This is a genomic window from Kitasatospora sp. NPDC058478, assembly GCF_042720345.1.
In the GTDB taxonomy this organism is placed as follows: domain Bacteria; phylum Actinomycetota; class Actinomycetes; order Streptomycetales; family Streptomycetaceae; genus Kitasatospora.
This window is the reverse complement of record NZ_JBHXML010000085.1, coordinates 1-41648: the sequence shown is the minus strand read 5'-3', so window position 1 is coordinate 41648 and position 41648 is coordinate 1. Positions and strand designations below refer to the sequence as shown.

Here is a 41648-nt window from a genome sequence, read left to right as displayed (position 1 = left end):
GCCGACCAGGCGACGGCCAAACCAGCGGCCCTCGACCTACCCACACCCGCTCTGACCAGCTAATCAGCACCTCCCACACAGCGGGGGAAGCTCAGGCCTCGGCCGACCGAGCGGCCTGGCGCAGCCGGCTGTCACTCAGGCCGGGCATCGTGAGGAGCGCGGTCACCTGGTCTTCGGTGAAACGAGAGGGCACGGGGATCCACCGGTTCGCGAGAAGCGCACGACGTTCCTTGGTCTCGTCGGTGGTGCCCGGCGGCGTGGTCATCGGCTGCTGATACTCGTGCCAGCACGTACCCAGCACGAGCGCTGGTGCCCGGTCGGGGTCGCGGACGAGTGCGGACAGCCCGGCGGCGACTTTCTCGTCCCGGTCGCTGTCAGTGGTGAGTAGGTACCGGTGGATTTCGTTCAGCCACAGGACTGTCTGCGGCCCGACCGAGCGGAGGGAGCCGAGCAAGGCGTCGGGCGATGGTGGCTGCCACAGGCGCCAGCCGTCAGGTAGCTGTCGGACCGACTCCCAGAGTGCCCGGGTCTTGCCGGTGGAGGAGTCGCCGAGCAGGATGGCCGTGCCGCTCGTTCCATGCGCTGCGCGGTCCAGGACAGCGTGGAGTTCGTCGTCGAAGGGCCTACGTAGGTAAGGGGGGAGAGAGTCGTTGCCCGGGGCGTTGTCCTCGGCCTGGATCGCTTGGTGCACTTCGAGGCCGAACGGGTCGGCGTCCGTGACGGCGATGCCCACGGTGTTGTCGGGCGTGCTTGTTCGCTCGTAGGGAGCAGCGTAGTGGGCGGCCACCGCGTCCGCGTCGCAGAAGCGGTGGGCGACATGGTCGCCGAAGTACCGAGCGACGATCCATGGCAGAGGGCGCAACAGGCGGCCCAGGTGCTCCGCGTCCCACACCTCGCCGAGCTGAAGATCGGGAAATTCGGCCTGATATCCGAGCGCGATTTCTCGCACTTGGGTGGAAATGCCTCGACACGAGGTGGCGATGACGAATCTGGTCGCGCGGTGGGGGTGGCTACCGTGAACGAAGTGGTCGAAGGCTTTACGAGCCGAGGCGGCGGAGAACCCGGCGACGTGCTTGACCTGGAAGGCCGACCAGCGACCGTCAGATGTACGGCCCACCACGTCGATGCCGCCCTGCGACTGGCCGGCGGTTCCGTATCGGGCGACCTGGGTGAGTCCCTCTGCGGCCTCGACGAGCTCACAGATCAGCCGCTCGAACTCTGTCCAGTTCTGGGTGTCGAAGGGGAGGACCGGGATCTTCGGGTCGGCCACCGGGGGCTGGGAGGTGGGGGTGCGATAGGGCATCGGCGGCACCTTCAGGCTCGTTTCACTCATGCTCTTGAGCAGCCTATCTGGGGGTACCGACAGACCGGCCGAAACGGGTTCAAGGCCTGACAGCGAGGATGGGGCCGGAGTTTTGCGGCGGGCACGGGTTGTCCTACGGGTCTTTATGGACAGCGCAGCTCTGGCCACGGTGCGCAACCAGGGACGTGCCGGACCACCTTCGTCGCTGGTCAGGTAAACGTGCCAGGGTGTTCCGCCGACCTGTGTGGTCACTGCGCGCACGAGAAGTGCGCGATCCTGCCCAGCGGCGACGTCGCACCGTGCGTGCTCGGCCGGTTCATGCCGGTGGGCAACGTCCTGCAACAGCCGCTCGCCGACATCTGGTCGGGCGAACGCCTCGCCGCCGCCCTATCCGAGATCAAGCGAGAATGCGACGTGGCGCAGAGCTGCACCCCGCCACAGTTCCTTCCCATGTGCGGCCCGTGCTCGCCCTGTGTGCCCTCGGTGCGGCACTGTGACCCGCCCGGGTCCCCCATCGCCGATTAGCATCAGTACCCCCGTACTGCAACCAGGGAGCGGACGTTGGACAACCACGGCGACCACTACGGCGACGACTGGACGCCGTGGCCCGGCGACGCCCCAAACGGCTGGCCAGCCCGCACCGAGACCGAATGGCTCGACATCGCCCGGTACGTCCGACACGCCGCGAACAAGGTCGGCGATCCCCTTCCGCTCTGCCTGCCCGGTGAACCGAAGGAGTGTGGGCGCAGCGCTCGGCACCATGTGGTGCTGTGGGGTGCCGTGCTCAAGGCTCGGGCGCATCACGTGGTTGAGCAGGCGTCGCCCACCCAGGAGTACGGAACGTGGGCGGCCCGGTCTCTCTACCGCCGGGAGGTCGACCAACTTCGGGAACAGCCCATCGGGGGCGCCGAGATGGAGTGAAAGCCGGGCGCGGGATACTCATCGACTACGACCGCTGGCCTATCCCGTGCCAACCGAGGCCCCACTCAGCCGGACGTGCCTGCGCGTCAACTTGACGCGCGAGCCCCACTACCCGCTGTGGGTAGTGGGGTTCGGGCGGCGTGGGTGTGTCAGACCTCGCCGAACTCGCCGGCCTGGACGGCGGCGACGAACGAGGACCAGGCGTCGGCGGGGAAGACGAGGGCAGGACCCTCGGGGTCCTTGGAGTCACGGACGGGCGTCAGGCCAGGGAAGTTCGGAGCTACCTCAACGCAAGTGCCCCCGTTGTTGCTGTAGGTGGACTTGCGCCACTTGGCGCTGGCCAGGTCAAGGGTGGGGCCGGTCATTCATGCTCCTTCCGAGCAGTGCGGATCACGGCAAGCGAAGCCACCTTGGAGAGCGACGACTCCACCTGAAGCCGATCGTGGTCACGGCTCCATGCCTCGACCTTCCTGCATTCCCGTTCCAGGAAGTCCGAACCAGTCACCGGAAGTTGCGGGCTGGACGCGATTCCTCCCGGCCGTGAACGGCCGGGGCTCCGCACGAATTCATTGAAAGGATCCCGAGGCATGACACGCATCCCATGGGAAGGACAGGCCGCCGATCTGGCTTCCCGGGCGACCGATCCGGACTCCCGATGGCGGAACCCGGTGGCCGGCGTTCCCCGGCACGAACTGGTCCCCAGGTGGTGGGAGCCTGCCGAGGGCGGCACTTGGCAGCTTCAGGTAGGGGAAGCGAACCCGGACTTCTGGCTCCAACGGGCCTACGGGAACGAGTCCCTGGTCACCAGCGTGGGCGGGTTGCACGCGGACCACGCGAAGCCGGATGACCGCCCGACCGGGCTGCCAACGTCGTCGGCCACGCTCACGCCGCTCGTGGTCAAGATGCTGCGGCACGGCCGGATCGCCGCCGGGCACGACCTGCTGGACATCGGCACCGGCGCAGGCGGGTTGACCGCCATTGCCGCCACGCGGCTCGGTTCGGATCGCGTGACGAGCGTGGACATCGACGGGTACCTGGTCGACGCCGCGCGGGGCCGCCTCGCAGGCATGGGGCTGAGCCCTCACTTCGTCACTCAGGACGCCACCGACGCCCTCCCGGGCGACTACGACCGGATCGTGGCCACCGTGTCCGCCCGCCCAGTCCCGGTCCCGTGGCTCCAGGCGCTTCGGCGCGGCGGACGGCTCGTCACCACCATCGCGGACACGGCGCTGATCCTGACGGCCTGGAAGACCCCGGACGGCGGAGCGACCGGCGTGATCGAGCGCGACTGGGCGGGCTTCATGACCACGCGCCACGGCTCCGCCTACCCGCCCGGCTTGGACGAGCTGTTCAAGACCGCCCGCGAAGCCGACGGGGAGAACGTCAAGCTCTTCCGTTACCCGGTCACCGACATCCGCAACAACTGGGAAGTCTGGTCGATGCTCACGATCAGCATCCCGGGCATCGAAGTCGACTTCGAGGAGACGCCCGAGGGTCGTACGGCCTGTCTCGCCCATCCGGACGGGTCATGGGCGCGCGCAGAGGCAACGAAGTTCGAGCCGCCGACCGTCCACCAGAGCGGCCCCCGCCGCCTGTGGTCGGCACTCGAATCCATCCGGAACTGGCGGGAAGTGGAAGGCGGCCTGCCGCTCTACGGCTGCCGCGCCGTCGTCACCCCGGACGGCGTGATCCACCTGTCCCGGGGCCGGTGGTCGGCCACCATCGGCTGACCGTGACCGGACGGCGCCGTCCGGCTTCTCCAGGGCGGGGCCCTGTTTGGAACGGTGCCATCGGCAGCGATGTGCGAGCCCCACTACCCATCTGCGGGTAGTGGGGCTCGCGCGACGTGCGTGCGTCAGACCTCGCCGAACTCGCCGGCCTGGACGGCGGCGACGAACGATGACCAGGCGTCGGCGGGGAAGACGAGGGCAGGGCCCTCGGGGTCCTTGGAGTCACGGACGGGCAGTACACCCGGGAAGCCGGGGGCCACCTCGATGCAACTGCCCCCGTTGTTGCTGTAGCCGGACTTGCGCCACTCGGCGCTGGCCAGGTCAAGGGTGGGGCCGGTCATTCATGCTCCTTCCGAGCAGCGCGGATCACGGCAAGTGAAGCCACCTTGGGAAGCGACTCCACCTGAAACCGATCGTAATCACGGCTCCATGCCTCGACCTTCCTGCATGCCCGTTCCAGGAAGTCCGAACCCGCCACCGGAAGTTGCGGGCCGAGCCGGACCGTCGCGGTCAACAGCTGCCGAGAGGGCTGCACGGTGTCCGGCCCGCGGACCCTGCAGGGGGAGGCAGCCGCAACCCTGGCGTGACAACCGGTTCCGGGCTGGCCCTACCTCGTGAGGGGCTCCACCCCGAGGAGGGCTGCGGTTTTGGTGTAGACGGTCCAGGTGAGAGCGTCGTTCAGGGCCAGGCGTGAAGGGGTGTCCGGCTGGGACTTGCTGAAGAAGCCGCCGCTGGGGCACGGTGCGGGCGAGGCGCTGGCAAGCCAGACCGGGGTCTGCACACCTTCGTCCGGGGTGACGGCGAACGGACGGAACAGCGGGTCGGTCAGCCGCATCAGACCACCGGTGTTGCTGTTCATCGCGGTGCCCTTGGCCATCCCAGGATTGGCGTTGTAGAGGCTCATGCCGTCAGGTAGACGGTGTGCGAGTTCTCGCGCGGCCAGGAGGCTGACGAGTTTGCTCGTCGCGTAGACGTTGATCTGGTGGTAGAAGCGCTTGCTCCACGACGTTCCCGCGACATCTGGATCGGTGGCATCGAGCCTGCCGCGCTTTTCCACGAACGAGGACATGTTGATGATCCGCGCTTCGCGCGTGAGCACTCCTTCGGCCAGGAGGGCGTGGGTGAGCAGGAACGGGGCGTGATGGACCCCGTGTAGGTGTCGCCCTCGGGCTGGGGCGGTGCTGCCGAGTGTGTCTGCCTTCGGCTTCCGGCGATTTCGGCACTCCCGCTGCCGTCAACCCGTTTGCGCGGCGTACACCCAGTCGGGTTCACGACGCCTCATTGGCAGTCAGTGAGGGGATCAACTGTGTGAGTATCCAGCGCGGCCGTAAAGGTACGCGCCTCTGACCGGAAACGACGTACGGAAGGACGCAGTGTGGACTCGACAGACCGCCGCACGATCAGGCACCCCCGACCGCCTGGCGTGGACACCCTCCACTACACCACGCGGAGCGGCCTCGACGCCGTCCCCGATCCTCGGCACCGCACCATGATCGCCAGTGTCCTGGCCTCCGGCCTGGTTGACGAGATGATCGCCTTCACCCAAACCTTCGATCCGCCCGTCAACCTCGCGCAGGCCCGCGCCGACGCCGATGTGCTCACCACCGAGTTCGCGGCGTTCGGCGTCACCATCCCCACCGCCACCACCACCAACATCACGTTGATGCGCGCCCTCATGATGCCCATCGCCGACGATGCGCTCGCCCTCGCCCTCGATCGCATCTGGGTGTTCGTCACCAACACCGATGACGTGTGCTGCCACGACCCCGCAGAGGCCGAAGCCATCCTGCGGGCCGGCATGCTGCCCGAGCAACGCGCATCCTCGCCGAACGCCCGGTACATCCGGCACATGTTCAAAGAGCTCACACAGTTCTGCGATCCGACGTTCCTCGCCGTCTTCAAGACCTTCTTCTACAACGCGATCACCGGCGTCCTCATGGAGGCGGAGTTCACGCCGGAGGCGTCCGACGGGGTCGACAGTGACTTCGTCCGTGTCTTCAACGGCTTCTCCCAGTTCTGGTTCACCTCACTTCAGTTCACCGACCCCTGCTTGAGCGCCCACCACAATCGGGCATTCTGGTCGGCGGCGCTGAGCTCCTGCGTCGCTTTTCTCAACGACATCAACGACGTCCTGTCCTTCTACAAGGAGGCGGTGCACGGCGAGGACTTCCTCGCCAGCCGGATCTACCGCCGCTCGGTGAGCGAGAACATCCCCTACCTCGCCGAATACCACCGGAGCCTCGACAGCGGCCTGGCTGCCTACCGCCGCGTCCTGGACCTCGCCACTGACGATCAACGCCCGCACCTCGACCGTTACATGACCGCCTTCGCCTACTGGCACTTCCGCTGCCGTCGCTACCTCTGGCACGACATCTACCCCGGCCTGACCCCGATCGACATCTGATCCGGTCTACTGGTGAGCTCGCGTATTCAACTGTCGCCAATGTCCCGCCACAAAGGAAAATGAGCCCAACTGTCAGCTTATCGAGCGGCGTCTGATGACCGACCCCACGACTCTCATCAGCATCTGCGAGGAACTCGCAGGAGTCGAAGCCGCAGAGCTGTATGTCGATGAATATGGAGACAGTCTTCCCCGAGTTCTTCTACGGAGCGGCGCCGTCAGCAATGTTGCCGAGATGTGGGGGCAACTGCGCGAGTTTACCGAAGATGAAGGGATCGACCTGAACGATATCCTCGTCAACCTTGACTTCTCTCTGCTGGACTGACGAGGTGCTTCGGGCCTTTGACGTCACAACGATAACCTGGCCCATGGGAGAGTGTCGCAATTCGCCAGCGGGCTCTCGTAATCAATTGCCGATAGTTCTCCGAGGTTCCCAGCCTTCTGATGCCCGTGTGTGATCCTCTGCGGCGTATCGGCTCCTGTTCCGCCGGTCTCCCTGAGGTGGCGGCTGGTGGTCTTGTCGTGGTAGCCCAGAGCGGCCGCGACGACGGGGGCAGGCGGCTCAAGGAGTTGCTGTCGAATGGCGGCGCCGCGGGCGGCGGCGACGGGGATACCGATCTCGCGCAAGAGACATGACAGGCCGCTTCCAGGCTTGTCCATCGCTACCAGCCAGTTGAACAGGGGGGTCAGCGCGGGGCGGACGCGGCCCGTGCCGTCGGCACCCCGGACGGCGTGATCCACCTGTCCCGGGGCCGGTGGTCGGTCACCATCGGCTGACCGAGACCGGACGGCCCTGTCCGGTTTCTCCGGGGCGGGGCTCTGCCTGGAGCGGTGTCAGCGGTAGCGATGCGTGAGCCCCACTGCCCGTCGTGGGCAGCGGGGCTCGGACAAGGTGTGCGTCAGGCCTCGCCGAACTCGCCGGTTCGGATCACGGCGATGAACGACGACCAGGCGTCGGCGGGGAAGACGAGGGCAGGACCCTCGGGGTCCTTGGAGTCGCGGACGGGGGCGAGGTTGGGGACGTCGGTGGCGACCTCCACGCAGTCACCACCGTTGTCGGAGTACGAGGACTTGATCCAGGAAGCGCCGGACAGGTCTGCGCGGTCACTCATGACTGGAATTCCTTTCGGGCCCGATGGTGAACTGTCAGGTGTAGTAGGGCTACCCCGGCGGTAAGACGAACAGGCGTTGGCGATCAGCGGTCAGCCCGCGTCGACTTCCGCCCTCCACATGGCGCGGAGTTGCGCGTCGACGTCGTCGGCCTGGCGGAGGCCTGCCTGGTAGGCCGGTTCCCAGGCCGTCAGGTCGCCCGCGTCCGGGCCGAATGCGCGCACCGAGGCCGGGTCGGGGCCGATGGTCACCACGGCGTCCGCCCCCACCGCTGCCAGCTGCTGGTTGAGCGGTTCCCGGGGGAACAGGTGGGCCATCGGCTCGACCACGACCAACGTGCGGGCTCCGGTGGCGAGATCGGCGTTGGGGCCCGCGCGCAGCGCACCGTCCATGTACCGCCGGCCGTCGATGGCGACGGGCGGTGCGGCTCCGGGGAAGGCGCTGCTCGCCGCCACCGCGTGGACCAGCGGTACGCCGCTGTCGCGGTCCCACACCACGGGCTCACCGGTGGTGGCGCAGACAGCGGTGATCAGCAGTCGTCGCTCCGGCCACGTGTCCGCACCGATCAGGGCGGCGCGCCCCGCGATCAGCGCCTCCTCGGCTTGGGGGTTGGTGCCGTCGAGTGCGAGGCGGCCGACGCGGCGCCTCGCCTCGCCGGGTTCCAGGCTGCGGTCGCCGAGTACGGCGAACACCGCGCCCATCCGCTCAGGGTCGGGCTTGACCCGGTGGGCGGCCTGGCGGGCCGAGGAAGCGAGCCGCCCCGGGTCCTGGCCGGTGGCGAGCAGCGCTCCGACGATCGAGCCGGCTGACGTGCCGACGATCAGGTCGGCCTCGCCCAGGTCCACGCCGTTGCGGCGCAACCCGTAGGCGAGTCCGGCTGTCCAGGCCGTGCCGACGTGACTTCCGGGGCCCAGGACGAGTGCTCGGTCGAAGGTGTGCATGTGGTCTCCCCTCGTTATTGAAACAGTCGTACCATATACTCGCTAATGTCGTCTCAACTCCGATGCGCCGAAGGGAGATCCACCGTGGGGCGACCCCCTGACCCCGCCCGTCGCGAACGCACGCTGGCCCGGGCGACCGACTACGTGCTGGCGCACGGCCTGGCCGGGCTGAGCCTGCGGCCACTGGCCGCAGCCCTCGACACCAGTCCACGGATGCTGCTCTACGACTTCGGCAGCAAGCAGGAGTTGGTCGCGGCGGTCCTCGCCGAGGCCCGTCGCCGAGGCGCGGTGCGTCTGGCCGGGCACCCCGCGCCGATGAAGGGCTCCGTGCAGGAGCGGCTGCGTGGCATCTGGGGGTGGATGAGCGCGGACGAACGTGCGCCGTTCGTCCGGCTGTTCTTCGAGGTGCACGCCGACGGCCTGGTCCACCCCGAGAACTACCCCGACCAGGCCGAGGCGATCACGGACTGGTTCGACACTCTCGGCGCCACCTTCCGGGACGTCTCCACCGGCCCTGGCGACACCGTCACGCCCACGCTGGTCATGGCCGTCATCCGGGGTCTGCTGTTCGACCTCACGACCACCGGCGACCGCCGGCGCACCGACCGTGCGCTGGACCGCTTCGCCGAACTCCTGGGGCGGTGAACGCGCGACAGCGGTGAACGCGCGAGAGGCGTGACGGGCGAGTGGCGTGACGGGCGGGGCTGCGTGCGGTGATGGTGACGTCAGCGAGGCCGCGGAAGGCGCACGTGGCGGTCCTGCCCCGCGCCGTATCCGGCCGCCGCCATGGCGATACCGAGGACGGCCAGGACCGTGAGCGGAAGCGTCCAGCTGCCGGTGGCGTCGTGCAGGATGCCGAGGAGGAGCGGGCCGGCCGCCGCCACGAGGTAGCCGATGGACTGCGCCATGCCGGCCAGCGCGGCGGCTTCGCCGGAGCTGCCTGCGCGTTCGCTCTGGAAGGTCAGCGCGAGGACGAGGCACGCGCCGCCGCCCAGTCCGAGCAGGGTGCACGCCACGACGGACAGTGCGGGGGCGGACACCAGCACGGTGAAGCCGCCGGCCACGATGACCGAGGCGACGGCCGCGGTCCACCGCTGGTCGTGGCGGCCCCGGGTGAGCAGGGGCAGCAGGCCGCTGGTCGCCAGGGAGATCAGCTGGTAGTAGAAGAGCATCCATCCGGCGGTGGTGCTGCTCGTGCCCTGGTGGATCAGGATGCTGGGCAGCCACGCGACGGCGGTGTAGAAGGCCAGGGACTGCAGGCCCATGAACATGCTGACCTGCCAGGCCAGTCCTGACCGCCAGGGTGGCGGACTGCGGGTCGTGCCGGTGGAGGCCCGGGCCCCGTCGCCCCGCATCCGGGGCAGCCAGACGAGGAGCGCCGCGATGGTGAAGGCGATGCCCCAGGCGAGCGCGGTGTGCCAGGAACCCGGCAGGGAGTGGGAGAGCGGGGCGGAGATCCCGGAGGAGACGGCGGCCGTGACACCCATGACGGTGACGTAGAGAGCGCTGATGCCCTGGATGCGGTGTGCGGGCACGCTGCGCCTGATCATGGCGGGCAGCAGCACATTGCCGAACGCGATGGCGGCGGAGAGGATCACCGTCCCGGCGAAGAGGCAGATCACGGAGGGCAGTGACCGGACCACCGTTCCGACGGCCAGCGCGCCGAGGGCCGCCACCAGCAGACGCGCGCTGCCGAACCGGTGGGAGGCCCGGGCCACCAGCGGCGACGTCGCGGCGAACGTCAGCAGGGGGAGGGTGCTCAGCAGCCCGCCCCAGCTCGCTGTCAGGCCGCTGCCCTGCTCGATCGCCGGCAGCAGCGTGCCGACGCCGGTGAGGCTGGTCCGCAGGTTGGCCGCCACGAGGCAGATCGCGAGGACGAGCCCGATCGACACGGCGGGCCGCGTGCTGTCGGTGGCCGCCGACCCGGAGACGGAGTTCGGCCCGGAGACGGAGTGCTGACGGGGCGTCGAGGACAGTTGTGGACTCATTGCTCCTCCGTCGCCGGTGATGCCTGGACCTCGTGGTCGTGGGTGATGCGTTTCATGGAGGCAGCCTATACAAACATCAGACATTTGAACATCGGATGTTTCTGGGCCTGAGTGGCCCCCGGTTCCGGCCGCCCGGCACGCGATACGCCACCGGCGGGAACGGCCGTGGCCGTTCCCGCCGGCGGGTGCGGAGGTGGGTGCGGAGGAGGAGGGCGGACCGGCTACAGCAGGTGCTGCGCCCGGAGGTCCGCCACGTACTTGGTGATCAGGTCCTGCGACAGGTGCGGGATGTCGTTCTCCTCGTTGAGGGCGGCGGCCCGGACCGCCGCGCGGAACCGGTCCGCCGGCAGGGCGGATCCGGGCAGCGGCTCCGACGGCGTCGCGAAGGCGTGCAGCAGGGGGAGCAGCGAGTGCTGCCGCTGGCGGTCGGGCAGGGCGCGTATGGCGCTCTCGAAGCGGTCGAGCCACTCGTCGTAGTCGTGGATGCGCGTCAGGGGGTGTCCGGCCGCCACCAGCCAGTCGACGAAGGTGTCGAGGGAGATTCCGTCCTCGTGCGGGTTCACGATGTTGAAGGTCCGGTACCCCTCTCGGGTGTCGTCGCCCAGCGCGGCGACGGCCTGCGCGGTGAAGTCCACGGGCAGCGCGTCGTAGTGCCCGCCGACGTCGCCGGGGCCCCGGGTGTAGAAGCTGCCGGGGGCGATGCCGGTCGCCAGCAGGCTCAGCAGGAGGCGGGTGAACACGTCCGGGACGTTGAGCTGCCCCCGGTAGCGCGGGTGGGCGAGGATCAGGTTCGAGCGGAACACGGCGACCGGGAGGCCGAACGTGTCGTGCGCCTCGCGCAGCAGCACCTCGCCCGCCCACTTGCTGGCCGCGTAGCCGTTCGCGTAGCCGCTGCCGAGGTCGCGCGTCCCGCAGGCCGTGCGGATGTCCGCGTCCTCGTCGGCCGCGGCCGCGGAGTCGAAGACGACGGCGACCGTCGACAGGTAGGTGAACTGTTTGGCCCTGGAGGTGACCGCGAGCCTGATCAGTTCGGCCGTGCCCAGCACGTTGGGGCCGAACAGCTGGTCGTACGGCAGGACGTGGTTGACGAGTGCCGCCGGGTGGACGATCAGGTCAACGGTGTCGGCCAGCCGCTGCCAGGTCTCCCGGTCGAGCCCGAGGTCGCGCTCCCCGACGTCGCCGGCGACCACCTCCAAGTGGGCTGCGGCCAGGCCGTGGTAGCGCCGGAGGAGCTCCGGGTCGCCGCTGTCGAAGGCCGCGTCGAGCCGTGCCCGGGCCGACTCGTCGGTGGCGCCGCGGACCACGCAGACCAGGGTGCCGCCGCGCTGCGCGACGCGCTCCAGCCATTCGAGGCACAGGAAGCGGCCCAGGTAGCCGTTGGCGCCGGTCAGCAGGACGGTCCGCGCCTCGGGCAGCGGGCCCGTCGGCCGGCCGGTCCGCGTCGGGGTCCCCGGGTCGAGGAACGCGTCCAGCGTCAGGTCGCCCGCCGCGAGCCGCGTCGCGCCCGGTCCGTGGACCTGGTCGGCGGTCGGGCGCCGGTCGCCCGACGCGAGGGCGTTCTCGATGTGGTCGGCCACCCGCTGGAGCGTGTTGACCGGGTTGATGACGACGTCGACGGGGACGTCGACGCGGTAGACCTCCTTGAGCAGTTGGGAGAACGACAGTGCGGAGAGGCTGTCACCGCCGAGTTCGAGGAAGCGCGTCCCGGGGTGGACGTCGTCCTGCCGGTGTCCGAGCAGCGCGCGGGCGGCCTGGCACACGGTCTCCGGTACGGGCCGGGACGGGCCGGCCTGGCGCAGTGCCCGGAGTTCGTCGCTCTCGCGCTCGGTCAGCTCCGCGTACAGCGCTTCGAGGCGCTCGCCGTAGCGCTTCGCCAGCGTGGGGCGCAGCAGCTTGCGCACGCCGGAGAGCAACCCGTTCTGCTGGCTGAACGGCTCGGTCTCGATGAGGAAGTCCCGTGGGATCTCGTACGAGTTGAGGCCCGCTCCGGTGGCGAGGCGGTGCAGGGACTCGCGCAGGAGCGACCTGAGGCGCGGGCCGTCCCCGGCGGCGAGGTCGAGCGCCTCCGGGGTGGGCACGATGACCGCGAGCAGGTAGGCGCGGGCGCTGTTGCCGTACACGAAGACCTGCCGGACGAGCGGACTGTCGGCGAAGAGGGCCTCCAGCCGGGAGGTGGCCACGAACTCGCCCTGCGACAGTTTGAGGACGTTGGAACGGCGGTCGACGTACACGAACTCGTCGGGGCCGGTGAGGGCCACGATGTCGCCCGTGCGGTAGAAGCCGTCCTCGTCGAAGACCTGGGCGGTGGCGTCCGGCCGCTGGAAGTAGCCGGGAACGAGGCGTTCCGACTTGACCAGCAGTTCGCCCCTGGGGTGCGGGGAATCGGTGCGGAAGTACCCCAGCTCGGGCACGTCCGCCAGCCGGTGGTCGGTCACCGGCGGGCGCAGCACCCGGCCGTCGAGCGAGACCAGTCCGGCTTCCGTCGACCCGTAGCCGTTGAACACCCTGATCCGCAGGCAGCTCTCCAGGAACGCCGCCAGCTCCGCGCTCATCGGGGCCGAGCCGTAGGTGGCCCACAGGAGGCGGCCGCCCAGGGTCTTCTCCCGCAGCTCCTCCTTCGCTCGCTCCGCCTGCCCGGCGGTGTCGCTCCCCGCCTCGCTCCGGTAACGCTGGAAGAGCATGTCGCAGATGCGGGGCACCAGGATGAACTCGGTGGGCCGGACCAGGGAGAGGTCTTCGAAGAGGGTCGACAGGTCGCTCGACGCCACGAAGTGGGCGGTGCCCCCCTTGGCGAGCGTGCCGAACAGCACGCCCCGTCCCATCATGTGGCTCAGGGGCAGGTAGTTGAGAACGATGGACGGCTGCGGCCCCTGGCCGGGCACGAAGTCGATCCAGAAGTGCTTGACGAGACGCTCGGTGTACACGGCGCCCTTGGGGGTGCCGGTGCTCCCCGAGGTGTAGATCAGCGCGCTGAGCGCGTCGGCCGTCGAGCCCTCGGGGACCCGGGGGAGCGGTGGCAGGCTCCTGCCCCGCTCGACGATCGACGCCAGCGCGTCCAGGGTGACACCGCGGCCCTGCGCCGCGAGCCGTCCGCGGGCGGAGTCCAGCGCCTCCTGGTGGTCGGTGACCTCCGGGCGGTGGCCGAGCACGACGATCCTGCCCAGTGACGGGACGTCCGCCGCGATCTGGAGCGCGACGTCCAGGTGCGCCACGTCCACCGCCAGCAGGCGTGGTCCGGTCTGCGCGACGACGGGGGCCAGGTGTTCCGCCGAGGCGCCGGCCTGGAGGGGGACGCTCACCGCGCCGGAGCGGACGCAGGCCAGGTCCAGCACGGCGTACTCGGGGCTGGTGGAGCCGAGGAGGGCGACGAAGTCGCCCGGGCCCACGGCGTGGTCGGGGTGGTGGCGCCACTCGGAGGCCACCGCGCCGACGCGTTCCCACAGTTCGCCGTAGGTGACGGTGTCGAACCGGTCCAGGAGGCGCAGGGTGGTGCGGCCGGTGTCCGGGTCGGTCACCGGCTCGGTGGCGCGCTCGCCCAGGGCGGGGCGGTCCGCGTACCCCTCCATCACCGTGGCCACGAGGTCGGCGAGCGGTAGGCCCGGCCGCCGGATCGCCTCGCTGACGGCCTCCAGGGGTGCGGCGGCACGGAACTGCGGATCCGTCGCGTACAGGTGGGCGGTGCGTCGGGCGGTGCGTGCGTCGAGGTCGTCGGCCGGGGGCGGTAAGACGGGCATGGGTGTTCTCCTCTACGGCCTCGAAGGCCTGTGCAAGGGATGGGCGGTCTTCATTCTTCGGTGGAGGCCGGTTCGGTGGAAGTGAGTGGTGCCTGGACCTCGTGGTCGTGGGTGAGCCGGACGATCGCCGCCGCCGCGGTGCGGGCGCCGCTCTCGTCCTGGGCCTCGATCGCGTCGACGAGTCGCCGGTGCAGGTCGGCGTGCTCCTCGGCGGCGGTGGCGTCCCAGGGCAGGCCTCCCAGGGCGGAGGTGAGGGCCGTGCCGAGGTAGTCGTAGACCTCGATCAGGAGGTCGTTCCCGCTCGCCCGGACGACGGCCCGGTGGAACAGCGCGTCGACACTCATGGCCGCGGACCTGTCCTCGCCGGCGCAGGCCGCGTCGGCGTCGGCCAGCAGCTCCCTCAGCTGGTGCAGCTGGTCCTCGCTGCGCCGCAGGGCGGCGGCCCCCGAGGCGTACTCCTCGAGGACGGTGCGCAGTTCGAGGACGTTGTCCCGCCGCGCGGAACTCGCCCGCCGCACCATGACCGACTGGAGCTCACTCGACGCGCGGACGTAGGTGCCGTCCCCGGCCCGGGGTTCCAGCAGGCCGAGGTGCACGAGCGCGCCGATCGCCTCGCGCAGCGTGCTGCGTCCGACCCCGAGCTCCTCGACGAGGACCTGCTCCGGCGGGATCCGCGTCCCCACCGGCCAGCCGCCCGCCTCGATGTGCGAGCGGAGGCTGTCCACGAGCTGCGCGGACAGGCTCGCCGTTCTGCGCGGTGTGCTGATGCGTGTCATGGAGGCAGCCTATACAAACATCAGACATTTGAACATCGCATGCTCCTGGGCCTGGGTCGCCCCGGTTCCGGCCGCCCGGCCCGCGATACGCCACCGGCGGGAACGGCCGTGGCCGTTCCCGCCGGTGGCAGGGGTGTCGGGCGTGCTTACGCGTCGACCTTCTCCGGCTGCTCCGGCTGCTCCGGAGCGGGTACCTCGACCGCAGTGGCCGGGGTGGTCGCGCTGGTCGTGCTGTCCAGGCCCCGCAGCAGCCGCCAGGCCATCGCGGCCGCGCCGATCAGCAGGACGGCGGCCAGCAGGCCGGCGCTGTTCATGCCGTGCGTGAAGGACTCCCGGGCGCTCGCCAGCAGCGGCTCCGCGACGCCCTGCGGCAGTGCGTGCGCCGTCTCGACCGCCGCGCCCAGCGACTCGCCGGCCCGCGCCGCGGCCGCCGGGTCCGTCCCGGCCGGGACGACGAGCCCGCCGGCGTAGATCGAACCGACCACCGAGCCGACCAGCGCGATGCCGAGCGCGGTGCCCAGCTCGTACGCGGTCTCCGAGACCGCCGAGGCGGCGCCGGCCTTGTCGGCGGGCGAGGCGCTCAGCACCAGGTCGGCGCCGAGCGTGTAGACCACGCCCTCGGCCGTTCCGACCAGCAGGAAGGAGGCGGCCAGCAGCAGGTAGGTGGTGTCCTGCTGGAGCCAGCCGAGCACGCCCACGCCGAGGCCCATGGCCAGCAGGCAGCCGGTCAGCGCCGCCCGGGCGCCGGTGCGGCGCACCAGCCGGGCCGTCAGCAGGCCGCCGACGACGGCGCCGACGAAGGCCGGCAGCTCGGCCAGGCCGGCCCGCAGCGGTTCGTAGCCGCGGACCAGCTGGAGGTACTGCGAGGTCACGAAGACCACCCCGGACAGGCCGATCAGGGCGATCAGCGAGGCCAGCACGGCGGCGGTGAACCGCCGGTCGCGGAACAGCCGCACGTCCAGCAGCGGGGTCTCCAGCCGCAGCTGGCGGCGGACGAAGACGGTCAGCGCGGTGACGCCCAGCACGAAGGCGACCGGGACGTCCCAGCGCGCCACGCCGTGCGCGGCGGCCTCCTTGATCGCGTAGACCGTGCCGATCACCCCGGCCATCGACAGGGCGACGCTCAGCACGTCCCAGCGGCCCGGCTTCGGGTCCTTGGACTCCGGCAGCAGCCAGGCGCCGAGCACCAGCAGCAGGAGCAGGATCGGGATGTTCATCAGGAACACCGAACCCCACCAGAAGTGCTCCAGCAGCACCCCGCCGACCACCGGCCCGAGCGCGGCGCCGGCGGTGGCGGCCGCGCCCCAGATGCCGATCGCGGTGGCCCGCTCCCGGTCGTCCGGGAAGAGGCCGCGGATCAGCGACAGGGTCGAGGGCATGATCGTCGCGCCGGCGACGCCGAGCAGCGCGCGGGCCAGGATCAGCCAGCCGGCGCTGGGTGCGTAGGCGGCGAGCAGCGAGGCCGCGCCGAAGGCGGCCGAGCCGATCAGCAGCAGCTTCTTGCGGCCGATCCGGTCGCTGAGCGAGCCCATGCTGACCAGCAGGCCGGCCAGGACGAAGGAGTAGGAGTCGCCGATCCAGAGCAGCTGGGTGCCGCTGGGCTCCAGCGTCTCGCTGATGGAGGGGATGGCGAGGGAGAGGACGGTCGCGTCGAGGGCGACCACGGTGACGGCCAGGACGAGGACGGCGAGGCCGGTCCAGCGCTGGCGGGGGCTGGCAAGGACGGTACTGCTCATGGGGTATCGGTTTCCGGTGTGCGGGCCGAAGGTGCTGTGGGCGGGGGAGTGGCGGCGTCGGGCCGGCGCAGCGCGCCGCCGAGGAACAGCTCGGCGAGTGAGAAGGCGGCGTCGCGCGGGGCGAGGCGGCCGTCCTGGATGGCCCAGCCGACGCCGGCCACCAGGTCGAAGAAGGCCTCGCTGAGCCAGGCGGCGCTCAGCTCGATGCGGAACGTGCCCTGCTGTTGGCCGCGCAGGAAGAGCGCGTGCAGTCGAACGATCTGGAGCTCCCAGAGGTCGTTGATGCTGTCGTCGTCGTAGAGCTGGTTCTCGCCGGCCAGGAAGGCGCAGAGCGTGGCGTCCGGGACGGCGGCGTCGACCAGGCGGCGCAGCGCGGCCTCGGCGTCGCCGTCCTCGACGGCGGCGGTGTCCAGGGCGGCGGCGAACCGGCGCAGGCCGAGCAGGCCGACCTCGCGGATCAGGGCCTCGCGCCCGGGGAAGAGCCGGTGCAGGGTGGCGCGGCTGATCCCGGCGGCGCGCGCGATCTCGTCCAGGTGGGCGGTCGGGCGGCGGGAGAGCACGCCGACAGCGGCTTCCAGGACGGTGTCGCGATCGGTGGCCATGAATCGAGTGTAGGCCACATGAGACATGGATGTCTCAAAATTATGGCTGTCGTCTCGGATGAGGCGTTGACCGCCACGGTCGGGGCGGCAAAAAACCGGGGACGGCGGGTGCCGTCCCCGGTCGGGGTGCCGCTGTCGTGCGGCTGGTTCAGCTCGGTCGGTTCAGTTCGGTCGGTTCGGCCCGGTCGGGCCGTGCGCCGCCCGGATCAGCTCTGGTTGTAGAACCCGGTCTCGTCGAGCGGGCGGTCGATCACCATGACCTCGACGTCGGCCGGGGTGAGCAGGAACACCCGGCGGGCGATCCGCTCGATGCCGCCCTGGGTGCCGAAGATCAGCCCGGAGGCGAAGTCCACCATCCGCTTGGCCTCGGCTTCGTTCATCTCGGTGAGGTCCATGACCACCGGGATGCTCGCCCGGATGTGCTCGCCCACCGTGCGGGCCGCCTCGAAACCGGTCGGCCGCAGGGAGACGATCTTCGCGGGCGCGGGGACGGCCGGCATCGTCTCCTGATCGACCCACTCGTCCTCGTACACCGCGGCCGGGTAGTTCCCGGAGGGCATCAGCCACCCGTTGTGGTGCTCGTCGCGAAGTGCTCCCATGCCGCGCCTCCCTGCCTCGTCCCGTCCTGGTCCCCCGGGGTCGCGTGTCCTTTTTGACACGTCATCCACTCGTCGGAACTGTCCGAGTATCGCACTGTTCACCGGTCCCGTGCCCGCTCGCGGCCCCCGTACGAGTCGCGCCGCGACGGAAACCCGGGCGAACCCGGGCAACATCAGCGACGCGGCGGTGAGCCGTACGGTTGCGCGCGTAGACCATATCGGTCGCGGTCACCGCGCAATTGACCATCTGTCAACAATGAGGAAACGATTTCACTCGCCGGTGGTGCCGTCCACCAGTTCGCGCAGAAGATCGGCGTGGCCGTTGTGCCGCGCGTACTCCTCGACCATGTGGACCAGGATCCAGCGCAGCGTCACCTCCTCGCCGCGGCGCAGCCGCTTGCCGACGGTGTCCAGCGACAGGCCGGCGCTCGCGCGGCGGGCGGACTCGACCTCGGCGCGCCAGGTGGCGAAGTCGGCCGCGACGTCGGCGGTGTCGACGTTGTTGAAGTCGCCGTCCTCGTCGGCCGCGGTCCAGTAGTGGTTCTCGGTGTACTCGTCGCCGCGCAGGACGGCCTGGAACCAGTACTGCTCCACCTCGGCCATGTGCCGGACGAGGCCGAGCAGCGAGAGGGCGGACGGCGGGGCGGAGCGCAGCCGCAGCTGGTCGTCGGTCAGGCCCTCGCATTTGAGCGCGAGGGTGCTGCGGTGGTAGTCGAGCCAGGCGGTGAGCATGGCAGTCTCGTCGGCCGCCATCGGCGGGTCGACCCGCGGGGAGAGTTCGGTCATGCGGGCCATCCTGGTGCCCACCGACCGGCGGGCGCGAGCGAATTGTCGAGCGCCCCCCGAGTGCCTCGGAATCTCGGCCGGTCAGGGGGGTGTGGCGGTCAGGCGCTCAGATGCTCAGGCGGCCGGTGCGCGGCGGCGGGCGGCCACGGCCCGCCACAGTCCGACCACGCTGCCCAGCACGAGCAGCGCGATCACCCCGGCCGACACCAGGAAGGCCGCCGAGCCCGGCTCGCCCGCGCTGGCCGCCGCCGTCACGTACACCGCCGTGGTCGGCACCACGCCGATCGCGGTGGCGAACAGGAAGGGCGCGAAGCGGACCCCGGAGAAGGCCGCGCCGTAGTTGGCCGCCTGGAACGGCATGCCCGGCAGCAGCCGCAGCACCAGCACGCTGCGGAAGCCCTGCTCGGTGAAGCGCCGGTCCAGCGTGCCGAGCACCCGCCCGCGCAGGTACGGCCGCAGCGCCTCGCGCCCGAGGCCCCGGCCGAGCCCGAAGGCCATGGCCGCGCCCAGCGTGGTGCCGAGCACCGACAGCAGCACGCCCTGCTGGATGCCCAGCAGCAGCCCGGCGGCGGCGTTCAGTGCTGGCCGGGGGACGAAGGCGAGCGTGCCGACCGCGTACACGGTGGCGAACAGCGGCGCGAACCAGTACCCGGGCATCCGGTCGGCGAGGCCGCCGTTCAGCAGCGCCGTCGGGCTCCACAGCAGCAGCGATCCGGCCGCGGCGCCGAGCAGCACCACCAGCAGCGCGAACCGCCACCACGGCGAACGCGGCGCGGGGCCGGACGGCGGCTGCTCGACGGCGGGCGGGGTTGTTGCGGGCGCAGGCGGCGCGGGTGCGGGCACCGGCCGAGCCTAACCGGTGCCCGGTTGCGGGCGTCGAGGGCGGTCGCGGTCAGCTGTACGGGGGCTTCTCCGGGTTGTAGTGCCAGAACTGGTTGTCGCCGCTGTGGAACTCCCACTGGATCACCGGGGTGCCGTCGGTCAGGGCGCCGCCCGAGACGTCCAGGACGAGGCCGCTGTAGCCGTTCACGATCCGGCGGGGCGTGCCGGGGTGGCTGGCCGGGGGGTCGCTCCAGCTCTGGTTGGCGCCGCCGTCGCAGGTCCACTGGTCGGCCTGGGTGCCCCAGGTGGTGCTGAAGGCCGGGATGTCCAGGCACTTGCCGCTGTTCAGGTTCACCCAGCCGCGGGCGCTCTGGGTCCACTGCTGGTTGGCGCCGCCGGTACAGGTCCAGATCCGGACCGGGGCGCCGTCGTCGGTGCGCCAGTCGGCGACCTCCAGGCACAGGTCGTCCGGGCCCGCGTACATGCCGGTGCGGATCTCGGCGGGCCCGAAGTCGGCGGCGACCGCGGGGGTGATCGTGGGGGTGGCCGCGGGGGCCGGCGGGGCGGTGAGCGCCACCGCGGCGGTGGCGAGGGCGGCCGTGGCGGCGGCGAGCCGCGCACGACGGGACGGGCGGGGCAGACGAGACAAGCGGGACAGGCGGGACATCAGGGCGTCCTCCGGGGGGTCGCGGATGCGGAGCGGTCGGCGAGGAATCCCAGCAGACGTCGCCAGGAGTCCCGGGCCGCGTCCGAATATTCGACGGCGGAGAGCTCGAAGAAGTTGTGCGGCGCGCCCGGGTAGGTGACGAACTCGTGCGGGTTGCCGGCGGCGGTCAGGGCCGCGTCGAAGGCGTCGACGGCGGCGGGCGGGATGTGCTCGTCCGCGCCGCCCCAGAAGGCGAGGATCGGCGCGCTGAGGCCGGCCGCGAGCTGAGTGGGCCCCGGGGAGCCGTTGATCGCGTCGGGGTATCCGTAGAAGCCGACCGCGCCGGCCAGCCCGAACCGGGGCGCGGCGGCGCGGAAGGCCTGCCGGCCGCCGAAGCAGAAGCCGAGCGCGACCACCTCGGCCGGCCCGCTCGCGCGCAGCCGGGCGAGGCCGGCGGCCAGGTCGGCGTCCAGGCCTTCGGGGGTGAGGGCGAGCAGGTGGCGGAGCAGGCCGGGCAGGTCGCCGAATTCCTCCGGGCGGTTTTCGGGATCGGGTCCGGCGGTGCGGCCGTAATAGTCGACGACGAGCGCGGGGTGGCCCTGTTCGGCGAGCCGGGCGGCGGTCTGCCGGTAGAAGCCGGAAAGGCCCTTGTTGTCCGGCAGGACGAGGACGCCGACCCCGGTAACCACCTCGGGGCGGGCCAGGAAGGCGGCGAACTCGGTGCCGTCCGCCGAGGTCAGGGTGAGTGTTGTCGTCTCGGCCAGGGGCCAGAGCGCGGGGGTGACGGCGGGCGGGGCGGCGTCGGGGTCGTAGCACACGGGGTCCACCTCACGGATCGCGAAACCGCCGGGCGCGGAATGCGCCCGGCGGTCGGCGATATTAGCGAGGAATTCCCCGAAATTTCCTAGATCATATCGCAGAGAGATCTTTTTTCGAAGTGCTTTCCGGTGACGTTGCGGTCACATTCTCGGCGCCGGATCCGGGGGAATTCCGTTCGGCCCGGCGCAGCGCCCCGGCGCTCAGCAGCAGCGCGAAGGCGAGCGCGGTGACCAGGCCGAAGGAGACGGTGAGCGAGGTCGCCTGGGCGAGGGCGCCGATGATCGCGGGCGCGACCAGGCCGGAAGTGTAGGTGACGGTGGCGACGCCCGCGATGGCCTGGCTGGGGTTGCTGCCGATCCGCCCGGCCGCCGCGAAGGCCAGCGGGACGGTGACCGCGATGCCGATGCCGATCAGGGCGAAGCCCGGGATGGCGAGCGCCGGGCTGTCGGCGGCCACCACCAGCAGGCCGCCGACGGTGGCGACGGCGCCGCCGAGACGGGTGGTGCGCACGGCGCCGAGCCGGCGGACCACCGCGTCGCCGCAGAGGCGGCTGACGGCCATGGTGAGGGAGAAGGCGGTGTAGGAGGCGGCCGCGACGGTGGCCGAGGCGCCGGTGACGTCCCGCAGGTAGACGCCGCTCCAGTCCATCGAGGCGCCTTCGGCGAAGACGGCGCAGAAGCCGACCAGTCCGATCACCAGCGAGCTGCGCGGCGGCAGTGCGAACCGCGGCGGCTCCTCCGCCCCCTCCGGCGCCCGCAGGTCGGGCAGGTTGCGGCAGACGGGCTGCGCGAGGGCGAGCAGCACGAGCGCGGTGACGGCCAGCTGGAGCCGGGCGTCGAGGTCGAGGTGGGCGGCCAGGATGCCGAAGCCGGAGGCCAGCAGCCCGCCGGCGCTCCACATCCCGTGCAGTCCGGACATGATCGAGCGGCCGAGCCGCTGTTCGATCTCCACGCCCTGCGCGTTCATCGCGACGTCCGCCATCCCGGCCGAGGCGCCGTACGCGAGCAGCGCCACGCACAGCACCGGCAGTGAGGGGGCGAGCGCGGGCAGGGCGAGGGCCAGGCACCAGAGCGAGATCAGTCCGCGGACGGCCGCCCGCCCGCCGTAGCGGTGGACGAACCGGCCGGCCAGCGGCATCGCGAGGGAGGAGCCGATGGCGGGCATCACCAGGGCCAGGCCGAGCTGGCCGGGGGAGAGGTCGAGGCGGTCCTGGATCCACGGGATGCGGGTGACGAAGCTGCCGCTGACGGCGCCGTGCACGCCGAAGACCAGGGCGATGCCCGCCCTGGCCCGGCGTGGGGAGGCCAGCGGTTCCAATGGCTGTGCGGTCGTGCTCATCCGGCGTTCCCTCCCGGGTCGCGCAGGCGGGGCGGCGCGACGGTGCCCTGTGTGGGTGGTTGACGTGCTGGTGGGTGGTCTGACGTGCCCGGCGGTGGTTCTGACGTGCCTGAGGGTGGTCTACGTGCAGGCCGTTCGGTCCGCGCGGCGGCGACGGCCGTCCGGCGGATGGTTCGATAAAATTATCAGGAAGGGACCCTGATAGAAACACTCTGGAAGGATGAGCCGCCATGACCACCGCGCGCACGGCCACGCCGAGCACCGCCCGGGCGATCAACGACCGGCTGGCCCTCAACCTGCTCCTCGAACAGGGCCCCCTGACCGCGACGGAGCTGCGCGACCTCACCGGCCTCTCCCGGCCGACCGTCGCCGACCTGCTCGACCGCCTCCAGCGCACCGGCCTGGTCGCCGTCGTCGGCGAGCGGGGCGAGCAGCGGCGCGGCCCCAACGCCCGGCTCTACGCGCTGGTCGCCTCCCGCGCCCACCTCGCCGCCTTCGACGTGCGCTCCGGCGGCGTCAGCCTGGTCGTCGCCGACCTCGCCGGGCGCACCCTCGCCAGCGCCGAGGTCCCGGTGCACGGCGACGGGACGCCCGACACCGCCCAGCACCTGGTGCGCACCCTGCTGGACACCGCGCGCGGCGTCGGCGTCGAACGGCTGCACACCGTCGCCGTCGGCGCCCCCGGATTGGTCGACCCCGCCACCGGGCGCCTCAACAGCACCGGGAAACTCCCCGCCTGGCACGCCGAACTGCTCGCCGAACTGCGTGGGCTGCCCGGCACCGAGGTGATCCTGGAGAACGAGGTCAACCTGGCCGGCCGGGCCGAGTACCGGATCGGCGCCGCCCGCGACCGCGACACCTTCGTGCTGCTCTGGCTCGGCCACGGCGTCGGCGCCGCCGTCGTCCTGGACGGCCGGCTGCGCCGGGGCTTCTCCGGCGGCACCGGCGAGATCGGCTTCCTGCCCGTCCCCGGCACCGGCGGTCTGCCCAGCGCCACCGGCTGCGACGGCGGCTTCCACAGCCTGGCCGGCAGCGCCGCCGTCTGCGAGCTCGCCCGCGCCCACGGACTGCCCGCCGGCGCCGCCGGGGACGCCCCCGCCGCCGAGGCGGCCGTCCGCGCCGCGCTGGACGCCCTCGGCCCGGACGGGCCCGGCGGGCCGTTCCTGGACGAGCTGGCCGCGCGGATCGCCGTCGGCGCCGCCAGCATCTGCGTCGTCCTCGACCCGGGCTGCGTGGTGCTCGGCGGCGAGCTCGGCCGGGCCGGCGGCGCTGAACTGGCCGGCCGGGTCGAACGGCGGCTGGCCGAGCTGTCGCCGCTGCGCACCGAGGTCCGGCCCGGCACGGCGGGTGGCGGCGCGGTGCTGGCCGGGGCCGTCCTCACCGCCGGGGACGCGGTGCGCCGCGACCTCTTCGGCGAGCCCTGACCCGCCTCGCTTGGCGGCCCCGGCCGCCGGTACGGCAGGATGACGGCGACGGCCCGCCGCGCGTGCGGCGTCCCCGTTCCCGTCCCACGTTCCCCGGGCCAGCCCCGGGGCAGTTCCCGAGTCAGTGTCAGGAGTCGCACATGGGCCAGTCCGAGGCGCCGGTCAACCCGTACCGCATCGGCGAAGCCGCGGCGCTGCTCGGGGTCAGCGCCGACACCATGCGGCGCTGGGTGGACGCGGGGCGGGTCGCGGCCGAGCGGGACGAGCACGGCCACCGGATCATCCCCGGCGTCGACCTCGCCGCCTTCGCCCGTGAGCTGGCCCGCCCGGAGAATGCCGAGGCCGAGGGCCGTCCGTCCTCGGCCCGCAACCGCTTCCCCGGGATCGTCACCCATGTGGTGCTCGGCGACGTGGCGGCCCAGGTGGAGGTCCAGGCGGGGCCCTTCCGGGTGGTGTCGCTGATCAGCCGGGAGTCGGCGGAGGAGCTGAACCTCGTGCCCGGCGCCCCCGCCACCGCGGTCATCAAGTCCACCAATGTGATGATCGAGCGGCGTTAGGCCCGGCCTGACCCGCACGGCACGCCCCACCGGGTGCCGCGCGCCGACGGCGCGTCGAGCCCCGTCCGTACCGGTTCCGAACGAGAGGCCCGCCCGGGATGTCCCACCCGCATCTGCCGACCACCCAGAGCGCCGTCCGCGCGGTCGGGGAACCGGCCACCGACCGCCGCCGGGTGCTCGCCGTCGCACATCGCGGCGACCCGTACCGCCACCGCGAGAACACCCTGCCCTCCGTCGAGTCCGCGCTCGCCGCCGGCGCCGACGCCGTCGAGGTGGACGTCCAGCTCACCCGCGACCGGGTGCCCGTCCTGCTGCACGACCGCACCCTGGAACGCCTCTGGGGCGACCCGCGGTCGATCGGCCGGGTCACCACCGCGCAGCTCGACGAACTGCGCCGGGGGCCGCTCGCCGTCCCGACCCTCGCCGAGACGGTCAAGGTCGTCGCGGCCGCCGGAGGCCCCCGGCTGCTCATCGACCTCGACGATCCCGGCCCCGTCGCCGCCACCTGGTCCGTCGTCACCGGCCTCGGCGCCGAAGGGCTGGTCTCCTTCTGCGGCCCCGCCACCGCCATGCTCGCCGTCCGCGCGCTGGCGCCCGACGCCGAGATCGCCCTCACCTGGAAGGAGCCCCGGCTGCCCGTCCGCGCCCTGCTCGACGACCTGCGCCCGCGCTACCTCAACCCGCCGTTCGGCCTGGTCACCCCCGAGTTCACCGCCGCCGCCGCGGACGCCGGGCTCGCCGTCTCCACCTGGACCGCCGACCTGCGCCGCACCATGCGCCGGCTGCGCGACACCGGGGTCGCCTCCATCACCAGCAACCGGATCGGCGTGCTGCGCGCCGTCCTGGACGGCCGCCGCTGAGCCTGCCGCCTGCTGGACGGGGTCGGCCGCTCCGGGTGGACGGGGGCGTTCCGGGGCGAACTGAGGTCCGGCGCTCGAACGCGTCCGCCAGGGCGCTTCGTCCGATGAGGTGAGCTCCACCGGCTGCTCTGTACGCGACGGACGGGGGGCGGATTGAATCGGCTCCACCCTTGATCGGCCGGACGGCGGCGTGCCGTTGTCGCCGGGGAGACGGCCGGAAGCGGGCACGCTGACGGATCGTCCGCCGAGACGGGGCGATTCGGACTCGTCGACGAGCCAGGCGGAGGTGGCCGTGCCCGAGGAGCATCCGGCTGGGGAGGGTCCGGCGGTGGAGCCCCGGTTCGTGGGCGGGGCCGCGCCGGACCCCCGCAGGCCGTACCTGATGCTGCCGCCGGTGGTCCGGCAGGCGGCCGCCTGGGCCGCGGCGGTGATCCTGCTGCTCGCGCTCGCCTCGCTGCTGGTCCTCGCGCTGGTCGAGCTGCGGGCCGCGACCGTGCCGGTGGTGCTGGCGCTGCTGGGGGCCTCGCTGCTCTACCCGGCGGTGCCGTGGATGGTCCGGCGGGGCGTGAACCGGGGGCTGGCCGCCGGGCTCACCTGCGTGCTGCTGGTCGCCGCCGTCAGCGGGGTGATCGCGCTGCTGGTCAACGCGCTGGTGCACAGCGCCCCGCAGATCGCCGAGTCCCTCCAGCAGGCGGGCAACCAGCTCGCCGCGTGGCTCGGCCCGACCGGGGAGAAGATCCGGCACGCGCTGGACAACGCCAAGGGGGAGACCAACTCGCTGGTCTCGACCGTCACCAACGGCGTGCTGTCCGGGCTGGGCCTGGCCACCCAGCTGATCGCCGGCGGCGTGCTGGCGCTCGCCCTGGTGTTCTTCTTCCTCCGGGACGGCCACCGCACCGGCGACACGATCCGCTCCTACCTGCCCGAGCGCAGCGCCGAGACCGTGATCGCCTGTGCCGAGCGGGCCTTCGACGCGATGGCCGGCTTCATGCGCGGCACCTCGCTGATCGCGCTGATCGACGCCACCTTCATCACCATCGGCCTGGTGGCGCTCGGCGTGCCCGGCGCGCCGGGGCTGGGCGCGCTGGTGTTCATGGGCGCCTACATCCCGTTCGTCGGGGCCTTCCTGTCCGGGGCGGTGTCCGTGCTGGTCGCGCTCGCCGACGGCGGGATCGGGACGGCGCTGTGGGCGCTCGGCGTGGTGATGGCGGTCCAGCTGTTCGAGGGCAACGTGCTCCAACCCCTCATCCAGAGCCGGACGGTGGAGCTGCACCCGGCCACCATCATGGTCGCCGTGGTGGCCGGCTCCGGGATCGCCGGCATCCTCGGGGCCCTGCTCGCCGTCCCGGTGTGCGCCGCCGGCGTGGGCATCGTCTCCGTCCTGCGCGGTGTCCCCGCTCCGCGGGCCGCCCGCCGCGCGGGGAACGGGGAGTAACCCGGTTGCCGGGGGCGGGGCGGGCGTGCGAGCATCACTAATGCGATAAAAGTCGCGATAGTGAGGGTGGGGGTTCGCATGACACGGATCGCGGAGCTGATCGAGGTCGCCGAGGAGGGGGCCGGACCGTACGGGGTCGCCGTGGGGCCGGACGGGGGCGTGTGGTTCACGCTGGTGCACGCCGGGGAGATCGGACGGCTGGCGGCGGACGGCACGGTCGAGCGCTACGGCCTCGGGGCGCCGGAGTGCGGGCCCGCGGTGCTCGCCGTCGGCCCGGACGGCGCGCTCTGGTTCACCCGGATGCGCGACCACCGGATCGGACGGATCGACACCGACGGGAAGACGCGCTCCTTCGCCGTGCCGACGGCGGGCGCCGGGCCCTACGGGATCGCGGCGGGGCCCGACGGGGCGCTCTGGTTCACCGAGCTGAACGCCGACCGGATCGGGCGGATCACCGTCGAGGGCGAGGTGACGGAGTACCCGCTGCCGCGGGCCGGGGCCTTCCCGTCGTTCATCACGGCCGGCCCGGACGGCGCGCTCTGGTGCACGCTCAACCAGGCGGACGCCGTCGCCCGGATCACCGTCGGGGGCGAGGTGGCCGTCCACCCGCTGCCCACCGGGGGCACCGCCCCCGTCGGGATCACCGCCGGGACGGACGGCGCGCTCTGGTACGTCGGCATCGGCGGCGGGCTGGTCGGCCGGATCACGGTGGACGGCGAGGTCACCGAGTACCCGCTGGCCGACCGGGCGGCCCGGCCGCACGCGATCACCTGCGGCCCGGACGGTCGGCTCTGGTTCACCGAGTGGGGCGCCGGCCGGATCGGGGTGCTCGGCCCGGACGGGCAGCTCGACGGCCACCGGCTGCCCGGCCCGGCCGCCGAGCCGCACGGCATCGCCGTCGGCCCGGACGGCGCGGTGTACGCGGCGCTGGAGCGCGGATCGATCGCGCGGTTGGCACCGCGTCAGGGCTGACGGCGCAGCAGCTCCTCCAGGTCGGCCAGCAGGTCGAGGGCGGCGGCGCGGTCGGGCACCGCCGCCGGGGCCGGGGAGCGCTCGGCGATGACCCGCAGGGCGGCGGCGGCCTGGCGGGCGAACAGGGCGAGCAGGTCCAGCTCGGGCAGGCTGGACCGGGCCTGCGGGGCCGGGTCCAGCACCTCCAGGACGCCCAGCACCCTGCTGCCGTGCGTCAGCGGCGCCGCCATCAGCGCGTTCGGAACGTACGCGGTGGACTCGGCGAAGGCCCGGTCGAAGGTGCGGCTCGCGCCCAGGTCGTCGACCACCATCGGCTCGCCCGAGGCGGCGACCCAGCCCGCGATGCCGCTGCCCGCCGGGAAGCGGCGGCCCACCAGGGACTCCTCGCCGCGCCCCGAGACGGCCTGGAACACCAGCTCCCCGGCCGCCTCGTCGAGCAGGCAGACCGAACCGGCCTCGGCGCCGAAGATCGCTCGGGCCACGTCCACCACGGACTGCAGCAGCTCGCGGGCCAGCGGGTCGACGGCGGGATCAGTGCTGAGGGTCATCGGGCGCCTCCGTGATGGGGGTGGACGGGGTGGGCCCGGTCGTCGAACTCCCGCCTGGGGGACGGTGAGGACCGGCACCGGGGCCGACCTGGACGTTGGCTGCGGTGAGGTAGAGCGCGCTCTTCAGCTGGAAGGTCGTCAGCCTCGGGTGGCCGGACAGGATGCGGGCGCACAGCCCGGCGACGTACGGGGTGGCGAAGCTGTTGCCGGTGGTGCGGATGGTGGAGCCGCCGAGCCAGGGGACCCGGACGTTCTGGCCGGGGGCGAAGAACTCGACCGGCGGCGCCGGGTTGTACAGGTGCAGGGCCGGGTCGTCCTCCTGGTGGCTGCCGACCGAGATGACCGAGGAGAACCGCCAGGGGTAGCTCTCCACCGGGGTGTTGTGGGCGGAGGCGACGATCGCGGTGCGGGCGAAGAAGGCGTCGTCGGCGATCGCGTGCAGCTCCTCCAGGAAGCGGGTCCGGGTGGTGGAGAGGCTGAGGTTGACGACGTCGAAGCCCTGCTCGACGGCCCAGCGCAGCCCGGTGATCAGCATGTCGCCGGTGCCGGTGAAGCGTTCGCCGAGCACCCGGACGCTGTACAGCTCGCAGTCCGGGGCGGTGCGGCGGATGATGCCCGCGCAGGCGGTGCCGTGGCCGCAGGTGTCGCCGGTGCGGTCGGGGCGGACCACCAGCTCCCGGGTCGTCGGGTCCTTGACCACCACCCAGGAGCCGTTCAGCGGGCCGACCAACGGGTGGTCCGGCTCGATGCCGGAGTCCACGACGCACACCCGCACACCCTTGCCGGTGCCCCCGCCGTCGGGACCGGTGGTGTCGGGGCCGGTGGTGTCGTGGGCGGCGCTGCCGTGCGCGGTGGTGTCGGCGAGCACCGGCAGGTCCGCGGCGGCCCGGCCGCGCAGGCTCCAGGTGAGGCCGGCCGGGCCGCTCACCGGGCGCCGCCGAGCCGCTCGGCCCGGCGCACGCCCGGCAGGTGGCCCTTGGCGGCGAACCGGTCCCGGGCGGTGGCGGCCGCCACGGCGGCCTCGGCGCGCCGGTCGAGCAGCAGCAGCGCGTGGGCGCGGTCCAGCGCGGTGAGCGCCTGGAGCAGCAGCGACTCGGTGGCCTCGGCGGCCTGGGCGGCGGCCGCGGTCAGCTCCAGCGCCGGGTCGGCCTCACCCCGGGAGGCGGCGAGCCGGCCGCGCAGCGCGTCCAGCTCGATCGCCAGCACCGGCGGCAGCGCGGACGTGGCGTCGACGCCGTCCAGGTGGCGGGCGGCCGGGCCCGGGCGGTCGGTGTCCAGCAGGGCGCGGGCGGTGGTGAGGGCGAGCCGGGGCAGCGGGGCGGCGTTGCCCAGCCGGCGGGCGACCTCGGCGGCGTCGGCGAGCAGGTCCAGCGCCTGCCCGGTCTGGCCGGTGGCCGCCGCGGCCTGGGCGGTCAGGGCGGGCAGCGAGACCATCGCGTCGGCCAGCGACAGCTCCCCCGCCAGGCCGTTGGCCTCGGCCAGCAGCAGTTCGGCCTCGCCGGGCCGGTCGCGCAGGGCGAGCAGGACGGCCAGCGGGCCGTTGAGCGCGACCCGCACCGTCCGGTGGCCGGCGCCGTGCCCGGCCAGCAGGGCCCGCAGCCGGAAGACGGCGTTCGGGACGGGCTCGGGGCCCGCCAGCAGGGAGGCGGCCAGCGCGGCCAGTACGGCGGCCCGGTCCAGCTCGGCGTCGGTGCGGGCGGCGTGGTCGAGGGCGTCGTCCAGCAGCCGCTCCGCCTCGGTGTGCCGGCCCGCCAGCAGGTGTTCCTCGGCCAGGCGCAGCCCGGCCCGGGCCTGGCCGAGGTCGTCCCGCAGGTCGATGAAGAGCGGGAGGACGGCGCGGGCGGTGGCGGCGGGCTGCTCCGGGCCGGGCGGCAGGCCGCGCGCGGCCAGCGCGAGCCGGGCGTGCGCGGCGTCCAGCGGGTCGGCGGCCGAGTCGCGGACCTGCGCCAGGACGGGCAGGGCCTCGTCGGCCCGGCCGAGCGCCAGCCGGGCCTCGCCGAGGCGGCGCAGCGTCGGGCCGGCGGTGCGCTCGTTCGGGTAGTGCAGCCGGACGGCGCGCTCCAGCAGGTCGGTGGCGGCGGGCAGGTCGGCGTGGGCGAGGGCGTGGGCGCCGGCCACGCCGAGGGCGGCCGCCGCGCGGGTGCGCAGGGCGTCCGTCCGGGCGTCCAGCAGGCCGAGTTCGAGCCGGTAGCGGTGGGCGCGCTCCAGGTGGCCGCCGACGGCGGCGTCCCCGGCGGCGCGGACGGCCGGCAGGTCGGCGGCGCGTTCGTGGCGCTCGGCGCGGGCCCGCTTGGACATCGACTGGTAGACCGACTCCTGGACCAGGCCGCTGCTGAACCGGAAGCTGGTGCCGGCCGGTTCGACCAGGCGGCGCTCGGCCAGCCGGGCCAGCGCGGCGTGCAGCCGCGGCGGGGTGTCGTCGCCCGCGGGCAGGCCGGGGAGGCCGTCGAACGGACCGGTGAAGACGTCGTCCTCCGGGTCGGCGAAGGCGTCCTGGTCGGCGCCGCCGCGGGCGAGCTGGGCGAGTTCGGCGGCGGTGAAGGCGCGACCGAGCACGGCGGCCAGGTCCAGGGTGGTGCGCTCGTCGCGCTCCAGGTCGTCGATCCGCGCGCTGAGCAGCGCCCGGCCGGTGGGCGGGAGTTCGTCGGCGAGGGCCGGGCCGTCCGCCTCGGTGAGGGCAGCCAGCAGCTCCTCCAGGTGCAGCGGGTTGCCCTCGGCCCGCTCCAGCAGCCGGGTCGGCACCGCGTCCTGGTGGGCGCTCAGCTCCGTCAACTGGGCGGCCAGCAGCGCCGATTCGTCCCAGGACAGGCCGCCGACCGGCAGCGCCGGCAGCTCCGGGCGGGAGGCCGGCAGCTCCGGCCGGGCCAGGCACAGCAGCAGCACCGGGGCCTGGCCGAGGGCGGCGACCAGCCGCTCGGCGGCGTCCAGCAGCACCGGGCCGGCCCACTGGCAGTCGTCCAGGACCAGCACGGCCGGGCGCTCGACGGTCCGCCCGCGCAGGATCGCGGCCAGCCGGTCCAGGGACTGTTCGGCGCCCACCCCGGGCGCGGTGGCCTGTGCCAGCCGGTCCAGCGCCTCGGCGGGCGCGGGCGTCCCCGGGCCGCCGAGCAGGGCCCCGACGGCCTCCGCGAGCGGGGTCAGGACGCCCTGCTCGCCGTAGCTGCGGCAGCGGCCGGTGCCGCAGCGCGCGGTGTGCCGGCCCGTCCGCTCCTGCCACTCGCGCACCAGCCGGGTCTTGCCGATCCCGGCCTCACCGACGACCAGCAGCAGTTCGGCGCCCTGGCCGCCGGACACCCGGGCCAGCGCGGCGTCCAGTTGGGCGAGTTCACGCTCCCGCCCGACCAGCGGGACGTCGAAGCGGCGCAGCAGCTCGGGGTCGTCCTCGTCCAGCCCGACCAGGCGGTACGCGGTGACCGGCTCGGTCTTGCCCTTGAGCCGCAGCGGGCCGACCTCGTGCACCTGGGCGGCCGGCCCCGCCGCGCGCAGGGTCTGCGGGCCGATCAGCACCTGGCCGGGGGCGGCCTGGGTCTGCAGCCGGGCGGCGATGTTCACGGTCTCGCCGGAGATCAGGGCCTGGCGCGCCGAGGCGTCCGAACCCGCCACCACCTGGCCGGTGTTGACACCGATCCGGACGTCCAGGCGCACCCCGAGGGTGGCGTCCAGCTCGGTGTTGAGGTCCTCCAGGTCCTCCAGCATGGCGAGCGCGGCGGCCAGCGCCCGGTGGGCGTCGTCCTCGCGGATCACCGGGACGCCGAACACCGCCATCACCGCGTCCCCGATGAACTTCTCCAAGGTGCCGCCGTGCGCCTCGATCTGACGGTGCATCCGTTCGAAGTAGCGCAGGATCACCTCGCGCAGCGTCTCCGGGTCGAGCGCGCCGGACAGGGCGGTGGAGTCGACCAGGTCGCAGAAGACCACCGTCACCAGCTTGCGCTCCTCGGCGGCCAGGTCGAGGGCGGCGGCCCGGGGGGTGCCGCAGGCGGGGCAGAACTGGTCGTTCGTGCTGGCGAGTTGGGCGCAGAGCGGGCAGGGCATGGTGGCAGTCCTTCGCTAGTCCTTCGCGGTGCGGGGAGTGCATCGGGGAGTACATGAGGTTGGGTGGTGCACGGGGTCGGGGGTGCGCACGGAGCCGGGGTGGGCGTGGTCGGAGCCGGGCGTGCGGGCGTGCCGGGCCAGGCTCCCCGGCCCGGCTTCGGGCCCGGTTCGCGGCCGCCTTGCCGGCGGTATGGCCGCAGCCCGGAGCGGGTGCGCGGGCCCGGCGGACGGGTGCGGCAGGCCGGACGGCGCCGCCGTCGGCTCCCCGACCTGCGGCCATACCGGTGCCGTACCGGTTCCCAGGCCGTGCGCAGCCCCGCCTGCCTACCGTCTTCACCACGGCGGGCCACCACCCGTCGAACCCCCACCGATCAACCCAGTGAAGGGAGTTCAGCCATGGCCGAGAACATCGACCCGATCGTCGGCGAGGACAGCGAGGAGACCCCGGAGGTCGAGGCGCACGCCGCCAACGTCCTGGACCTCCAGGCGATGAAGGTCCTCCAGGAGGCCTCCGACGGCAGCTGCTTCAGCCTGATCAGCTACGTCAGCTCCGCCGAGACCTCCGCCTGACCAGCGGCAGGTCAGCGGTGTCCGGCGCGGGGGCGGGCGCACCACCGCCCCCGGCCGCCGGGCAGTGATTGGCTTCCGGGGCGGTCCCGCCGGTGCGGGACCGCCCCGGCCCGATTCCACCCCCCACCCCGGAGGACGGCCATGGAGCCCACCTCGCTCTCCCGCAACCGGGACTTCCGGCTGCTCTGGGTCGGCGGCCTGATGGCCTCGCTCGGCTCCCAACTCGCCTCTATCGCCCTGCCGTTGCTCGTCCTGCGGGAGACCGGATCGGCCGCCCAGGCGGGCGCCATCGGCACCGTCTCGATCGGCGCGCTGCTGCTCACCATGCTGCCCGGCGGCGTCATCGCCGACCGGATCGAGCGGCGCCGGCTGATGCGGGTGTGCGACGTCGGCAGCCTGCTCGCCGTCACCGCGCTGGTGATCGCCGTCCTGCGCGGCCACACCCCGCTGCCGCTGGTGCTGCTGGTGGCCGCCGCCGGGGCGCTCATCACCAGCGCCTACGGGCCCGCCGCCGGCGGCCTGCTGCGCGCGGTGGTGCCGCGCGAGCAGGTCCGCGCGGCGTCGTCCCGGATGCAGGCGCGCGGCGCCGCCGCCCGGCTGGTCGGTCCGATCGCCGGCGGCGCGCTGTTCGCCTGGCACCCGGTGCTGCCGTTCCTCGCGGAGGGCGTCGGGCTGCTGCTCTCCACCGTCTGCGTCGCGCTGATGCGGACCCGCTCGGTGCCCGCCGCCAGGAGCGGCGCGGCGTTCAGCCGCGGCGAACTGACCGCCGGACTCAGCTTCATCTGGCGCCAGCCCTACCTGCGCACCCTGCTGCTGATCTTCGGGCTCGGGATGAACTTCGCGTTCAGCGCGCTGATGTTCACCACCCTGGCCGTGGCCTCCGACGGCGGCCGTTCCGGGATCGGCGGCGGCACCGTGGTCTCCTGCACCGCGGCCGGCGCCCTGGCCGGCGCGCTGCTCGCCCCGAGGCTGGAGGCCCGGACTGGGCCCAGAGCGCGCCCCGGGGCGAGTGACGGCAGGCTGGTGGCGCTCAGCTGCTGGGCGGCCGCCGCCACCGCCGGGGTGCTGGTGCTCACCCGGATCCCGCTGCTGATCGGGCTGCTCTGCGCGGTGTGCATGTGCCTGTCCACGGTCGCCAGCATCGGCTTCGTCTCCGGCATGCTGCTCGCCGCGCCGCCCGACCGGATCGGCCGGGTGCAGAGCGCCGCCGGTTTCCTGTCCACCCTGGTCCAGCCGTTCGGCCCGCTGGTGGGCGGCGCGCTGCTCGGCGCCCTGGGCGGCACCCGGACCTTCGCGCTGCTGGCCCTCGCCATCTCGCTCTGCGCGGCCGTGGTCACCTGGGCGCCGCCGGTCCGGCGCGGCCCGGCGCCGGTCCCGGCACCGCTACCCGCACCCGCAGGCTGAACGGCCCGGCGGCCCGGGAGACGAATGACCCGGAAGAGCTTGGAAGACGACCCGGAACAGGAGGCGCGCCATGGCCGGCGCCCAGGAGACCCAGCTGTACTGCCTCGCCGATCCGATGTACTACGACACCCCGGGGCGCCTCCGCGACCGGGCCGGCCGGTACCCGCTGGGGCTCGGCGCACCGCCCGCCGGGTGGCGGCGCGAACGGCGCGGGCTGTGGACGGCGTTGCGGCCGGACGGCGCCCGGCTGCCGGAGCAGGGCTGGAAGATCCACGTCTCGACCGTGCCGGAGGAGGCCGAGGCGACTCTGCGGGCCGTCGCGCGGGTCTGCACGGCGCGCCGCACGACGTTCAAGTTCCTGCGCAGCGACGAGGCGCTGCGGGTCGCGAACGGCAAGTACATGGGGCGCGGCAGCAGCGGCAAGTTCGTCACCGTCTACCCGGGGTCGGAGGAGGAGTTCCTGGCCGTCGCGGCGGAGTTGGCCGAGGTGCTGGCGGGCCGCCTGGGGCCGTACGTGCTCACCGACCTGCGGATCGGCACGGCCCCCGTGTACGTGCGCTACGGCGCGTTCGTCGAGCTGTGGTGCCAGGACGAGGACGGGCGGCCCGTGCCCGCGCTGCGCGACCCGTCCGGCGAGCTGGTCCCCGACCGGCGCGACCCGGTGTTCCAACTGCCCGCCTGGGTCGAACCGCCCGAGGAGCTGCGCCCGCACCTGGCCGCCCGGGAGGCGGCCGGCGGCGACCTGCCGTACCGGATCGTCGAGGTGCTGCAGTTCTCCAACGCCGGCGGGATCTACCTCGCCGAGCACCGGACCACCGGGGAGCGGGTGGTGCTGCGCGAGGCCCGCCCGCACGCCGGGCTGGACGCCGCCGGGGACGACGCCGTCACCCGGCTGCGGCGCGAGCAGTGGGCGCTGGAACGGCTCGCCGGTCTGGACTGCGTGCCCCGGCTGCACGAGGTCCGGACGGTCTGGGAGCACACCTTCCTGGTCCAGGAGCACATCGAGGGCGTCCAGCTGTTCGCCGAGGCGATCCGCCGTTACCCGCTGGTGCACCAGGACTGCACCGCCGGACAGCGCGCCGAGTACGCGCACTGGGTGGCCGGGGTCGTGGCCGGGCTGGAGAAGGCGCTCGGCGCCCTGCACGAGCGGGGCGTCCGGTTCGGCGACCTGCACCCGGCCAATGTGATCGTCCGTCCGGACGGTTCGGTGGTGCTCGTCGACTTCGAGTACGCGGAGGAGCTCACCGGCCGCCGTGTCCCGCTCGCCGGCGCGGGCGGGTTGCAGCCCCCGCCCGGGCTCGACGGGGCCGACGCCGACCGCCACATGCTCTGGGCCACCTGGCTGATGCTGCTGATGCCCGTGATGGAGCTGGCCGAACGCGATCCCGGCAAGCTGCCCGCGCTGGAACGGCGGGCACGGCGCTGGTTCGGCCTCGGGCCGGAGGAGGGACCGGTGCGGCCGGGCGCCGTGGCGCCGGTGGCGCCGGTGGCGCCGGTGGAACCGGTCGGCGAACGGCGGGTCCGCGAACTCCTCGCCGGTCCCACCCTCGACGCCGCCAGGAACGAACTCGTCGCCGGCATCCACGCCGGGGCCACCCCCGACCGGCCGGACCGGCTCTTCCCCGGCGACCCGGCCGGATTCGCCGACGGCGGCACCGGCGTCGCCCACGGCGCCGCCGGCGTCCTGTACGCGCTGCACCGGGCCGGGGCGCCCTGCCCCGACGAGTACGCGGACTGGCTGATCGCGGCGATGCGGCGGCGCGGCCCGAGACCGGGCGCAGGCGGGCTCTTCGACGGGCCGCTCGGCGTGGCGGCCGTGCTCGCCCGGGTCGGCCGCGGCGACGAGGCCGCCGAACTGGCCGCACAGGCCCGGCAGGCCCGGCCCGCGCCCACCGTCGCCCTCCACGGCGGCCGGGCCGGCGCCGCGCTCGCCCGGCTGCGGCTCGCAGACGCCCTCGGCAGCCGGCGCGAACTCGCGGACGCCCTCGCCGACGCGCGGGCGCTCGACGCGGTGCTGCGCGGGCAGACCGTCCCGGGGCTCGGCGCGCCGACGGCGGCCGGACTGCTGTACGGCCTCGCCGGCATCGCCCTCGTCCAGCTGCGGCTGTACCAGCGGACCGGCGAGGACTGGCTGCTGGCCTCCGGGCGCGAGGCGCTGGAGCGCGCCGTGGCGCAGTGCGTACGGGTGCCCGACGGGTCGGTGCAGGTCCTCGACCGGGGGCGGAGGCTCGCCTACCTCGACCGCGGCAGCAGCGGGATCGCGCTCGTCGCCCAGGAGTACCAGGCGCTCGGCGGCGGTAGGTCCGAGGAGTTCGACGGGCCCGAGGAGTTCGACGGGTTCGGGGAGTTCGGCGGGCCCGAGGAGTTCCTCGCCGACGTGCGGCGGGTCTGCGCCCCCGGATTCGTCCGCGAGCCCGGGCTGTTCCGGGGCCGCGCCGGGCTGCTGCTGGCGCTGGACCGGCTGGGCGGTCCGGCGGTCCGGGACACCGTCCGCGAGCAGGTCCGCAAGCTCCAGTGGCACCTGGTCGCGCGGCCGGAGGGGCTGCTCGTCCCCGGGATGCGGCTGCGGCGGTTCTCGGCGGACCTGCACACCGGGGCGGCGGGCGTCCTGCTCGCCCTGCGGGCCGTCGAACAGGGCCTGGAGGGCGGGGAGTTGCTGGACATGCTGACGCTCGGCCCAAGGGGCGCCGGCCGGCGCGGCGGGCTCAGCTGAGGTTGTCGGCCAGTACGGTGCTGTGCTCGCGGGCGTGCAGGTGGGTGAGGCGGGGGAGGGCGTAGAGGGCGGCGTGGGCGGTGACCTCGCCGGTGGGGGAGGTGACGGCGCCGGTGTCGGTGAGGGCCTCCAGGGTGCGCAGGGCGAGGCGTTCGGGGCGGCCGAGGGCGGCGGCGGCCTCGGGGAGGGTGAACAGCAGGGAGAGCGGGAGGGCGGCGAGCCGGCCGAGGGCGAGGCGGCCCTGGTCGGTGAGGTCGCGCCAGCCGGAGTCGAGGCGGGCGCGGACGGTGACGTCCCCGGCGACGAGTTCGTCCAGGGCGCCGGCCGGGTCGGCGAGGCGGGCCGCGTACTCGGCGAGCGGCAGGTGGCGCAGGACGGCGAGCCGGGTGCCGGCGACCCGCACGGCGAGCGGCAGCAGCCCGCAGGCCTCGACGATCCGGGCGGCGGCCGCGCGGTCGGTGCCGGTCCGGCCGGTGCCGACGATCCGGCCGAGCAGGTCGAGCGCCTCGGCGGGGGCGAAGGGCGGCACGGTGACCCGGTGCACCGAGGCCAGTCCGGCGAGTTGGCTGCGCGAGGTGACAAGGGTGGCGCTCGGGCCGAAGCCCGGCAGCAGTTCGCGGACCACGGCCTCGCCGGGGGCGTCGTCGAGGATCAGCAGCATCCGGCGTCCGGCCAGGGAGGCGCGCCAGAGGGCGGCGGCCTGGGCCGGGTCGGCCGGTCTGGGGCCGGATCGGCCGGTGAGGGCGGCGAGTTCGGTGAGGATGTCGGCGAGCGGGCGCGGGGTGCCGTCCTCGGTGCGCAGCCGGAGCAGCAGCCGGCCGTCGGGGAAGCGGTCGGCGAGCAGGTGTCCGGCGTGCACGGCGAGGGCGGTCTTGCCGATGCCGGCCGGGCCGGAGAGGACCGCGACGCGCTCGCCGCCCTCCGCCAACGCATCGATCAGGTCGCGCAGTTCGTGGCTTCGACCGGTGAAGTCGGTGGCGTCGGCGGGCAGCAGTGCGCCGCTCGGGCCGGGGTGCTGCGCCGGCCGGGCGGTGGCGGGGCGGGCCGGGCCGTGGGCGAGCAGCTGCCGGTAGCGGGCGGTCAGGGCGGGGCTGGGTTCGAGGCCCAACTCGCGGGCGAGCAACTGGCGGTGGGTGTCGTAGACGGCGAGCGCCTCGGCCTGGCGGCCGGACAGGTGCAGGGCGTTCATTCGGGCGGCCTGGAGGCGTTCGCGCAGCGGGTGGCGCTCGGCCAGGTCGGCGAGTTCCTCGGCGACGGCGGTGGCGTTGCCGAGCTCCAACTCGGTCTCCGCCCAGTCCTCGTGGACGCCGAGGCAGCGGGCCTCCAACCGGTCGGCCTCGGCCTGGACGGCGGGCGAGCAGCGCAGGTCGGCGAGCGGCGGGCCCTGCCACAGGTCGAGGGCCTGGCGCAGCAGCCGGGCGGCGGGGGCGAGCGCGCCGCTGTCGGCGGCGGCCCGGCCGGCCCGGGCGAGGGCGCGGAACTGGAGGACGTCGAGCTCGGGTTCGGCGACCCGCAGCAGGTAGCCGCCGGCGGTGTGGACCAGTCGTTCGGGCCCGGGGTCGCGGCCGAGCAGGGTGCGCAGCGTGCAGATGTAGACCTGGAGGTTCTTGCGGGCGGTGCGCGGCGGCTCCTCGGGCCAGACCGCGTCGGTGAGCAGGTCGACCGGGACGGCCGTGTTGGCGCGGCTCAGCAGGACGGCCAGCACCAGCCGCTGCTTCAGCGGGCCGAGGGCGAGCGGGCGGCCGTCCGCTTCGCCGGTCAGCGGGCCGAGGACGGAGAAGCGCGGCCGGGTGGGGGCGGCGGGCTGGGCCAGGGGCATCGGCGTACCTCCGGGGCGTGGGTGGGGGCCAGGGCGTGTCCGAGCGGGGGTGTGACCGGTGAGGTGCGGGCGTGGCCGCAGGCTACTTGACGGCCGATCCGATCTGTAGGGCACGGAATCGTCCTGTTTCGCTCACGCGACCCTCACACTTCGGGCACCTGGGGGAGGCGGCATCCGGGGGCGGCGGCGGCCGGCTGCGGTGGCGGCCGGCGGGCGCGGTGTCGTGGCCGGTGGGGCGGGGTGGGAGGGGCCGGCGGGGCGCGGCGGAGGGTCGGGGCCGGGGGTGCGGGCCCCCGGGCGGACGGGGCCGGGCGGGGGCGGTCCGGGGTGCGGGCGCCGGGGCGGTTCCGGCGTTCCTCCAGCGGTGCTCGTCGGCGCGGTGAGCGCCGCCCGAGGGGCCGGGGCGGGACCGACGGCCACCGGAGGTCCCGGTCCGGGCGCCGGAACGCGGGCCGTGCGGCCCCGGGGGCGCGGGTCGAACGGCCCTAGGGGGCGGGGGCGGTGCGTTCGGATCATGGATCGCCAGCCATTCGCACGACGTTCCTAAGGAGTGCGTCCTTGAGCGCCACCCCGGCACAGGGCGACCCCACGCCACCGCCAACCTCCGTACCGCAGCCGTCGGTTCGGCCGAAACGGCCCGGTTCGGCCGTGGTCAGACTGCTGACCACCACCGACCACAAGACGATCGGCTCCATGTACCTGGTGTCGGCGTTCGGGTTCTTCCTGATCGGCGGTGTCCTGGCGCTGGTCATGCGCGCCGAACTCGCCCGGCCCGGAACGCAGATCCTCTCCAACGAGCAGTTCAACCAGGCCTTCACCATGCACGGCTCGGTGATGCTGCTGCTCTTCGCGATGCCGCTGTTCACCGGCTTCGCCAACTGGATCATGCCGCTGCAGATCGGCGCCCCGGACGTCGCCTTCCCGCGCCTGAACATGCTGTCCTTCTGGCTGTTCATGTTCGGCTCGCTGATCGCCGCCGCCGGCTTCGCGACCCCGCAGGGCGCCGCCGACTTCGGCTGGTTCCTCTACGCGCCGCTGTCCGACGCCGTGCACTCGCCCAGCGTCGGCGCCGACATGTGGATCATGGGCGTGACGCTCTCCGGCTTCGGCAGCATCCTCGGCGCCGTCAACTTCATCACCACGATCATCTGCATGCGCGCACCCGGGCTGACCATGTTCCGGATGTCCATCTTCTGCTGGAACGTGCTGCTCACCTCGGTGCTGGTGCTGCTGGTCTTCCCCGTCCTCGCCGCCGCCCTGCTCGCCCTCGAATGCGACCGCAAGTTCGGCTCGCACGTCTTCGACCCGGCCAACGGCGGGGCGATGCTCTGGCAGCACCTGTTCTGGTTCTTCGGCCATCCCGAGGTGTACATCCTGGCGCTGCCGTTCTTCGGGATCATCTCCGAGATCATCCCGGTCTTCAGCCGCAAGCCGATGTTCGGCTACGCGGGGCTGATCGCCGCCACCGTCGCCATCGCCGGCCTGTCGGTGACGGTGTGGGCGCACCACATGTACGTCACCGGGCAGGTGCTGCTGCCGTTCTTCTCCTTCATGACCTTCCTCATCGCCGTCCCGACCGGGGTCAAGTTCTTCAACTGGGTCGGCACCATGTGGAAGGGCTCGCTCAGCTTCGAGACACCGATGCTGTGGACGGTCGGCTTCCTGGTCACCTTCCTGTTCGGCGGCCTCACCGGCGTGCTGCTCGCCGCCCCGCCGATCGACTTCCACGTCTCCGACTCGTACTTCGTCGTCGCCCACTTCCACTACACGCTGTTCGGCACCGTGGTCTACGCGATGTTCGCCGGCTTCCACTTCTGGTGGCCCAAGATGACCGGCAAGAAGCTCGACGAACGGCTCGGCCGGATCACCTTCTGGACGCTCACCGTCGGCTTCCACGGCACCTTCCTGGTCCAGCACTGGCTCGGCGCCGAGGGCATGCCGCGCCGCTACGCCGACTACCTGGCCTCGGACGGCTTCACCACGCTCAACACCCTGTCCACCATCTTCTCCTTCCTGCTCGGGCTGTCGATCCTGCCGTTCCTCTACAACATCTGGAAGACGGCCAAGTACGGCGAGAAGGTCGAGGCCGACGACCCGTGGGGCTACGGCCGCTCGCTGGAGTGGGCCACCTCCTGCCCGCCGCCCCGGCACAACTTCGTCCGGCTGCCGAGGATCCGCTCCGAATCCCCGGCCTTCGACCTGCACCACCCCGACATCGCGGCCCTGGACGTCCTGGAGAACACCGGCAAGCCCGCCACCCACCTGGGCGACGTGACCCCGGCCAAGTACGACCTGCCGCAGACCAGGGCGGAGCGCGAGCGGTCCGCCGTGGACAGCTGACCCGAGGCCGGGCGCGCCCCGGCCACCCGCTCCGAACACCCACCGACCGCCGTCCCCGCCCACGCCCCCGTCACGGGCGGGGACGGCTCCCCCCTCGCGACCTGGAAGGCCGGCCCCATGACCCACACCGTCCTCGCCATCGGCACCGCCGCGCTCACCGCGAGCGGCTGCGTCTGGTACCTGCCCGCCATCGCCGACCTCCAGGCCGGCGCCGACCGGCCCCGCTCCACCCGCACGGCCGCGGCGGCCTGCGTCCTGTGGTGGGCCGCCCTCGCCATGGCCGGCGGGCTGCTGCTCGCCCTGCCCGACTGGCGGCCCGCCGCGCAGATCGCCCTCGCCGGGCTGGTCGGCGGCGCGGCGCTGCGGGTCCGCGCCCGGTGGGACCGGCGCGGGGAGCAGCACGAGGCCGCCGCCCGCTGGGCCGCCCTGGGCGCCCGGCCGGCGCCGCGCTCCGGCCGCCCCGCCGCCGTCACCCTCGCGGGGTGGCTGGTCGTCGGCGCCGCCGTCGCCTCGCTGGGGGCGGTGGCGATCCTGCTGTCGGACGAGGGCGCCGTCGGCTCCCGGGTGGCGCTCGCGGCGGTCAGCGGGGCCGGGGTGGCGCTGGCCTTCCTGCTGGCGGGCCTCGGCAGCGCGCGGCGGCGCTGACGGCCCCTCCCCTCGGCCCTGTCCGGCAAGATCGGCCGGACAGGGCCTACGGGCGGCGCGGCTCCCGCGGGGGC

The 41648-nt window shown here is 73.4% G+C and carries 37 protein-coding genes; 16 read left to right on the top strand and 21 right to left on the bottom strand.

Annotated elements, in window-relative coordinates; all coding sequences use genetic code 11:
* Positions 1-91: 91 nt before the first annotated feature.
* Complete coding sequence (locus tag ACFWPT_RS35275; protein ID WP_380486843.1) at positions 92-1333, bottom strand: restriction endonuclease; 1242 nt, start codon at positions 1331-1333, stop codon at positions 92-94.
* Between the two features lie 189 nt (positions 1334-1522).
* On the opposite strand from ACFWPT_RS35275, the gene ACFWPT_RS35270 reads away from it, so the two are divergent.
* Together ACFWPT_RS35270 and ACFWPT_RS35265 are read left to right on the top strand one after the other, a co-directional pair.
* Complete coding sequence (locus ACFWPT_RS35270; protein ID WP_380372023.1) at positions 1523-1828, top strand: SPASM domain-containing protein; 306 nt, start codon at positions 1523-1525, stop codon at positions 1826-1828.
* Between the two features lie 36 nt (positions 1829-1864).
* Positions 1865-2224, top strand: coding sequence for a hypothetical protein (locus ACFWPT_RS35265; RefSeq protein ID WP_380372026.1), 360 nt, complete (start codon positions 1865-1867; stop codon positions 2222-2224).
* 149 nt (positions 2225-2373) lie between these two features.
* Here the strand turns inward: ACFWPT_RS35265 and ACFWPT_RS35260 are convergent, their stop codons facing one another.
* Entirely contained in the window at positions 2374-2589 is a 216-nt protein-coding gene (locus ACFWPT_RS35260; RefSeq protein ID WP_380372028.1) for a DUF397 domain-containing protein, read from the bottom strand.
* Positions 2590-2811: 222 nt separating this feature from the next.
* Here ACFWPT_RS35260 and ACFWPT_RS35255 point away from each other — a divergent pair, with 222 nt between their 5' ends.
* Entirely contained in the window at positions 2812-3954 is a 1143-nt protein-coding gene (locus ACFWPT_RS35255) for a methyltransferase domain-containing protein (RefSeq protein ID WP_380486841.1), read from the top strand.
* A gap of 125 nt (positions 3955-4079) precedes the next feature.
* On the opposite strand, the gene ACFWPT_RS35250 is transcribed toward ACFWPT_RS35255, so the two are convergent.
* Positions 4080-4295, bottom strand: a complete 216-nt coding sequence (locus ACFWPT_RS35250; protein ID WP_380372034.1) for a DUF397 domain-containing protein — start codon at positions 4293-4295, stop codon at positions 4080-4082.
* Between the two features lie 266 nt (positions 4296-4561).
* A complete protein-coding gene (locus ACFWPT_RS35245; protein ID WP_380486839.1) occupies positions 4562-5023 on the bottom strand; it encodes a hypothetical protein in 462 nt (153 codons plus the stop codon).
* A gap of 306 nt (positions 5024-5329) precedes the next feature.
* On the opposite strand from ACFWPT_RS35245, the gene ACFWPT_RS35240 reads away from it, so the two are divergent.
* Together ACFWPT_RS35240 and ACFWPT_RS35235 are read left to right on the top strand one after the other, a co-directional pair.
* Entirely contained in the window at positions 5330-6358 is a 1029-nt protein-coding gene (locus ACFWPT_RS35240) for a hypothetical protein (RefSeq protein ID WP_380486837.1), read from the top strand.
* Between the two features lie 94 nt (positions 6359-6452).
* Complete coding sequence (locus tag ACFWPT_RS35235; RefSeq protein ID WP_380372041.1) at positions 6453-6680, top strand: hypothetical protein; 228 nt, start codon at positions 6453-6455, stop codon at positions 6678-6680.
* Between the two features lie 574 nt (positions 6681-7254).
* On the opposite strand, the gene ACFWPT_RS35230 is transcribed toward ACFWPT_RS35235, so the two are convergent.
* Both ACFWPT_RS35230 and ACFWPT_RS35225 read right to left on the bottom strand, forming a co-directional pair.
* Entirely contained in the window at positions 7255-7467 is a 213-nt protein-coding gene (locus ACFWPT_RS35230; protein ID WP_380423964.1) for a DUF397 domain-containing protein, read from the bottom strand.
* A gap of 90 nt (positions 7468-7557) precedes the next feature.
* On the bottom strand, positions 7558-8406 hold the full coding sequence (locus ACFWPT_RS35225; protein ID WP_380486835.1) for a patatin-like phospholipase family protein: 849 nt from the start codon (positions 8404-8406) through the stop codon (positions 7558-7560).
* Positions 8407-8490: 84 nt separating this feature from the next.
* On the opposite strand from ACFWPT_RS35225, the gene ACFWPT_RS35220 reads away from it, so the two are divergent.
* Positions 8491-9051 carry a TetR family transcriptional regulator gene (locus ACFWPT_RS35220; protein WP_380486832.1) on the top strand — a complete coding sequence of 187 codons (561 nt, stop codon included), beginning with the start codon at positions 8491-8493 and terminating at the stop codon, positions 9049-9051.
* Between the two features lie 80 nt (positions 9052-9131).
* Here ACFWPT_RS35220 and ACFWPT_RS35215 read toward each other — a convergent pair whose 3' ends face one another.
* The 11 genes from ACFWPT_RS35215 to ACFWPT_RS35165 all read right to left on the bottom strand — a co-directional run bounded on the left by ACFWPT_RS35215 (position 9132) and on the right by ACFWPT_RS35165 (position 22252).
* Positions 9132-10394 (bottom strand): CynX/NimT family MFS transporter, encoded by a 1263-nt coding sequence (locus tag ACFWPT_RS35215; protein WP_380486830.1) that lies wholly within the window; start codon positions 10392-10394, stop codon positions 9132-9134.
* Between the two features lie 221 nt (positions 10395-10615).
* Positions 10616-14128, bottom strand: coding sequence for a carboxylic acid reductase (gene car, locus ACFWPT_RS35210; protein WP_380486826.1), 3513 nt, complete (start codon positions 14126-14128; stop codon positions 10616-10618).
* 50 nt (positions 14129-14178) lie between these two features.
* A complete protein-coding gene (locus ACFWPT_RS35205) occupies positions 14179-14904 on the bottom strand; it encodes a FadR/GntR family transcriptional regulator (protein ID WP_380486825.1) in 726 nt (241 codons plus the stop codon).
* Between the two features lie 146 nt (positions 14905-15050).
* Positions 15051-16640: an MFS transporter gene (locus tag ACFWPT_RS35200; protein WP_380486823.1), complete on the bottom strand. Its 1590-nt coding sequence runs from the start codon at positions 16638-16640 to the stop codon at positions 15051-15053.
* Positions 16637-17242, bottom strand: coding sequence for a TetR/AcrR family transcriptional regulator (locus ACFWPT_RS35195; RefSeq protein ID WP_380372057.1), 606 nt, complete (start codon positions 17240-17242; stop codon positions 16637-16639). Before ACFWPT_RS35195 ends, ACFWPT_RS35200 begins: the two co-directional genes overlap by 4 nt.
* Positions 17243-17448: 206 nt before the next feature.
* A complete protein-coding gene (locus ACFWPT_RS35190; protein ID WP_063346197.1) occupies positions 17449-17841 on the bottom strand; it encodes a cell division protein SepF in 393 nt (130 codons plus the stop codon).
* Positions 17842-18111: 270 nt separating this feature from the next.
* On the bottom strand, positions 18112-18627 hold the full coding sequence (locus ACFWPT_RS35185) for a DinB family protein (RefSeq protein ID WP_380486821.1): 516 nt from the start codon (positions 18625-18627) through the stop codon (positions 18112-18114).
* Between the two features lie 114 nt (positions 18628-18741).
* Entirely contained in the window at positions 18742-19470 is a 729-nt protein-coding gene (locus ACFWPT_RS35180) for a TVP38/TMEM64 family protein (protein ID WP_079135361.1), read from the bottom strand.
* Positions 19471-19519: 49 nt separating this feature from the next.
* On the bottom strand, positions 19520-20116 hold the full coding sequence (locus tag ACFWPT_RS35175) for an RICIN domain-containing protein (protein WP_380372064.1): 597 nt from the start codon (positions 20114-20116) through the stop codon (positions 19520-19522).
* The gene (locus tag ACFWPT_RS35170; protein WP_380486817.1) at positions 20116-20913 is read right to left on the bottom strand and encodes a dienelactone hydrolase family protein; all 798 of its coding nucleotides are present in this window, start codon (positions 20911-20913) and stop codon (positions 20116-20118) included. Before ACFWPT_RS35170 ends, ACFWPT_RS35175 begins: the two co-directional genes overlap by 1 nt.
* Before the next feature lie 91 nt (positions 20914-21004).
* The gene (locus tag ACFWPT_RS35165) at positions 21005-22252 is read right to left on the bottom strand and encodes an MFS transporter (protein ID WP_380486815.1); all 1248 of its coding nucleotides are present in this window, start codon (positions 22250-22252) and stop codon (positions 21005-21007) included.
* Positions 22253-22482: 230 nt separating this feature from the next.
* Between ACFWPT_RS35165 and ACFWPT_RS35160 the strand changes: the two genes are divergently transcribed.
* The 5 genes from ACFWPT_RS35160 (at position 22483) to ACFWPT_RS35140 (ending at position 27500) form a co-directional block, all read left to right on the top strand.
* Entirely contained in the window at positions 22483-23676 is a 1194-nt protein-coding gene (locus tag ACFWPT_RS35160) for an ROK family transcriptional regulator (RefSeq protein ID WP_063346192.1), read from the top strand.
* A gap of 140 nt (positions 23677-23816) precedes the next feature.
* Positions 23817-24233: a molybdopterin-binding protein gene (locus tag ACFWPT_RS35155; RefSeq protein WP_208869038.1), complete on the top strand. Its 417-nt coding sequence runs from the start codon at positions 23817-23819 to the stop codon at positions 24231-24233.
* 98 nt (positions 24234-24331) lie between these two features.
* Entirely contained in the window at positions 24332-25093 is a 762-nt protein-coding gene (locus tag ACFWPT_RS35150) for a glycerophosphodiester phosphodiesterase (RefSeq protein WP_380423954.1), read from the top strand.
* A gap of 328 nt (positions 25094-25421) precedes the next feature.
* A complete protein-coding gene (locus ACFWPT_RS35145) occupies positions 25422-26528 on the top strand; it encodes an AI-2E family transporter (RefSeq protein WP_380372077.1) in 1107 nt (368 codons plus the stop codon).
* A 78-nt stretch (positions 26529-26606) separates the two neighbouring features.
* Positions 26607-27500 (top strand): virginiamycin B lyase, encoded by an 894-nt coding sequence (locus ACFWPT_RS35140; RefSeq protein ID WP_380486812.1) that lies wholly within the window; start codon positions 26607-26609, stop codon positions 27498-27500.
* Here the strand turns inward: ACFWPT_RS35140 and ACFWPT_RS35135 are convergent.
* The 3 genes from ACFWPT_RS35135 to ACFWPT_RS35125 are packed head-to-tail and all read right to left on the bottom strand — an operon-like array spanning position 27491 to position 32083.
* Positions 27491-28048, bottom strand: a complete 558-nt coding sequence (locus tag ACFWPT_RS35135; RefSeq protein WP_063346190.1) for a GAF domain-containing protein — start codon at positions 28046-28048, stop codon at positions 27491-27493. The genes ACFWPT_RS35140 and ACFWPT_RS35135 overlap by 10 nt on opposite strands.
* Positions 28032-28976 (bottom strand): S8 family serine peptidase, encoded by a 945-nt coding sequence (locus ACFWPT_RS35130; protein WP_380486810.1) that lies wholly within the window; start codon positions 28974-28976, stop codon positions 28032-28034. Before ACFWPT_RS35130 ends, ACFWPT_RS35135 begins: the two co-directional genes overlap by 17 nt.
* A complete protein-coding gene (locus ACFWPT_RS35125) occupies positions 28973-32083 on the bottom strand; it encodes an adenylate/guanylate cyclase domain-containing protein (RefSeq protein ID WP_380486808.1) in 3111 nt (1036 codons plus the stop codon). The genes ACFWPT_RS35130 and ACFWPT_RS35125 overlap by 4 nt, the downstream gene beginning before the upstream one ends.
* Before the next feature lie 396 nt (positions 32084-32479).
* On the opposite strand from ACFWPT_RS35125, the gene ACFWPT_RS35120 reads away from it, so the two are divergent.
* From ACFWPT_RS35120 to lanKC, 3 genes are all read left to right on the top strand, one after another.
* Positions 32480-32653: a hypothetical protein gene (locus ACFWPT_RS35120; protein WP_159398320.1), complete on the top strand. Its 174-nt coding sequence runs from the start codon at positions 32480-32482 to the stop codon at positions 32651-32653.
* Between the two features lie 141 nt (positions 32654-32794).
* A complete protein-coding gene (locus ACFWPT_RS35115; RefSeq protein ID WP_380372089.1) occupies positions 32795-34057 on the top strand; it encodes an MFS transporter in 1263 nt (420 codons plus the stop codon).
* 70 nt (positions 34058-34127) lie between these two features.
* The gene (gene lanKC / locus ACFWPT_RS35110) at positions 34128-36770 is read left to right on the top strand and encodes a class III lanthionine synthetase LanKC (RefSeq protein ID WP_380486806.1); all 2643 of its coding nucleotides are present in this window, start codon (positions 34128-34130) and stop codon (positions 36768-36770) included.
* On the opposite strand, the gene ACFWPT_RS35105 is transcribed toward lanKC, so the two are convergent.
* The gene (locus tag ACFWPT_RS35105; protein WP_380486804.1) at positions 36763-38589 is read right to left on the bottom strand and encodes a BTAD domain-containing putative transcriptional regulator; all 1827 of its coding nucleotides are present in this window, start codon (positions 38587-38589) and stop codon (positions 36763-36765) included. The two genes, lanKC and ACFWPT_RS35105, sit on opposite strands and share 8 nt — an antisense overlap.
* 693 nt (positions 38590-39282) lie before the next feature.
* On the opposite strand from ACFWPT_RS35105, the gene ctaD reads away from it, so the two are divergent.
* Positions 39283-40929, top strand: coding sequence for a cytochrome c oxidase subunit I (gene ctaD / locus ACFWPT_RS35100; RefSeq protein ID WP_380345321.1), 1647 nt, complete (start codon positions 39283-39285; stop codon positions 40927-40929).
* Positions 40930-41046: 117 nt separating this feature from the next.
* Positions 41047-41574 (top strand): hypothetical protein, encoded by a 528-nt coding sequence (locus ACFWPT_RS35095; RefSeq protein WP_063346184.1) that lies wholly within the window; start codon positions 41047-41049, stop codon positions 41572-41574.
* Positions 41575-41648 lie beyond the last annotated feature (74 nt).

Excerpts from the sequence above, each read along its gene's own strand:
- ACFWPT_RS35120 (WP_159398320.1), top strand. The coding sequence starts at position 32,480 with ATGGCCGAGAACATCGACCCGATCGTCGGCGAGGACAGCGAGGAGACC.
- ACFWPT_RS35105 (WP_380486804.1), bottom strand. The coding sequence starts at position 38,589 with ATGCCCCTGGCCCAGCCCGCCGCCCCCACCCGGCCGCGCTTCTCCGTC.
- ACFWPT_RS35150 (WP_380423954.1), top strand. The coding sequence starts at position 24,332 with ATGTCCCACCCGCATCTGCCGACCACCCAGAGCGCCGTCCGCGCGGTC.
- ACFWPT_RS35230 (WP_380423964.1), bottom strand. The coding sequence starts at position 7,467 with ATGAGTGACCGCGCAGACCTGTCCGGCGCTTCCTGGATCAAGTCCTCG.
- ACFWPT_RS35125 (WP_380486808.1), bottom strand. The coding sequence starts at position 32,083 with ATGCCCTGCCCGCTCTGCGCCCAACTCGCCAGCACGAACGACCAGTTC.
- ACFWPT_RS35250 (WP_380372034.1), bottom strand. The coding sequence starts at position 4,295 with ATGACCGGCCCCACCCTTGACCTGGCCAGCGCCGAGTGGCGCAAGTCC.
- ACFWPT_RS35175 (WP_380372064.1), bottom strand. The coding sequence starts at position 20,116 with ATGTCCCGCCTGTCCCGCTTGTCTCGTCTGCCCCGCCCGTCCCGTCGT.
- ACFWPT_RS35260 (WP_380372028.1), bottom strand. The coding sequence starts at position 2,589 with ATGACCGGCCCCACCCTTGACCTGGCCAGCGCCAAGTGGCGCAAGTCC.
- ACFWPT_RS35205 (WP_380486825.1), bottom strand. The coding sequence starts at position 14,904 with ATGACACGCATCAGCACACCGCGCAGAACGGCGAGCCTGTCCGCGCAG.
- ACFWPT_RS35245 (WP_380486839.1), bottom strand. The coding sequence starts at position 5,023 with ATGTCCTCGTTCGTGGAAAAGCGCGGCAGGCTCGATGCCACCGATCCA.
- ACFWPT_RS35190 (WP_063346197.1), bottom strand. The coding sequence starts at position 17,841 with ATGGGAGCACTTCGCGACGAGCACCACAACGGGTGGCTGATGCCCTCC.
- ACFWPT_RS35215 (WP_380486830.1), bottom strand. The coding sequence starts at position 10,394 with ATGAGTCCACAACTGTCCTCGACGCCCCGTCAGCACTCCGTCTCCGGG.
- ACFWPT_RS35185 (WP_380486821.1), bottom strand. The coding sequence starts at position 18,627 with ATGACCGAACTCTCCCCGCGGGTCGACCCGCCGATGGCGGCCGACGAG.
- ACFWPT_RS35095 (WP_063346184.1), top strand. The coding sequence starts at position 41,047 with ATGACCCACACCGTCCTCGCCATCGGCACCGCCGCGCTCACCGCGAGC.
- ACFWPT_RS35200 (WP_380486823.1), bottom strand. The coding sequence starts at position 16,640 with ATGAGCAGTACCGTCCTTGCCAGCCCCCGCCAGCGCTGGACCGGCCTC.
- ACFWPT_RS35255 (WP_380486841.1), top strand. The coding sequence starts at position 2,812 with ATGACACGCATCCCATGGGAAGGACAGGCCGCCGATCTGGCTTCCCGG.
- ACFWPT_RS35160 (WP_063346192.1), top strand. The coding sequence starts at position 22,483 with ATGACCACCGCGCGCACGGCCACGCCGAGCACCGCCCGGGCGATCAAC.
- ACFWPT_RS35155 (WP_208869038.1), top strand. The coding sequence starts at position 23,817 with ATGGGCCAGTCCGAGGCGCCGGTCAACCCGTACCGCATCGGCGAAGCC.
- ACFWPT_RS35140 (WP_380486812.1), top strand. The coding sequence starts at position 26,607 with ATGACACGGATCGCGGAGCTGATCGAGGTCGCCGAGGAGGGGGCCGGA.
- ACFWPT_RS35135 (WP_063346190.1), bottom strand. The coding sequence starts at position 28,048 with ATGACCCTCAGCACTGATCCCGCCGTCGACCCGCTGGCCCGCGAGCTG.
- ACFWPT_RS35275 (WP_380486843.1), bottom strand. The coding sequence starts at position 1,333 with ATGAGTGAAACGAGCCTGAAGGTGCCGCCGATGCCCTATCGCACCCCC.
- ACFWPT_RS35195 (WP_380372057.1), bottom strand. The coding sequence starts at position 17,242 with ATGGCCACCGATCGCGACACCGTCCTGGAAGCCGCTGTCGGCGTGCTC.
- lanKC (WP_380486806.1), top strand. The coding sequence starts at position 34,128 with ATGGCCGGCGCCCAGGAGACCCAGCTGTACTGCCTCGCCGATCCGATG.
- car (WP_380486826.1), bottom strand. The coding sequence starts at position 14,128 with ATGCCCGTCTTACCGCCCCCGGCCGACGACCTCGACGCACGCACCGCC.
- ACFWPT_RS35165 (WP_380486815.1), bottom strand. The coding sequence starts at position 22,252 with ATGAGCACGACCGCACAGCCATTGGAACCGCTGGCCTCCCCACGCCGG.
- ACFWPT_RS35115 (WP_380372089.1), top strand. The coding sequence starts at position 32,795 with ATGGAGCCCACCTCGCTCTCCCGCAACCGGGACTTCCGGCTGCTCTGG.
- ctaD (WP_380345321.1), top strand. The coding sequence starts at position 39,283 with ATGTACCTGGTGTCGGCGTTCGGGTTCTTCCTGATCGGCGGTGTCCTG.
- ACFWPT_RS35225 (WP_380486835.1), bottom strand. The coding sequence starts at position 8,406 with ATGCACACCTTCGACCGAGCACTCGTCCTGGGCCCCGGAAGTCACGTC.
- ACFWPT_RS35235 (WP_380372041.1), top strand. The coding sequence starts at position 6,453 with ATGACCGACCCCACGACTCTCATCAGCATCTGCGAGGAACTCGCAGGA.